Origin of the sequence: Streptomyces sp. NPDC006430, from assembly GCF_040612395.1 — a bacterium.
Lineage (GTDB): Bacteria > Actinomycetota > Actinomycetes > Streptomycetales > Streptomycetaceae > Streptomyces.
On sequence record NZ_JBEXQA010000034.1, the window covers coordinates 1 to 54,282 of the forward strand.

Here is a 54,282-nt window from a genome sequence, read left to right on the forward strand (position 1 = left end):
GGGCCCCCCCCCCCCGGGCCCCCCGCCCCGCCCCCACCTCATGTTATAACCGGTCTCCCCGCCCCGCCGGCGGCGCGGGGGCGCGCGCGCGCCCCCCCCCCCCCCCGCGCTCCCGCGCCTGGCCGGCACGATGGTGCCCCTGTCGCTGCTCCTGACGACGGTCCACGCGGGACACTCCCTCGCCGTCGCTGGCAGCGCCGGCGCCGGGTACGCGCTGGGCGGCGCCGTCGGCGGGCCCGTCGTCGGACGGCTCATGGACCGGGCCGGCCCGAGCCGGGTGCTGCGTGTGACCGCACCCCTCGCGGCGCTGCTGCTGATCGCGGTGGCGCTCGGGGCCGAGGCGGCGCCGGTGCCGGTGCTCCTCGGGGGTGCCTGCGCCGCAGGACTGACCACCGCACCGGTGGGCGCCTCGATGCGGGCCCTGTGGCCTCACCTCACCGAGGACCCGGCGCTACGGCGGCGCGCCTACTCCTTCGAAGCGACCCTGAGCGAGCTGCTGTTCGTTCTCGGGCCGACGGCGGTCACGCTCTTCGGCGCCCTCGTCGGCGCCGGCAGCGCCCTGCTGGTGACCGCGGTGCTGCTGGGCGCCGGGGGTCTGGGGTACGGGCAGGCGTCCGCCGTACGCCGCCGCGCCGGCGCGTGCCGCCGTAGCGGAGGCGACGACACCTCCGGCGGCACGGACGCCGAGTCCGCGGGAGCCCCCCGTCGGGGACCCGGACGGGTCGCGGCAACATCGGTGCTGGTCGCCATCGCGCTGACCGCCGCGCTGTCCACCGCGCTGGCCATCGCCGTCACCGCCGCCCTCCGGGACCAGGGCTCGGCCGCCGAGTTCGCGGGTACCCTCGTCGCCGTGCAGTCCGTGGGCAGCGTGCTGGGCGGCCTGGTGTACGGCGCCCGCGCGTGGGGCGGAACCACCTACCGGCGCTACATGAGGCTGCTGGTCGTTCTGACCCTCGCGCTGGCCCTACTACCCCTGGTCCGCCCCGCCCACGCGGCCGGGCTCGACGCCACCTGGACGGCCGTACTGCTGGGCGGTCTGCTGCTGGTGAGCGGACTGCCGATGGCACCTGCCGGCGCCGAGGAGTTCCAGCTCATCGGCGACATGACCGCTCAGGAGAAGGCGACACAGGCCTTCGCGGGCATCGGCAGTTTTATCGCGGTCGGTGGTGCGACCGGTTCCGCCGTGGCGGGCCTCGTGGCCGAACGGCTCGGGGCGACGGCCGCGTTGGCACTGCCAGCCGTCTTCACCCTGGCCGCCCTGATGGTGAGCCTGGCAGCCCGCGGACCTATCCTCGCGGCTGTGGCAGTACCCGAGCCGCCGGGGCCCGCCACCTCTCCTCCCGACCCCGAACACGGAGAACAGCTCGTATGACCACCTCCTCCCACCCCGCCGGGCCCGGCGTACTCGCCCTCGTCGAGAGCCAGTTGTCCAACTTCGGGCTGACCCCCCTGCGCGCCGCCAGCGAACTCGGCTTCCACACCGTGCTGGTGAGCAATGACCCCGACCGCTACCGCGTCGTGAGCCTCGCCGAGGAGGTCTTCGCCCAGCACATCGACGAGATCGTGCGTACGGACACCAACTCCGTCGACGCGGTCGTCGCCGCGCTGGAGCCGTTCCGCACGGACGGCAGGCTGCGCGGCGTGCTGACGGTCACCGACTACAACATCCCGATCGTTGCCGAGGCGGCCGCCCGCCTCGGCCTGCCCGGCCTCGACCCCAAGGCTGCTGCGACCTGCCGGGACAAGCTCCTGATGCGGCAGGCCTGCGCGGCGGCGGGCGTCGCCGTCCCCGGCTTCCACCAGGCGGTGGGCGAGGAGGACGCGCTGGCTGCCGCCGACCGCTTCGGGTACCCGTGCGTCGTCAAGCCGATGACGGAGTCCGCGAGCATCGGCGTGACCCTGTGCCGCACCCCCGACGAAGTCCTGGCCGCCTACCGTGAGATCAGCTCCAAGCCGACCGACTTCCGCGGTCAGCCCCGGCGTCCCGGAGCCCTGGTCGAGGAGTACCTGATCGGCTTCGAAGTGAGCGTCGAGTCCGTACTGGTGGAAGGCGAGCGCGTCTTCCTCGGCGTTACCGACAAGGCCCTCGGACCTCACCCCCACTTCGTGGAGATGGGCGACACCTTCCCCTCGATGCTCAGCGCTCCCGTGCGCGAGGAGTGCGTCGACCTCGCCCGCCGTGCGTTGGAGGCCGTGGGCCACGACTTCGGCGCCGCGCACGTCGAGGTGAAGATGACCGCGAACGGCCCGTTCGTCGTTGAGGTCAACGGTCGTATGCCCGGCGCCGAGATCACCCAGCTGATGCGCGAGGCGACCGGCATCTACCTCCAGCGCGAGGTGGTCCGGCTGCACGCGGCGCAGCCCGCCGACCTGACCGCCACCCGCAGCCGGGCGGCTGCGTCCCGCTACCTGGCCGCGCGAGAGAGCGGCATCCTCACCTCCATCGGCGGAGCGGACCTGGCCCGCCGCGTCCCCGGCGTCGTCGACGTCGACCTGGAGGCGCACCCCGGCGACACCGTACGGCCCGCCGAGAACAACCTCGATCTGCTGGGCTACGTCGTCGCGGTGGGCGATACCACTGGCGACGCGGTGCGCCGGGCGGAAGCGGCCCTCGGCCAGCTGACGCCCGTGATCGACGGCGCTGGCGCGCCGGCCGGCGGCCGGCGATGACCGCCCCGGCGGCCCGTTCCGCAGCGCCCGACGTGGTGGTGGGCCGAGCCCTGGACGAGGCGGGCACGGAGCGGTGGGACGCCCTCCTCGGGCCGCGGGGTTTCTACGCCGCGAGCCCCTGGCTCCGACACGCCCAGGCCACGGCCGACCCCGCGCCCTACTACTTCACCGCGTCCCGGGACGGCGGGGCCGTGGGCGTACTGCCCGGCTACCCGTTGCACCCCGGCACACCGTTCGTCTTCTGCAGCCCCGGCCGCGTCGTCGACACCATCCACCGCGAGGCCACCGGGGAGGGCGCGCCCTGGGCCGCCGAGTTGCTGCCCGCCCTGGCCTGCGGCGGCCGTAACCCCTCGCACACGAAGGTGGGCCTGGCCGGCGACCTCGGGTCGGACGGGCAGCAGGAGGTACTGGCCGCACTGGTGGAAGCCGCCGAAGACGAAGCCCGGCAGGCGGAGCTGGAAGCCGTATCGTTCCTGTACGTCGACGAGGACGACGCACCGCTGCGCGCCGTGCTCGACGGACGCGGTTATGCCGCGCTGCCCGGCCAGACCGCGTATTCCCTCGCCGTCCCGGAGCAAGGCGGCTTCGACGCGTACCTGGCCCGCTTCGACGCCCGCCGTCGGGGCAAACTGAACCGCGAGCTGCGCGCCTTGGACGCCGCCGGTGTGAGCTACCGTACGCAGCCGCTCACCGAGCAGCTGATCGAGGAACTCGCCCCGCTGGAACTCGCCCTGTACGCCAAGTACGGCACGCCGGCTGACGCCAACGCGTTCAAGGCCGTACTGCGCAGCGTCGCCGCCAACGCCGCCTCCGCGGCCCGGGTCACCACGGCCCACGTCGAAGGGCAGCTCGCGGGGTTCGCCCTCACTTTCACGCATCGCGGCGAGCTGTACGCGCGGCAGGCCGGGTTCGACTACGCCGTACAGGGCAGGATCCCGCTCTACTTCGGCCTCGTCTACTACGAGCTGCTGCGGCTCGCGCTGCGCGAGGGGATCTCACACATCCACTACTCCACTGGCTCGGACCGGGCGAAGCTCTCGCGCGGCTGCACCCCCCGCCGGCAGATCGCCTACGTCAAGGCCCGGCGTCCCGGGCTGCACGAGCGGCTGGCATGGCTCGCCGAGCGGTGCGCCGACTCAAGGCGCGACGCAGCGGGTGATTGTCGCTGAGAACTCGTGACACGATCTTGGCGCCGGCCTTGTGGGCGCTGATCGAGCCGCTACTGCGGCCCTGGCCAGAGAGGTCACCAGGGCCGCGGCCGGTAGCCGACAGCACCGGCCGAGGGAGCGTCCTCCAGGGCGCCAGGTGGAACCGTCCATCGGCGATCGCGTCGTCCTCAGGGCACAGCCGCCCCCTGTCCGAAGCGAAAGGAGCGTGTGTGCCGGTCTCCGCCGCTGTTCCCGTCGCACGCCGGAACGCCGTACCCCCAGATCGCCGGACCGCCGGACCGTAGCTCCGACGAATCGGTCTGCTCAAGGCCGCGACCGGTGATCCTCCGGGAAACACAGTGGATGCTGCTCGCCGCCTGGCGCGGGTTGATCGCACTGCCCGTCCTGACCCCTTTCTGGCCGTACTGGAGCAGCCTGCTGTGAAAGAAATGCGATCACGGACGACGTACTGAAGGAAGGGACGGCCGCCGGGCGGCCGAGCTGGGTGTCGACCTCGCGGTCGACCGGGCCCTGCTGCTCGCCCTCGCCGGGAATTCCGCGCACGGCTCGCCGGGCCGGGTGCCGGGGTCGCGTGACGAGGCCTCTGCGTGCGTCCTCCACACGCGCCGATCACAGCGGCTGCCCAGCGGCCGACGTGGCCGCCACCTCCCGGCAGGACGAATGAATCCGCCGCCTCACCAGACGAACGGATCCGCCGTGTCACCGGCCGAACGGATTCGCCGGTGGCACGGTGTTGTTGCGTACGTCCCGCACGCTGGGGTGGCGTCTCCGCAGCTCGCGCTCCAGGCGCTGGTGCAGCGTGAACCAGGAGGCGGGGCAGCCGTGGCAGGTGCCGCCGAGGCGGACGGTGACGATGCCGTCGTGCACGTCGACCAGGTCGATGCGGCCGCCGTGGGACCGGGCGAAGTCACCCACCTCCCCGGCGAGGACCTCCCGGGCCACGTCGGACAGCCGTGCATCGTCGTCGCTGGGGGACGTGCCGGTGACCGGGACCCATCCGGCGGGGTCGTCGAGGGAAGCGTGCAGCGCAGTACGCACACGGGCGCCCTCTTCGGCCCAGGTGCGGTCCGCGCCGAGACCGGTCACGACGGCCGCGCCCTCCAGGGTGATCCGGGCGAGTGTGCCGTCGGTCAGCAGAGCGGCCAGCGGTGCGGGTACCCGGCCGAGCGGGCCGGTGCCGGTAAGGACTCCAGCAGGGATGACCCAGCGCACCCGGTCGGGCCGGCCCGGCACCTGCTGCGGGTGTACGGGGATCACGGCCAGCTCACCCGCCCAACAGGACGGTGGCCGTGCGGGCCAAGTAAGCCATCAGCCAGGCCAGTACGGTCAGGTAGGTGAGGGCGGTCAGCGGCCATCTCCAGGTGCCGGTCTCCCGGCGCAGGACAGCCACGGTGGCCATGCACTGCAACGCATAGACGAAGTAGACGAGCAGAGCGGCGATGGTGGGCGCGGTGAACACCGGCTCCCCGGCCCGGGGCCCGTCCGGGTACGTCATGGCCCGCAGCGCCTGTTCGGGCTGCTCGGGGTTCTCGGCCGCGGCGACCTGTCCCAGGGTGGCAACGAAGGTCTCCCGGGCGGCTTGGGCCGACAGCACGCCGACGTTGATCCGCCAGTCGAAGCCCAGCGGATCGAAGACGGGGGCGACCAGACGGCCCAGGCCGGCGGCGTAGCTGTGGTCGATGCCGTAGGCGGACACGGCGACGCGGTCTGTGGTGTCGACACCGGCCCCGCGCAGCTGCGCATCCGAGTGCAGCGGCAGGTTCAGCAGCAGCCACAGAAGGACGCTGGTCGCGACGATGACCGTCGAGCACTTCTGCAGAAAGGCCCGCGCGGAGGACCACATCGCCACCAGCACCGCGCGCGGGGCGGGCAGCCGGTAGGGCGGCATCTCCATGAAAAATGGCACCGGCTGTGCATGGCGGTCGCCGATCTTCTTGAACGCCCAGGCAGCCAGCATCGCGGAGACGGCACCCAGCAGGTACAGGCCGAACATGACCATACCCTGCGCACCGAACGGGCCCAGCTTCGCCGACGGGTCGACGAGCAGGCCGATGAGCAGCACGTATACCGGCAGGCGGGCCGAGCAGGTCATCAAGGGTGCGGCCATCATCGTGGCCAGGCGGTCCCTGGCCGAGGGCAGCGTTCGGGTGGCCATGATGCCGGGGATCGCGCAGGCGAGCGACGACAGCAGCGCTACGAAGGCCCGGCCCTCCAGGCCGAAGCGGGCCATCACCCGGTCCATCAGGAACGCCGCCCGGGCCAGATACCCCACCCCCTCCAACAAGGCCAAGAGCAGGAACAGCAGCACGATCTGCGGGACGAACACCAGCACGCCGCCTACACCCGAGATGAGGGCGTCTCCGAGCAGCCCGGACAGCCACCGATTGCCCACATGCGCGTCCACCAGGCCGGAAAGCCACGCGAACAGCGCCTCCACCCAGCCCTGCAACGGTGCGGCCACCGTGAACACGGTCTGGAAGAACAAGGCCATGACCGCGAAGAACACGGCCGTCCCCCACACCGGGTGCAGCAGCACGGCATCGATGCGCTGGGTGACCCGGTGGCGCTCGGGGGGCCGGTAGCCGGCGAACATCAGGACCGATTCCGCCCAGGCCTCCCGCTCGCCCGGATCGGTGGGCGGCGGCACGGCCGGGGCCGGCCAGGTGCGCCAGGTGGTGAGCTGCTCGCGCAGTTGCGCGATGCCCAGTCCGCGGTGGGCGATCACAGGCAGCACCGGCACGCCGAGCGCCTGCGCACACGCTTCGACGTTCAGAAGGCCCTGTCGTCGGGCTAGTTCGTCGGTGAACGTCACCACCACACAGGCCGGCAGCCCGCGGGTCAGGACCTGCGCGACGAACCCCAGGGAGCGCCGCAGCGTGGTGGCGTCCACCACGACGAGCAGGGCGTCCGGGCGGTCCGCTCCTGACAGCCGGCCGTCCAGCACATCGACGGTGATCCGCTCGTCGGGGCTGACCGGCTCCAGGCTGTAGGTGCCGGGCAGGTCCTCGATCACATACCGGTGGGCACCCGTCCGTGCGGTCCCGACGAAGCGGGACACGGTCACCCCGGGGTAGTTGCCGGTCCTGGAGCGCAGGCCCGTGAGGCCGTTGAAGACGCTGGTCTTGCCGGAGTTGGGGGCGCCGACCAGGGCGATCCGCGGTGCCGCTACGAGGGTGGTGTCCGCGCCGCCGGTGTCGTGGCAGCCTGCCGTCACCGCTCCACCTCGACGATGTGTACATACGCCGCCTGCGCCCGTCGAAGACACACCTCGTAGTCCTTGACCCTGTACAGAACCGGGTCACGCAGCGGCGCCCGGCGTACGGCCTCCACCACCGCGCCGGGCGTGAAACCGAGATCATGCAGCCGGCGGACCACGGCGGGCGCCGTGTCCGCGACGACCCGCGCCACCGCGGCGCGGGCACCGGGGAGCAGATTCGCCAGAGTGCGCGGCACGGCGTCCATGACGGAGGCTCCCCGGTCGCCTGCTTCCTCGCACACCCCGCTAGGAACAGTCATCTGCGTCTTCCTCACAGTCAGAACGTCGAGTAAGGCGAGGCTAACCAAATCTGCGCGACAGAGGGGTGGGGCGGGCAGCCCTCCGACATGGGCCGTACGGCCCCATCGATCAGGACCACAAGACCCTCCGGCGAGCACACCGTCCGCGCCGCCGGGCATGCCAATCGGCTGGTCAGCCGCCCCCTTGGGGCCGGATCAGGCCGCGGTAGGCCTCGGCGTCCGCCGTACGGACTGGGACCAGGTCGTGCGCCTGAGGCGGGTGTTCCCGGTCGGCTCGGTGGAGGTGGACCAGAAGCGGAAGGGTGGGGACCACGGCCCCGCTGTACTCCGCCGAAGACATCGCACTACTACCGCTCGTCCGCCCCTTGGTGGATGGCGGGCGGTGCGCACCGTCACAGCGGGCCGGCGCTCACCGCTCGTCGGCCTCGACCCCGTGGTCCTGCGCCAGGACTGGGTGCTGCTGGCAGAGGTGGCGCGGATCGCCGGGACACGGGTCGGCCACCGCGCATGCAGTACGTCCGAGGCGCCTGTCGCGATTGCGGCACCGCGCAATGTCCGGCTCCGGAGGACGACCAGCGGCATGTCCCGCGGACATGGCCGTCAGCGTCTTCCACGTCAGCGCCGGGCGGGCGGGTGCTGGCACGGCCACGGTGGGCTGATCGGCATCGTCGCCGCTGGCGGGCCCTGCACCGTTCCTGGCAGCCTGGGGCCGTCGTAACCCTGTCGGTGGGGCTGATCGCCATGGCCCTCGGCGGGCTCGTCGCGGCCACGGCCTACGGCGGCCTCGGCACCGGTATCGGCCCGGGCGGGCATACGTCGGCCTGCTGGTGGGGCTGGTCGCGACGTTCCTCGGCGGACGGACCCTGAAACCGCGCACTGGCTTTGTTCTTCTGAGCTTGCGGCCGTTCTCCCGCACTTCGTTACTCGACATCTCGAAGCGTGAAGAACGGCCGCGTCACGTACACCCAGATCCCGAAGATCTCAGCAGGTCGAGTGACCGACGGCTCAGGCGACAGCGTCGCGGATCGGCGCCCAGGTGGCACCGGTGAGTGCGGCCACCGCCTGCTGCTCGGAGAGCGGGGGAGCAGCACGGGTCGGCTTCGGCGTGTCGGAGCCGCTGCCGCCGCCGGTGCTGTTCCACTGCACCAGCTGAAGCTGCGCGCCGGTCGACTTCAGCGTCACCGTCACCGTCCAGCGGCGGGCGGTGTCGGCGCGGGCCGGGTGTTCGGCCGCGTTCTGCTCCGACATCACCACGGCCCCGCCGGGAATCGCGGCGCTGCTCGGCAGCTCGCTCAGCGTGCAGGTGTCGCCTGCGGCACGGGCGGGCGTCCGCTCGCAGCTCAGCCCGTCGCCGTCCCTGAGTGGCAGCTTGAGCCGCACGGCCGAGACGCCGACGAAGGCGGCGCCGTGCCCGTCGTCGACGACCAGTCCACCGTTGGCAACGTACCCGCCGGACGGATCCGAGGGGTTGTTGCTCTGTCCGGTCACTTGGCTGAACCGGCCCCCGGGGAGCGTCTCCTCCAGGGCCTGGACCATCTGGGTGCCGGTGATCGCGGAACGGGGCATCGCCAGCGCCACCGTTTCGATGTCGGACCCGGCGGAGTGGGTCCCGGCGAGCGCGCCAGGGATCACCAGGCCGCCTGCCGCGATCACGGCGCAGGCACCGACCCCGGCCAGGACGCCGGCGCTGCGCCGGCGCCGGCGGCTCCGCCCGCGCTGGACGGCTCCGCTCAGGAGCGCGGTGAGGTCGGGTTCGAGGGAGTCCGTCGTGCGGTCCAGGGCATGTGCGAAGTCTGCTTCGAACGGCATGGTGGCATCACTTCTCTGTCGTTGACGGGGGCGTTGCGGCGGCATGACCTGCGGCACCGGTGCTCACTGCGGAATCAGATCGGACAGGCTGTCGCCGAGCAGCGCACGCAGCCTGCCGAGTGCCCGGGTGCCCTGCGAGCGGACCGCGCTGCTGCTGAGCCTGAGCATCTGGGCGGTCTCCTCGATGCTGTGGCCTTCCCAGTAGCGCAGCAGCAGCACCGCCCGGTCGCGGGGCGGCAGTTGGCCGAGCGCGTCCAGCAGGGTGATCCGCAGTGCGGCGTCGGGGCCGGACTCCGGGCTGTCGGGCAGGTTCCCGATCGGGCGCTCGCTGGTGCTGCGCCGACGCCGCAGGCTGAGGAAGGTGCGGACCAGAACCGTCTGGGCGTAGGCCGCCGGGTTGTCTGCACCGGCCACCCGCTTCCAGTGCACGTACACCCGGCTGAGGGTTTCCTGTACCAGGTCCTCGGCAAGATGCGTGTCGCCGGCCGCGAATGCGTACGCCGAACGGTAGAGCGTCTTTGTCCTCGCGGCCACGAACTCCAGATACTCATCCTCCTGTGCTGATTTCACTCGGTCCCCACCTGTTCGCATGCTTCGTGATCCCAGTGCATACCCCTCATGACTACGTGAGACGTCAGGATGTCGCGCGGGCGGGAGCTCCTTCTCCTCCATCACTGATGATCAGGATGTCCGGGTCACCTGTGTGCCAGTGCCCAGCGGTGACCAGGCGCGCGGTGAAGCCCCCGAGGTCACGTGGCAGTGCCACTATGGTGCGGCGACGGTCGTTGGTGCGTGCCTGGGCTGTGCGGTGCGACGCTGGGGCCTCTTGGAGCGTCCACGCTCAAAGTTCGCCGGCGCGCGGACACTGATACCGGCGGCTTGGGCCAGCCAAGGCAGCCACTCCGTGCTCTACTCGGGGTCGGCCGCCCGGCGCCACAGGCAGCAGGTGTCCGTAGGGACTCCTGTCCTCGTCGCAGAACGCCGACTCCATGACGTACGGGCGTGGGGCGCGGCCTGAACACGGGTACTCGAGGGCGGTTCACCGGCGACCAGTAGGATGACGATGTGTCAGAGCCGGGCCTGAGGGGCTGGCTCGAATGGATCACATCGAGAGAACAGGGTGCTCAGGTTGAAGAAATTAAAGGCTGCCGTTGTCGCCATCGCCACCATGGCAGGACTGGCCGTGGCCGTCACACCGGCTCAGGCAGCCGACACCTGCAGTGCGGGGGGCGGTGGCAAGTACATCTGTGATTACGGCGTAAAGAAACATGCACTTCCGAACGGCGAGAAGGAACAGTTCCTAGTCGGCCTCGACTATGCGGTGTGGACGCGCTGGACCGTCAACAAGCAGTGGACTGGATGGGTGTCCTTGGGCATGCCCGATCCATCCGGTTCTGCTCGCGCCGCGAGCGATATCAACGTGAGAGATGATCAGTCTCAGGGCAACTTCCGAACGGACATCTACCTCCGCAACAGCAACGGTGCCACCGTGAGCAGGACGCGCCTCGCCCTCGGGTCGGGCTGGCTGCCCTGGGACTTCCCCAACTGCTGCTGACCGGGGGTTCCTTCCTCTGGATCGTGGGTGATCCCATGGTCGGCTGCGGCGCCCGATCGGAGAGGTGAGCCTGAGGTCGCATGGGCTCCTTCCGTCGGCGTTCGTCGGGGCCCGCGCCCTCGGGGTGGCGCGGGCCCCGACGGCGCGGCAGCAGCCCGGATCCGTCCTGTCTGACTCGACCGGGGGCTGCCCTTCCTGTCTACGGGTCCCGTCGCGCCCACGCGACCGGCGGCGGGCAGCACGCCTACGGCGACAACTCGTTCCGAGGGCCACCCGGCTTGGCCGCCGTTCGCTACTCGACCGTGTGGTCCAGGCCGGGAAGCTCCGGCGGGAAGTACCGTGAGGTCTGGCACCCGCCTGACTGCCCGGTGGGCTCCGAATGGTCGCAGGTCTCCCCGACAGGCCGTCACTCGCCCGCACGACCGAGTGCTTGGGCCGACGGCATCGGACGGACACGGTGCGGGCTGGGGTGCTGAACGTTGCGGCAGTGTCGGCACATGCTCGGCCAGCCCGTTCGCCTCCAGGCCGGCGGCCACCGCCGCGGCCTCCTCGTAGCTGGCGGCCTGGTCCGCGCTCGCCAGCAGAGCGCATCTGGTGATCAGAGCAGCTGGAAACTGAGCTGGAAGCCGAGCTCGATGAACCCCAGCGCGATCGCCGCCTTCCTCGACGCAGGGACGCGGGCTCGCCATTGGGGCAGAAGGTCTTGCGCGAGCGCATGCCGAACCGCGGCGGACCCGGTCGCGCGGGCAAGGCCCTTCCGGCGCCAAGCAGGCGAAGTCAGCACGCTCACGTGAGCCGTCGAGCTCGGCCATTCGCGGTAACCAGCGGCCGCGACGACCTGACCGTCGGTCCGCAGGACGAACGCGGGTGAGGTGATCTCGGAGAGGCCCGCCTCGCCCGCGTCCTCCGCCCCCGCAGCCTGTTCGAGGCGGTCCAGGTCCGCATGACCGGCGGGCAGTTCCTCCACGCGTAGCTTTGCAGGCGGCGCCGGTTGGAAGTCATCGGCCACGACATAAGCGAGTGCGGCAGGCCCGAGAACCGCTCCGATCGGGACGACTCGCCCCACCGCCTCCGGGTCTGTCAGCTTGTCGGCAGGCAGTCCAGCCACGGCCTTGCGAATGCGGGCGCCGGCTTCCTCGCTCGGAGCCGTCACGATGGCCGCTCCACCCAGGAGCACGATGCCGGCCCATCCGGGCGGGCAGATCCTTGACTCGGGAGAGGCGACGACTCTGACCTCGCCTGCAGCACCGAATGAGACCGGCATCGACGCCAGCTCCCGCCACAAGCCTTGGGCCCTGACCAGCAAAGGAGCTGCAGACATGAACCGATCCTGCCAGATCTACGTCGCTGCGCGTGCCGCGTTCGGTGCAGGAGATCGCCGCCGGCCAGATGGAACGCAGAGGACCGGCTCACCCACGCGCACACCCCGCAAGGGGTAACCGCTGGCGGTATGGCCACGACGCGCTGGGGACGCCGAGTGGGACGATGACACAACGGCGACCGGGTGGGACCGCACCGGCCTCTCTCCCCCGGCCCCGCGAAAGGCGCGGCGCCGTTGCTCTGTTCGGCCCACATCCTGGCGCCTGAGATCGCGTCCACGACTAGCGTCTGTTCCATGAGCGGGCTGAGAGGGCCGGGCGATGGGCAGGAACACGCCCCGCTGCCCGACGAAATCCACGCCAAACGCGGGAAGCGCCTGGACGATGTCGCCAAGATCCTCGCCGGGGCCCTGGTCACCGTAGCGGGCGTCATGACCGCTCTCGGGCTCACCAGCGACGTCGTCTTCGTCGCGCTCAACAACGAATCGTGGCCCATCTACGTGGCGTCGCTCTGCGCCATTCTGGCGATCGTCTGCAGCATCGTGGCCTTGCTGATTCGTCCCACGCGGCGGGGCAACATGTGGGAGACCGCCGTGCTCATCCTCGGAGTGATCTTCTACATGGTCGCGCTGAGCGTGGCGGTGGTCGGTGCCGCGAAGGCGGCGGGCGGGAACGGGCGGCCGTCCATCATCGACGTCAGCCTCACGGGGCCCCGGTCCGATCCGAGGCTGAGGTTCGGCGTGCACGCCGACGGCGTCGACACATGGGCCACCATCGAGGTGTACGCGTACGCCGTGGATGCGGACGGGGAAGCTCTGAAGCCGCCGGTGGACTTCTTCCGCAGCAATCTCCGGCCCGATGACCGGGGCGTGATCGAGCACCAGGTCGACACACCGGTCACCATTCCGGCCGGGGCGTGGGGCATCGCCATCAACGCCGTGGCCGCCAACGGGTCGGACGTTTGCGAGACGCGCGCGGAACGCGGGCCCACATGTGTGGTGATCCAGCTGCCCTGACGGGCCTCAGGCCGGCGGGCCCAGGCCCGGGCACCCCGCCGATAGCGGCTCGCGACGTGTACGCGGTCCTCATCGACGTACTCGGACTGTGGGGGTTGCTCCGGTAGGACGGGAGTCGCGGGCTGGCTCCCGCTAACTCCGTGCCATGGACGAACCTTCTGGCCGCTGCCACCGGACGAGTGCCTGTCCACCCTCCTCAAGGGGTCCGACCAGGATTGGCCACGCCCCGCCCACGCCCTCGACTGGACCTGCCGCCAGACCCTCGACCACCTCGTCCTCGGCCGCCTGACCGACTCGCCGGCCTGCTCATCGCCGCCCCCACAACCGCTACATCACCCTCTTCGTCTCACTCGACCCCCAGGCCCCCGTCCCCGCCTGCCTGGACGGCCTCCGGATCGCCGCGTCCCTCCTCACCTCCACCGTCCGCAACACGGCTGCCGAAGCACGCGCCTGGCAGCCCTGGGGGCACTGCGACACCACCGGTTTCGCCGCCATGAGGATCATCGAACTGGCCGTCCGCACCTACGGCATCACCCGCGCCCTCGGCCTGTCCTGGGCCCCACCGGACGGCCTCAGCGCCGCCAACCTCGCCCGCCTCTTCCCCGACGTGCCGTCCAGGCACCGCCCGTCCGACGCTCTGCTGTGGTGTACGGGGCGCATCCCGCTTCCTGGCGTGCCCCGGCGCGCGGAACGGCAGCGGGACGGAACCGTGCGCTAACCCGCCCGCGCCATCAGGACCAGTGCCACCCCTACCCCTCCGGCGGCCACCGCCCGCTTCCTCGCGAGACCCACAGCAGCGCGGCCCGGTAGCTGCCTGTACCGGGAATGTGGCGGGACACGCCTCGTCGGGGAGACGCTCTTTGAGGTGGGGAGATTCAGGGTCCCGGCCGTAGCGGACGGTGGTGAGTCCGCCGACGCGTGTCCCTCGATTCGGGCACCCGTCGGGATTGACCGAAAATCGCCCACTCGAAGGAAACTGACTCCGCAGCAAATACGTTCGACGGTCTGTCAGAGGAATCAAGGAGCTCCACCCAAGGAGTAACACCGTGCGCATCCTGTTCACCGGCCCCGCTGCAGCGGGCCATCTGTTTCCGATGGTGCCGACCGCCCAGGCACTCCAGGCCGCCGGGCACCAGGTGTTGTTCGCCGGTTCGGCTCCGCTCGACCAGATGCGGCAGACCGGGCTGCCCACCGTCGAGATCGGCGACGGCTCGACGCTGATGGAGGCCTTCCGGCACGCATCGGACGGCACCGATCCGCAGTTCGTCACGAACGGCAACAGCCCGGAGGACATCCAGCGGGTGGCCGCAGCCGGTTTCGCCGCACACAGCCGGGTAACCATCGACGACTTGCTCGCGGTCGCCACCGCCTGGCGGCCGGACCTCATCGTGCACGCCGCCTTCCAGGCCGCCGCCCCACTTGTCTCAGCGTCACTCGGCATACCCGCCGTCGTACACAACTTCGGTGTGATGTCCGGCTTCGGCATGGTCGGCAGGCTCGCTGAACTCCTGGCGGACGAATACCAGGCCCGCGAGGTCGAAGGCCCGGCCACCCGCACCGTCCTCGACGTCGTGCCCGCCTCCCTTGGCGGGGACGGCACCGGCTGGCGGGTCCGCTACGTGCCGTACAACGGCGGCGGCACGGTGCCCGGCGACCTCATAGCCCGCGGCTCCCGGCCCCGGATCGCCGTCACCCTCGGGACGGTGGTGACTAGGTACGCGGGCGTCGACCCGGTCACCCGAGTGATCACCGAGGCCGCCTCCGTCGACGCCGAGTTCCTGCTCGCCGTCGGCGACACCGACCTGAGCCCGCTCGGCACGCTTCCCGCCAATGTCCGCCCGCTGCCCTGGGTACCACTGGCCCAGCTACTGGACACCGCCGACGCGATCGTGCACCACGGCGGTTCCGGCACCATGCTCACCGCCGCCGCCCGGGGCGTCCCCCAGCTGATACTCCCGCAGGGCGCCGACCACTTCATCAACGTCGATGCCGCGACGGGCCTGGGCTTCGCCCTCCGCGCAAGTGGCGACAGCGTGGACGCAGCCCTGCTCAGCAGCCTCCTCACCGACGAAGACCTCCGCAAGGCTGCCGCCGCCACCCAGGCCGACATCAACGCACTCCCCTCCCCCACCGACCTCGTCTCTTCCTTCGAGGCCCTCAGGTAACGCCGGCCACACGGGCGCGGGAAACTACGCGACTAACCACTCACGCGGCGGTGCGTGGTTGGCAGCGCAGTTCTCCGCGCCCGGACCGTCACCGCCCACGGGCAGTTGTTCCCACGCCTCTCTGCAGGTCCTCGGTCACCAACCGTACGAGCCGCTGCGCGTTGGCCTGCAGATCACGCGCAAGCACAGGGTCCAGGCGCGTCCATCAGCGCATCGTCCGTTTGTCCGGGAAGGGCAAGAGCCCGACAGCCCCCAACTGCAGTTCAGACCCGTGGCACAGGATCAGTAGCGCACCAGGGGCTCGGCGAGCGTGCGGTGGCAGACCTCGCGGACCGGCCTCCTCTCGACAGCCGGGGCACCGGCCGAGCGAGCTCGTTCCAGTCGCGCCCGACGAGCGTCAGGCTCGGCTCGGGTGCTGTTGGAAGAGGGCGACGATCAACCGCCGATCGGCCGCCCCGACCGGAGACGGACCCGGATGATCAGGCGATTGCGCAGCGGGCAGGCCAGGCCGGCCTACGACGCGCCCCACCCCAATCCGTAACTTCACGACCTTGGGCTAACGGACGGCCGCCGGGCGAGTTAACCGGCCGTGCCTGGCACGAGGACCGGCGCCGCCTGTGCCCATGCTGGCCCGGGGGAACGCCCCGGACTCCGTGCAGAAAGCGCAACCCATGCAGCCCTTCCGCCATGTGCCGTTCCGCAGACCCTTCGCCGTGCCCGCACTCGTCCCGGCGCTGCTGCTCGCCCTGCTGTTCGTGCTGTGCGCTCCGCCCGCCCGAGCGGAGGGGCCCTCCGGCGACCCGGTCGTCGCGACGCTGGCCCAGGCCGCGGACCCGTTGTCCACCACCGATCCGGTCGGCGGGTCGGCCGACCTCACGCCGCTGGGCCGCGCGGTCGGCGACTCCGTGATCGTGGGCGTGGGCGAGGCCACACACGGTACCCACCAGTTCTTCACCCTCCAGCACCGCATCTTCCGCCACTTGGTGAAGGAGAAGCACTTCACGTCCTTCGCCCGGGAGGCGGGCTGGAACGCCGGGCTGCGCATCAACGCGTGGGTGCTCACCGGACGGGGTGACATCCAGCAGATCATGCGGGAGGTCTTCCAGAGCTCGGACCGCCTCTGGAACAACCAGGAGTACCTGGACCTGTTTCGGTGGATGCGGGCCCACAACACCCGGCACACCCAGAAGGTGCAGTTCACCGGCAACGACATCGCGCCCGTCGAGCCTCAGCTCTACGACCGGGTGATCGCCTACGTGGCCCGCCACTACCCGGGGCTGTACCCGACGATCACCGAGCTGTACCGCGGGCACCCGACCGGGAGCGTGCTGGCCGCCACCCGGGAGTTTTCAGCCCGTCCCCAGGACCAGCGCCTGGACCTGGCCCAGCGCGCCCAGCAGGCGTACGAACTACTGAAGGCCCAACGGCCCGGAGACGACCGCAAGGCGTTCGAATGGACCGTGCAGGACGCCCGAGTCATCGCCCAGGACACCCGCTTCTACTCGTTCGACTCTCTCGACGAGGACCAGCTCATCCAGCAGGACCTCTACCGCGACACCCAGATGGCCGCCAACCTCACCTGGTGGTACGAGCAGACGGGCAGCAAGACGCTGCTGGCCGCCCACGACGGCCATATCGCCTACGTCAGCAACAGTCCGTACTACCCGCGGCCGGAAGGCGCCTTCCTGCGCGACCGGTTCGGCAGTGGCTACACCAGCATCCGAACGAGCTTCGGCGGCGGTTCCTTCGTCGCCTACGACGCCAACAGCACCCAGGACCCGGTGCCACTGGGCGTCTTCGCCGTGGGACCCCCCGAGCCGGGCTCCAACGAGTACACGCTGGACAAGGTGCCGTACCGCAACTACCTCCTGGACCTGCAGACCGTCCGCCCACCGGCCCGACAGTGGCTGACCGTGGCCCGGCCCACGTTCGAGATCGGCGTGCTGTGGCCGTTCCCGCTGCCCGACACCGCACTGCGCCCGAGCTCCGACCTGCTGATCCACCTGCACCACGCCGACGCGGCACACCTCCTGCCGGAGTAGCGGCCGCCGCGGCACCAGCACCTGCGACCGAGCGACGGCCCGGTCCACTACGACCAGGCCGCCGCCACCTACCGAAGCCCGCCGGCGCCCGCCCGACGACCACTTCCGAATCACCTCAGCTTCTGCCACCAGCCGACGACCCCGACCGGACGGTGACCGTCACCGTTCCTCACCGGCCGTGATGGAGGGATTTGCGTGCACCGCCCACCGCTGCGTTCCGTCATCCTCCGAGGGCTCGTACTCGTCCTCCTGCTCGGCCCCGGGCTGCTCGTCACCCCTGCCTCGGCCGCCGCCCACCACACCCCGGCGCCCTGGCCCGACCACGGCAGCACCCTCTTCAACGTTCTTGACCAGGCGGTTCAGCAGGGCTCGCCCGGCGCCCTCGCCCAGTCGCGAACGGGCCACGACGTCCGCAACACGGTGGCCGGAGTCGCCGACTTCCGGACCGGTGAACGACCCAGGGCGCAGATGCGGTTCCGCATCGGCAGCGTCACCAAGACGTTCGTGGCGACCGCGGTCCTCCAGCTCGTCGCCGACCGCCGCCTCCGCCTCCGCCTCCGCCTCGACGACACCGTGGCGGACGTCGTTCCCGGCGTCGTCGACCGCAACGGCAACGACGGCTCGGCCATCACGATCCGCATGCTGCTCAACGACACCAGCGGCCTGTACGAGTACACGCAAGACCCCCGGATCGAGCAGATCGTGGTGCAGGACCCGGCGCACTGCTTCACCCTGCGGGAACTGGTCGACGCCGCGATCGACCACCGACCGGATTTCGCCCCCGGCACCTCCTGGGCATACTCCAACACCAACTACTCGCTGCTTGCCATGGTCATTGAGAAGGTCACCGGCCAGTCCTACGGCGACCGGATCACCCGCCGGATCCTCCGCCCCCTCGGCCTGGCCGCCACGTCCTTCCCCGGGTGTTCGCCCCTCCTCCCCGGCCCCCGCCTGCACGGCTACACCAAGCCGGACCCAGCCAGCCAGAAGGTCCAGGAGGTCACGGACGTCACGGAGTACAACCCCTCCTTCGCCGCGGGCAACGGCGACATGATCTCCACGGTCGGCGACCTCAACCGCTTCGACTCCGCCCTGCTCCGCGGGCGACTACTGCCAGCCCAGCTGCTGCGCACGATGCTGACTCCGACCCCAGGCTCCTTCCCCCAAACCGACACGTTCCGATACGGCCTCGGGGTGGTGATCGCGCGGACGCCCTGTGGCGTCACCGTCTACGGCAACGCAGGCTCGATCCAGGGCTACGCGACGTGGATGAGCGGCACCCGCGACGGCCGGCACACCATGTCCTTCGTCCTCAACAACGACTGGCTCGACCCGACCAACAGCATCATCCAGGCGATCACTGCGGAGTTCTGCACCGGCTGAGCCCGACGGGTGACCAGTCGCCCCCCAGCTACAGTGCGCGGACGCAGCCGGTCGCGAGCGAGTGCCGTCTGCCGGATCTCGATGTCCTCGGCGATCGACGTCGCCGGAGTAGCCCTCGTTGAAGACGAAGGAGAGGCCGCGCAGCACGGTGGCGACGTCGCCAGCCTGGTCGACCCGCACGCCGGGGACGGTGCGCTTGGCCCGGCTGGTGCGTTGCGCCATGGTCGCCTCGGGCGTCAGGTGGGCCTGGGTGGTCTGGCGGTGGTCAGTCCGCCGGCGGAGCGCAGCGGCAGGGTGACGGCGGACGATGGCGGACGACGGTGGGCGCACAGGAAGGAGAGCTGGAGGGCGTAGTCCAAGCGTGGGCGCGGGCCCGGGCGCCGGGCTCCTCGTGACGAGGCCCTCACGTCGGCGGCGGGCGGCGTCGCACAGGATCCTCGTCCGCCGCGACGTCGGCTCCGCAGCGGACGAGGATTGCGAGCACGCTCGGTGCCAGGCTTCGGGGCAGGACCTCGTTCACCTGACAGAAGCTAGAGTTCGATCGAGCGGTACTCGTCCAGCACGGCGAAGCCGGTGCTGTCGTACAGGCCCATCGCGACCTCGTTGCCGCCGAAGACGTTGAGCATCAGAGCCTCGTCCCCACCCTGCCGGGTGGCCCACTCGCCGACCGTCATCGCGGCCCGGCCGTAGCCCTTGCCGCGGTGCTCCTCGTACACCTCCAGCGAGAAGCCGAAGGTCACGCCCGGCAGGAAACCGTGGCTCACCCAGCCGGTGCCGATCACCTGGCCGTCGGCCTCCATCGCGTAGAAGGCGTGCCCCGGGGTCAGGTATCCCTGCGGGAGGTGCCGGGCGAAGTCCTGGTCGGACTTCTCCTTGGCCTGCTCCGGGGTCAGAGCCCCTGCCCGGACGATGTCCGCGATGTACGCGGCCTCCTCACCGGCGTACCAGCCGGGGTACTCCTCCTCGGTAAGCCGTCGGACCGTCAGGCCTGCTGGCAGCTCGGGCTGTTCGGCCGCAGCGCGCATCCGGTTCTGTCCCCGCACGGGGTAGTCGGCGAACGCTCCCGCTCCGCCCGTGAGCCGCACCTCCACCCGCTGGGCGCCGTGCTGAACGCACCACCGCTCGGCCCACTCACGCCCCTGTGGCAGCGTCAGGTCGTGGATCCGGCCCACGGTCGCCCCGTTGTCCTCCGTCACCCCGACCGCGATCCACCCGGTGCCGTCCGTGGCCACCGTCCAGGCATCGATCCCCTTCACCGCCCGTTCCAGGAGCGCCTGCGCCAGAGGCTCCGAGCACCCCGCAGCCCGGTACCCGGCCAGCACCCGCTCCTCGAACCCGCCCCGCCACTCGCCCTGGTCAGCCACGATCTCTATCTCGTTCATCCTCCCACCCTAGACAGGGGCACCGACAGAACGCGCCGTGCGTCTCTCAACGCAACGGGCTCTCCACGGTCTCTGCCGTCAGACGGGGTTTGCAGGCTGCCATGGGTTGGCGATCGTGCTGGCCCGGCATCGGTAGCGGCTGACCGTGACCGATGCGATCCGGAACAGCTCGATCCCGTCCGCTGCGATGGGTCTCCACCGCCCGGTGGAGGTGGTGAACCGGCGGCGGACGTCGCCCCAGCTCCATCGGTGACGTTCCCGCGGCGTGCGGATGTGTGCCGGAACCGGAGGAACGCAACTGGGGGGCGTTCCTCCGTGTCGGCGGTCCGTCACGCGCATCGGCGGCTCAGGAGCGGCACCGTTCCACGGCCTCGTTCGGCTGGAGCACTGCTCCTGCCGGTCATGGATGTATGCGGAGAACCAGGGGCAGCCCGCGGCTTCGGCAACGCAGGCCCCGGAGCCACGTACGCGACCTCCGTGGAAGGAAGCCAGGCGTATGGCATCAACGGCCAGCCTCGATGCAGGTAGTGACGGGTCCGCGGGAGCTGAGGCCGGCATGCGCCGATGTGCACAGGGGCTGGCCCTGGCACCGGGGGTGTTGTCCTCGGTGCCAGGGCTTCTTGATGCGCTGATTTTGGATCTTGCTGGTTGTTCCGTGCTGAAGCGGTCCGGCGGTGCGTCTACCGAGCTGAGTTCCTGTTCACGCGAAGGGGATGGTCAGAACTGAGCCGGATCCGACCTGGATCGTCGACGGCCCGTTGCCCAGTGCGCTCCAGACCTCGACACGGATGGTGCCGCCGTTGAGGTCGCCCAGAGTTCCAGTGGTTGAGAGCAGTCCCTGCCTGGCCGAAGAGTAGTCCTCCCACCCTGCGATGGGGTCGGTCGCGAAGTAGCGGAACGTTTCGACACGGTCGAACGTGCCGTCACCCGTCAGGTCGTAGGACACGCGAACCTGCTGTGCGTAACCGACGGAAGTGCCGGCGTCCACCTTGAAGTTGAAAGCAGTCGCGGATCCCGACTTCCAGGTGCCCTTGACGTTCTTCACCTCGTAGACCAACGGGTTCTTCGGGGTTCCGTCGTTGTTCGCGCCACCGGCCGACGGGATGATGTCGGAGGAGGCCACCGAGCCCGCCGAGGTGACGAGTCGACCGCCCGTCTGTAGGTAGAAGGTGTCCCCCGTGACGTACGGCGGGGGAGCGTCTCCCGTGGTGGCGACGGTCAGACTGCCGCTGGCGGGTCCGACCTGATTGGCGGTGTCGCGGGCCTTGACGCTGTAGGTGTAGGGGGTGCCGGGGGTCAGTCCGGAGTCGACACAAGTGGTGCCGGTGACAGTGGCGACCTTGATGCCGCCGCGGAAGACGTCGTAGTTCTTGACGCCCTTGTCGTCGGTCGCGGCGAGCCAGCTCAGCGTGACGGAGGTGTCGGTGACGGCGCTGGCGGAGGGGGTACCGGGCGCGGTGGGCTTCTCGTCGGACGGCGGTTCCTCACCGCCGCCACCGCCACTGGCGCCGCAGAGCGTACCGAGCTCAGTGTCGTCGCCCGCACCGGAGGCGGTGGACTTCGCAGGGACGTTCAGCACGCTGCCGTCGGAGAAGCGCACCGAGCACTCCTCAGTGCCGTAGTTGTGTGCGACGTACGTCTTGGTGCCGCTCTTGTCGAAGACCACGGCCGAAGGCATGTTGGCCGTGACCGTCATGTCCGGTGCGCCGATGGAGTTCATCGTGGCGACCCAGTGATAGGTGTGGGCCTTGGTCTCGCCAGCCTCGGGAACGTAGCCACCGTTCCACTGGTTCCAGTAGTCCATGGCCTTCACCGGGTCGTACAGCGCCTGGACCTGCCAGAAGACGTCCTTCCATTCGACGGCGGGACCACCGTTCTCCCTCTCCATCTCGGCAACGCTGCGGCGGAGCATGCCCTTCTCCCGCGCCAGGTGAAGCGAGCCACCAGTCACCGGCAGGAAGTTGATCCCGTGGATCTCCTCAGGGTTGGCGGTCCACCAGGTGGCGTAGGCGCCGCCGCTGCTCCAGACCATGCCGACGACGTCGTGTGTGAAGTCCTGCGGGTAGACCTGCTGGTCGGCGTCGAACCAGTACTGCGCGATGGACTCCGACTCCGTCATCATCATGTAGACGCCCTGGTCACGCAGCGCCTTGTCACCCGAAGCCGAGCCCCACATGATCAGGCCGGCGCTGAGGTTGATGGACTCAGAAGAGGACTCCTGGTTGTTTCCGGCGGCGAAGGCCTCGTGGCCGGCGGCCCAGCTGTGGCCGGCGTAGACGTCGAATCCGCGGAGGAAGGGGTACTTGGTGCCGTCCCGGGCGGGGTTGGCGGCGTCCTTGATGAGTTCCTTGACCATGCCGCCCCACTCCGAGTCCGCCGCCCAGGCGGGGTCGTACTGCGCCACTACGGCTGCGGCCATCACGTAGTACGAGTAGTGGAAGTGGTGGTCGTTCAGCTCCTGGTCGCTGCCGTACGAGGCCGGGTAGCCGATGAGAGTGCGCCAGTCCCTGTCGTAGGAGAACTCGGAGGGCCCGCCGACGGTGAACCACTCCTCCATGCGTCCCTTGATCAAAGCGAGCAGCTTGTCGCGGTCGGCCCCGTCACCGATCTGGTCCGCGATCGGGACGAGTTGGGCGAGCTTGCCCAGGGCCTTTCCGGTCCAGTAGGTGTCGATGGCGCCGCTGAGGGGGTCGCCCTGGGTCAGGACCTCGTTGATGTAGTTCTTGAGCTTGGCCTCGTCAACACCCGCGGCGCTGGGAAGCCCCGGGAGTACACCGTTCACGCTCTGGACCGTGGTGAAGGAGGTGCCTTCGCGGACCTTCATCTCACCGCGCGAGGAGACGTAGCTGTAGTCGGTCAGGGGGTCCGTTGTGTGCAACCACTGATGGCGGTAGAGCGCCTGAAGCGTGCCGGTCTCGGCGCCCTCCTTGGCCTGGGTGGTCAGCGAGTAGGTGGCCTTCACCTTGCCGTCGCCCTCGACGTACTCCCAGTCGACCTTGGAGCCGGTCACGAAACTGAAGGCGTACTTCTTGTAGTCGGCGAGGGCATCCGTACTGGGCAGGACTGCCAAGGAGAAGTAGTCCTTGGTGCCGAGGTCGGCTCGGATCTCGGCACCCGTGACGGTCCAGTCGCTGCCGCTCGGGGCGAACAGGGCATAGTGGTGACCGGCGATGGTGACGCCCAGAACGTTCCCCTGATCCGCGAAGACAGTCGGAGGGGCTGCTGCGCTGATCTGCGCCGCGCCGCCGGTTCCCTCCGCGTACACATAGGGCATTCCGTGCCCGATGGTCGCCCTGAGAGTGCGTGCGCCGTCACTCCAGTAGGGGGTGACCGTCCAGTCGCTCCACCCGTCGGCCTTGGTGTCCGGCGAGTTGAGGCCCGTCAGGCCGAGGGTCAGATCAGCCTTGTGGGGGAACTCGTACTGGCGTCCCCCTCCGACGATCTGATGCGCGGTGGGGTAGCCGACCTCCAATCCTCCGGAAACCGCCTTGTAGGTGAGCGGATGACCGTACATGTTCTCGGACCACGGGTTGCTGGAGAACCTCTGGAAGATGAGGGAAGACCACCAGTCGTTGGTCGGCACCGGCATTTCGGCCATGGCGGGCGTGACCTTGGGCTTGACCGCCTGACCCCCGTTGTTCGACGGACCCTGGCGGCCCGCGGGGCGGACATCGCTGTAACTCCCCTTGCCCACCTCGATGGTGGCGGCGGAGGCAACACCGGTGCTGACACTGGCGGCAAGAGCTGTCGCAGCCAAAGCGGCCGTGGAGAGTAACGCCAGACTTCTTCGGGGTTTCATACGGAACCTCTCTGAGAGCGCTCTCAGGACGCCGACAACGTAGGGTCGCAGCGACAGATGGTCAATACTTCACGCCGGTGCCCGTCCCCGAAGCAGGCTGGCTCCAGTCCCGGATACGCGAAGACGCCCGGTCGGGAAATCCCGGCCGAGCGTTCTCGTGCGTGTACTACGTGCCCGCTGGTGGCTTAGTACCAGTGGTGGGACTGCCAGAAGTTCCAGGCGCCGACGGGGCTGCCGTAGCGGGAGTTCATGTAGTCCAGACCCCACTTGATCTGGGTGGCCGGGTTGGTCTTCCAGTCGGAACCGGCGGAGGCCATCTTCGAGGCCGGCAGGGCCTGGACCAGGCCGTAAGCACCCGAGGAGGAGTTGGTGGCGGTGTAGTCCCAGCCGCTCTCGCGGGAAACGATGTTGTTGAACGCCGCGAACTGCGCCGGGTCCTTGATCATCTGCTGGGCGATCGCCTTGGCGCTCATCGGGGCCGCCTGGGCGGGAACCGTGGCGAGCATGGAACCGGCGACACCGAGGGCGACGACGGTACCCGCGAGGGTCTTCTTCGAAGCGGCGATGCGGCGGATGACGGAGTTGGACACGGACTACCTTCCGAAGGGAACAAGGACGGTCGCGGCATGCCGAAGACATGCGTGAGCCACTCACGCGATGGAGAGGGGTTCGTCGGCGGCGGGTGAGGACCCGTGCCGCCCGGCGACTCATCCAGTTCTACAGACGCCCCGACCCCCTGGCAACGACTCCTCTTACTAGGGGCCCTCGCAGCCGGCGACCAACACCCCTCCCCCACCTCCGGGCGGATACGTGCAGGTGGAAGCCGGTATCAGATAACAGAAATCGAGCCTTCGGAGACTACTAGCCCGGTTCGTATGTGACGTGGGCCCTATGGGGCGAGTCACCTCCTGGGCACCCGAATCTCACCGAGTGTCATCGGTCGTACCCCTTTGCGTGGCGCGGCTGCAGAGCTGATCCCGGAAGGGACCACCCGGCCCCGGACCACGGTCTGGCACCGGTGGCGAGGCCCTGCACACCTGGGCGTTCTCCTACTCCCGACGACCGCCGGGTCCAGCGTGAGGCAACCGCCCGCTCGGGCGCCGTCGTCCTCGGCCGCCGGCTCTTCGACCTGGTCGACGGGCCGAGCGGCTGGGAAGACACATCCGGCTACGGCGCCGGCAAGGTCGGAAAACCCGCGTTCATCGTCGTGAAGAGCTCGCCGCCGAATTCGGTGCGGCTCACCGACCTCGACCGGACGTTCGTCACCTTCGGGCTGCCCGACGCCATTACCGCCGCACGCGAGCGCGCCGAAGCGGCGTCATCGGAATGCGGCAAGGACCTCGACGGCGTCCTCAAGGTCGGCGGCGCCACGATCAGCTCGCCGCTCGATGCCGGGCTGGTCGTAGCGCAGACCCGTTACAGAGCGCACCCCACCCGCTACCCTGCGGGCCGTCAAGGCTCTCACTCCGCTGTCCCGGAAGGTGATGCGACGGTGCAGGCTGCCGTCGTCGAGCGGGACGCCACCGGACCTGAGGTGCAGCGACCGTAAAGCAGCTGTGCCGGGCCTGCCCCGACGTTGCCCCTCGGGCATCACGGCCCTGTGCCAGTGCCCTACCTGTTCCGTACGCTGGCGGCATGCGCATGCGCCCCACTCTGAGCTGGACGCCCACCGCGGACCTGAGGCCTGGCACCACGGATCCGGAGCCCGTCGCCGATGCGCTGAGGACCGGCGGTGTGCTGGTGCTCAGCGGGGCGGGCATCTCCACGGAGTCGGGCATCCCCGACTACCGGGGTGCGGGCGGGAGCCTGAGTCGCCATACCCCGATGACCTACCAGGAATTCACCGCCAGCAGCCAGGCCCGACGCCGGTACTGGGCGCGCAGTCACCTCGGCTGGCGCACGTTCGGTCGTGCCCGGCCCAACGCCGGACACCGGGCTGTGGCGGCGTTCGGGCGGCACGGCTTGCTCTCGGGCGTGATCACCCAGAACGTTGACGGCCTGCATCAGGCCGCCGGCAGCGAGGGCGTGGTGGAACTCCATGGAAGCCTGGACCGGGTCGTCTGCCTTTCCTGCGGCGTCTTCAGCTCGCGCCGCGAACTCGCCAGGCGCCTCGAGGAGGCCAATGTGGGCTTCGAACCGGTAGCCGCCGGGCTCAACCCGGACGGCGACGCCGACCTCACGGACGAACAGGTCGGGGACTTCCGGGTGGTCCCCTGTTCGGGCTGCGGCGGCATCCTCAAACCGGATGTGGTGTTCTTCGGCGAGGCCGTTCCGCCACGACGGGTCGAGCACTCCCGCGAACTGGTTGGCGAGGCAACCTCGCTGTTGGTCCTCGGTTCCTCGCTGACAGTGATGTCCGGGCTCCGGTTCGTCCGCCTGGCAGCCCAGGCCGGGAAGCCGGTGTTGATCGTCAACCACGACCCGACCCGCGGCGACCAGCACGCCGTCACCCGGGTCGCGCTCCCCCTGGGGGCGACCCTCCTCACCCTGGCCGACCGACTGGACATCTCCGTCGACGGCCCGGCGGCGGCCTGAACCGGGCAGGGACTGAGCATCCGTGGGAACGGGAGCAGGAACGGGCTGAGCCCGGGGCCCCGGAGCGGGGCCGACTGCTGGTACCCGTTCCGCGGCGGGCGTCGCCCACGGGTCGGGTACCGGCTCCCCGTGCAACGCCGACCGCGGGCGCGGTGCGGGTGCTCCGTCGGCAGGAGCTCGGCCACGGACCTCGCGCCAGTCGGTGACGGGTCAGCTGCTGAGGGCGAAGAGGTCCGCGAGGATGCGCCTGCGCCCGTGATGGGGGCGGGCAAGGAGTTTGCCGCCGTCGGCCTGGAGCGCAGGCGATGAAGAAGAGGGTCAGGGGGCGGGTGATGGCGGTCGTTCGTGGGTGGCAGTCTGGGGCGATGAGACCCGGAAACACCACCGCCGTGGACAACCTGCGGGATCTGCTCAATGAGTGGGATCCGATCGGCGTCGCCGACGATGTGCAGGACGAGTACGACTGCATGGTCGCTCCTCTGCTCCAGCAGCTCCGTTCCGGCGCCGACCGGACCGCGATCGGTGAGTTCCTGCGGCACGAGCTGGAAGATCATTTTGGTCTCGACCCCATGGGCCTGCGGCCAGACGTAATGGCCGTCCGAGTGATCGACTGGTGGACGTCGACCGGCCAGGCTGGTGACGTGGCTGGGGCATAGCCGCTCCCTTCCGATCGTCTGATCGCTGGTCTGGGTGTGCCGTTGACTGACGCGCAGTGAGCGCGAATCGATCCGTTGCTGCCGGATCGGACACCGAAGCGGGGCGGCCGGTGGCGCGATCACCGCGAAGTGATCGGTTCCAGACCGGGTCGCAGTGGGTGCAGCTGCCCGAGAAGTGCGGCAACCGGGCCTGCTCGGCCGCCGCAGCAGCGGGTGTGCTTGTCGCGCCGGCTGCGACGGACTCCACATTGGGGGTGGCTCCAGCGGCGCGGTGCAGCGTCGCGCCTCCCCCGATGCCGACGGCGCCGAATTCCCTCTGCTGACCCGGCCGTCGCGGCGAAGCTGGAGTGGACCAGCCGGCGCAGCCGGGGCTACGGGAGGGTAGTCGAACATCCCGAGGAACGATCGGCTCGCCCGCCGGGCGCCCACTCCCCCGGCGGGTTCGCGGACTTCTGGTCCCCGAACGCCCGGAACCCGTACGCCCAACCCCTTTGGTGAGGGCGGGTGTACGGGTTCCGGGCCTGCCCGGGCGGCTTCGGAGCCGCCTGCTTCAGGTTCGGTTTCCGGGCCGGAGCCTCAGCTGGTGGCCAGGGTGAACGAGGCCGGCGATCTGAAGTGCGTATGCATGACCACCGTGTCCTCGGAAATGCAGAGGTCCAGCCGGAGCATTAAGGGAGGATCAACTGAACCCTAAAGGTACCTGTGGTGTCCGCGCCTCAGCCCCAGATGAGTCGGTCGGTACGAAGGCCACACGCACATCAATCATCATGGGCGGCGGGGCTCCCACCTGCTGATTTGAACGTGCCTAACGAACCTTCAGCCACCGTGGCGTACCACGCAACACCCAAGGAGACTTCCGCCCAGCTGGATTTGTCGGGCGGTGACAGAACTGAACTCGCATTGTGATGTCAGCCGTATAAACGACGGAGGGAATCGTCCATCGGATCGAGGAGTATCAATGTCCCGGAAACGGACTATGAGTCTCAAGAAGAAGCTGGCGCTCTCTGTCGTCGCGGGAACACTGGCGACCGGAGGGGCCGTCGTCACAATGGCGACCAGCAATGCCGCCGTCCCCGACATCGTGTGTCCGGGGTCGACGGTGACGTTGTCGGGTGAGGCGGGTGCGCCGGCGGCGACCAGCGGGACGTTCCCGGTCGGAACGAAGCTGAAGGTGACCAACCTCGACAACGGCCACTCGACGACCGTGACGGTGAACGGACCCTCGGGCAGTTGCGCCCTGCTGAACAACGCAGCCTTCGAAAAGGTGCGGGAACCGGGCAAGAACCTCATCCGGCGCGCACGCATCGAGCGCGTGGGGGGTGGCGGTGCCGCACCCACTGGTGCGACGGGTGCGTCCGGTGCCGCGGGTACGACGGGTGCAGCGGGTGCGCAGGTGCCTCCGGCTACTGGGGAGGTGGTGTGTCCGGGGTCGACGGTGACGTTGTCGGGTGAGGCGGGTGCCCCGGCGGCGACCAGCGGGACGTTCCCGGTCGGAACGAAGCTGAAGGTGACCAACCTCGACAACGGCCACTCGACGACCGTGACGGTGAACGGACCCTCGGGCAGTTGCGCCCTGCTGAACAACGCAGCCTTCGAAAAGGTGCGGGAACCGGGCAAGAACCTCATCCGGCGCGCACGCATCGAGCGCGTGGGCTGAGAGACCGGACCCGATTCGGGGTAACCGAGGCTATGGCGGGGACACAGGGCACCTCGTCCCCGCCATAGCATCGGCAGACGTCATCGCCCGTCCACTCACCGACGTTGCCGGCACGCTCAAGGTCCGGCGGCTGGTACACCGGCGAGGTGGCCCCGACGAAGAACGTGGCGATCACCGTGACCGCGATGGGCCCCAGCGCCCTCCGCCGCACCTTGGTCCTCGACGCCTGCCGCATCCGCGCGAGTACCGCCCCTCCGACGGGCAGCACCCCGGCGGCCGTAATCCAGGCGGGCGAGCGTGGCCCCCTATATCCGGGTGCGCACGCCCACGACGTTCGAGGCCACCATCACCGGCGTGGTGAAGAACAGGCTGTGCACACAGCCCAGCGAGACCGCGATGAGCGGACCGGGCACGCACATGACGACCAGCCAGAAGAGCAGGGCGATGCCACCGCCGTAGCCCCGGCCGTAGGACTCTCCCGCGAGCCCTACACCCCCTCCCTGACGCACCGTTGGCCAGGACCATGGGGGTCCGCTAAAGCCGTGTTGATCTTTGGCCGGATACGCCCGGCATTCCCGGCCGAGCGATCGCGCGGGAAGGCAGACACCGCGCCGACCTCACGGCCCTCCCCTCGTACGACGAACCGTACGACGCTACGGCCCTGCTCGCACAGGATGACGTACTCGTGACGGCCCATCACCCCGGGGCCGAGCCAGCGCCGTGCGTCAGCAGCGACGCGGCGGGGTCGCCGATCGTTGGGGCAGGGCCAGGGCCAGAGGCAGGGGCAGGGGCAGGGGCAGGGGCAGGGGCAGGGATCAGTAGTAGGCCAGCGGGACCTTCCTCGGCAGAGGCATCAGCCGGATGGCGTCGCCTTGGTGGCGGGCGAGGCTGCCGCGTGGCGCGTCTGCTGGATCAGGACGGCGGTGGCGCGTTCCAGAAGTCCGCAGAGTGCTGCGTATTCGGAGGGCGTGAAAGCGTCGGTGAGCGCCCGCTCAAGGACGGCCACCTCCTCGTAGGCGCGGTCCAGCAGCGTCTGGCCCGCATCGGTGAGGGTGGCGATCTGCACCTTGGCGTGCACCGGGGACGTTTCGCGGCGGATGAGTTCCTTGTTCTCCATGTTGGTCAGCACGCTGCTCATGCTCTGCTGCGTCACCCCACAGGAGCGGGCCAGCTGGGCGCCGGACATGCCGCCTTCGCGCGAGAGTGTCAGCAGCACGGTGTACTGCGTCATGGTCAGCCCGTAGGTACGCAGCACCGCCTCGTGGTGCGCCATCAGCGCCTGCTCCGAGCGCCTGATCCGGGGGCAGAGGTCGTTCTCGATCGCGGCTTCCACCACACACTCCCATCCATTGACAGGTTCATGGGTTGACTCAGGAACCTTACACATCTACCTTCTCGACTGTAAGGATACTGAGTCAACACAGGGGGTTGTAACCATGAAGGCTGTCGTTCTCGACACCGAAGACCACTACCGAGTCGCCGAACTCGATGAGCCCGCCCCCGGTCCCGGCCAGGTGGCGATCCGTGTGGCCTACGCCGGGATTCAGTGGGGGGACACCATGGTCCGGGACGGCCACTTCGCCGTACCCCGTCCCTTCGTTCCGGGATTCGAGGCGTCCGGGCACATCGTCGCGGTCGGCCCGGATGTCGACGCACGCCGTATCGGCGAGGCTGTCACCGCGCTGACCACCTCAGGCGCCTACGCCGAAGTGGTCCTGGCACCCGCCGCGCTCGCGATCGACATCGGCATCGTGTCGCTCAGGACGGCTGCAGGTCTCGGGTGGGGCGCACCGACCGCCTACGACCTGATCAACACCACCGCACGCGTGCAGCCCGGAGAAAGCGTGCTGATTCACGCCGCCGCCGGTTCGGTCGGCACGCTCGCGGCCCAGTTCGCCCGGCTGGCCGGGGCAGGTCGGGTCGTCGGCGTGGTCGGCAATGGCCTCAGGGCCGACTACGCCGCCCAGTTCGGGTACGACCAGCTCCTGCTCCGCGAAGAGTTCCCGGCCAAGCTCGGCGACGAGAACCCTGACGTCATCCTCGACCCGGTCGGCGGCTCGACCCGCACCGCCGCCATCGAGCAGCTCGCGGCGCACGGCCGACTGGTGGCGTACGGCAACCTCGCCACGTACGAGCCCGTGCTCGCCAACACCAATGACCTCCTCATACACGGCAAGTCACTCCTGACCTACAACAGCAACCTGCTCAGCCAGACCCACCCCGAGCGGCTCGCCGACAGTGCCCGCCACGCGCTCCGCCTCGTCGCCGACGGCAAGGTCCGCATGGACATCACCACCGAGTACGCCCTTGAGGACCTGGCCATGGCCGTGCAGCGCCTCGCCGAGGGCACGACCCTTGGCAAGAGCATCGTCCGCGTCGCCTGACACACCGGGCGCAGCATCGGCCCGTGGGCGTACGCCCACGGGCCGACCCGGCTTACCCGATCGCCGCCCACGGCCCCTTGTCCGGATGGGCGTCCCGTCGGCTGGGTGGGCGCCGTGATCGAAGTCAGCGAACCCACCACGTGCTACGGCGGCAAGACGGCCGTCGACCACCTGTCCTCTGTCCTTCACCCTGCGGCCGGGCCAGGTCACCGGATTCCTCGGCCCCAACAAAGCCGGCAAGTCCACCACTCTGCGGATGATCCTCGGCCTGGGTGCGCCCACCACCGGCGCCGCCACCGTCAGCGGCGCGCCCCTCCACCGCCACCCGCGCGCGGGCTACGGCACGTCGGCGCCCCCTCGACGCCGGACAGGTCCACGGGCGGGCGCAGCGCCGCGGCCCACCTGGCCGCACTGGCCCGGAGCAACGGCATCACCCGGATGCACAACCTCGCCCTCGACCGTACGGGACGACCCTCATGTGGACGACTCCGGCCGGGCGGCCGGCTTGCCCCGCCGCGGTGCGGTGTTATGCCGGATCTCTTCGGTCGCGGCCCGGCACGCGGGCGCCGCACGGGCGAAGTAGTCGCCTCTGGCACGAGCAACCCCCGTGAGGTGTACACGTCATGGGCCTCAGCCCCGGCATGACCGCTACGGGCATCCCGCCCCTGAACCATGCAGGCGCCCCGTCAGCTCTGATCCAGACACCAAAGACGCTGGTGGCAGCCGCGCTTCGGCCCTCGACCGGCGCGCCGGCCCCACCGTGGTCTCCGACGCGGCACATTCCCTCTTCGTTCTCGCAGCTTGCCTGCTGCCACGCAGGACCACCCTCGCGCTGCTGGGCCGCGGCACGTCCTGATGCCGGCCCGGTGGCTTCCTCGGCAGGGTGCCATCCCTTCCGGTCGCAGGGACCGGCGACCTCGTGGTGGCCGCGCGTCTGTCCGTCGAGGTGTTGCTCGTCCCGGCATTTCCATGCACGCACCGCAGTGGGAAGCATCCGGAGTCCCTGCCGGCGAGGAGCGCGGCAGGAGCGCCGAGCGAAGGAGCCATCGGGGCACTCGCCTGTCGGACCGCTCGACTGCACGGCCTGCTGATCAGACCTCAGGGCGGCGTCGCGCGGCTGCGGCCCGGGCAGCCAGTTGTTCCAGCTGGTGCGGGCTCATGGTGATGCCGAACGCCCCCAACTGTTCGGCACGCCTCTGGCGCGCAGGGGTGACCCGGCCCGTGTAGAAGACCACGGGCCCCGCGTAGGGGGCGGCACCGCGAAGGCGCTCGACCTCGTTGAAGCCGGCGTCCGGGTCCGTACCACGCGTGATGTCTGAGATCAGCAGGTCCCAGCCTCCAGGGGCAAGCTGTCGTTCCGCCTCCGTGCCGTCCTTGACGACCGTCATCTCCGCCCCTGCGAGGCGCATCGACTGAGCGATGAACTCGACGCTTCCGGGATTGTCGTCGATCCACAGGATGCGCATGCCCTCAAGCGTTTGCTCGGTGGGCGCTCCACGACCGTTGCCGGAGAAGTGCTCGATCCCGTGCGCCACGGGCTCCCTGACTGCGGAAGGCTCGGCCATGCTGAAACGCGGCTGCAGCCGCAGCCGCTGGATGAGTTCTGTGAAATGCGACAGCTCCATCAGGTCCTCGATCAGCGTGGTGAAGGCCCGATCAGTGACCAGGGCGGGGAAACCGCTGGGTAACTGCGCCTCCAGTGCTTCCAATGCCCCGTCCCAAGTGTCCGGATTCTCTTGGGACGGTGGCCGCACCTCGTGCTCCGTGAAGAAGCGGGAGAGGTCCACGTCGCTGAAGCCGTCTACCTCGACGCGACGTAGAGCACGCCTGACCTGGCGGTAGGTCAGGAACTCCGAGAGCACGTCGCCGTGCAGTGAGCCGCCGCCGATCAGCATCTGGTAGAAGTCCGGGTACAGGTGTTGGAGCAGCAAGGTCCTGATCACGGTGTCGAGGGCTTCGGTGCCGAGGTCCCGCCACAGCGGGTTGAGGCCGACTTCCAGCACGAACCCGTTGATCAGCTTCTTGATGCGCCTGGGGTTTCGGGAAGCACGGGCCGCGATGAGGGAGATCAGATCGGCGTTGAGCAGCGCGTGTATGCCGGAGTCGCGCGCGCAGCGGCGGACGAAGTCCTCGATCCCCGTTTCGTCCGGCAGAGGGATCCGGTAGGTGGTCTGAAAGATCTTCTCCATGAACGCCGATCCGGCCGGCGACAGATCGCGCAGCAGGCCGTTGGGGCCGAGGACCGACCGGTCGCATCCGATGACGAAGGCGAGTCCGGGCACGTCCAGGTAGACCTTCACCGCCTCACACACCGCCAGCACCGTCTCTTCCGAGCAACGGTCCAGATCGTCGATGAAGACGACCAACAGCTTCCGCGGTGAGACCGCGCTCGGTGCCGCCCACTCCTCCGCCAAGCCCCTGATCGCGTCCCGCATCTCGTTGCGCGCCTGCGGGCTCACGGACAGGCTGTTCCAGAGCTCGTCCACCAGGGCGCCAGCCCCGAGCGGCCCCGCCACCAGCGTGGACAGGACACGGGCGGCCCTGACCAGGGTTCGGCGCTCAGAGACACGCTGCACGGCCCGGCGTAACAGGCGGCGCTCGAAACGCATCAGGACGGATTTGATGAGTCCTTCCAACGCGTCCGCGCCGGTCGAGGTCCATGCGTTGTACCAGACCGTGTGCACGTCGGTGGCCCGGGCGAGTTCCGCGTCGACCAGGTGCATCAGGCTGCTCTTGCCCGTCCCCCAGCCGGCGTCGATGGCCAGGGTGAACGGCGTCGCTTGACGGGAGGCCACCAGCAAGCCGGCGAGCTGTTCCGCCGCCCGACCTACACCGAGCAGGTCAGCTGCGGCTTCGGCGACCGGCTCGTCGTTGAGGAGCGACAGCTGCTGTCGCGCAGTGGGCTCGGTCACCTCCCGCCCCTGTCCCGCACACCGGCGTCTCCCTCGCGCGGGCTGCCCTGCCGTAGCTCTGCCAGCGGGTCGATCAACTCGCCCTCCTCCGTAGCCGGTGCACTGGAACGGGAGGGTAGATCCCGTTGCACGTGCTGGAGACCGGATCAGGAGAAACGGACTCGATCCAGACCGGGGAAGACGGCGGGCCCGGGCACCTCTGAACCCCCCTGTCGACACCGATGGAGCTCAGGCCTCCTTCCTGCCGTTGCCCGGCCGGGACGACGTGCGAGACGTCCGGGAGGCCCGGGAGGCCCGGGAGGCCCGGGAGGCGCGCTGTGCGAGGAGGAGCAGTGTGACCGGGACCAAGCCCAGTGGGAAGCCGGACGGTTCGAGGATCCAGCCGCAGACGAGGACCCACGCGCCCAGGGCCCAACCCAAGTGACGCGGAACCTCCTGGCCGGTCTGCGCCATCCGCGCGATGAGCAGGCCGAGCAAGATCAGCGGCACCGCGAAGCTCCCGAGCAGGGCCCAGAACTCGCCCCGTGAGACCGCGTTGGCCGGGTTCTGGATGGCGTCCGTGCCGTGCAGTGCGCCCCCGATCCAGTCGCCCCATCTCGGCCAGGTCCTGACGGTGAAGAAGGCGATGTGCACAACCCCGATGGCAGCGGTGGTGCGGCCCGCCCAGAGGTTCAGGGTGCGCGTGCGGGCGCGGCCGGACGCATCGGCGGACAGCTTTACGGTACTGCTAGTTCCGATACTCATAGTTCCGTATAATGGTCCTGTGCAGCCTTCTAAGCAACCCCCCGGCCGGCCGCGGGACAGCCGCGTGGACGACGCGATCCGCGAAGCGGTACGGGAGTTGGTACGGGACGTGGGGTACGCCGCGCTGACCATGGACGCCGTGGCCGCCAAGGCGCGCGTGGGCAAGGCGGCCATCTACCGCCGCCACGCCTCCCGCGGCGAACTGGTCTTCTCGGCGCTCGTGCACGGCCGGGAGACACAGCCGCTGCCGGACACGGGATCGCTGCAGGGGGACCTCACCGCACTCGCGCAGCTCACCCTCGGGATCTTCTCCGATCCCGTCGTCGCCGCGGCGACTCCGGGTCTGCTCGCGGACCTCAAGCAGCGCCCCGACATCGCGCAGCGCTTCCAGAACACCTTCATCGCCGGAGAGCGCGCCGAAGTGGCCAACCTGCTGGAACGGGCCTTCGCACGCGGTGAACTGGCCTCACGGGCCGACCCCGCACTCGTCCATGCCACGGTCCTCGGCACCACCTTCGCGTGGGTGTTCCTGCTCGGCCTGCCCCCCGGCCCGGCCCTCGCACCGCGCATCGCCGCCCTGGGCGTGACGGCCGCGACCGAGGCCGTAACGGGGGACTAGTTGTGCAGCCCGTCGAGTCGCCGACCAGCATCTGGTAGCCGGCGCGGCGGAGTGAGAGAGCGGGCTTCCGGCGGTGGGCTTTCGGCTTGCGGAGGCATCGGAGCGTGTCGTGACCGATGAGCCGGACTGACGGCCGAGGAGGATGGCGGCCGCTTCCGCGACCTCGTCGGGCGCGCCGAACCGTCCGGCCCCCGGGGCTGACCGTGTTGAGGTGGGTGCCCCGTTTGCCCCATGCGATGGCGAAGGTCTGCCACCCGCAGCGAGTTGGCCCGCTTGGACAGCGCGTAGGCGCGAACGGTGGAACCTTGCTCGGTCCGCTCGGGCGGAATCTGGTAGACACCGAAGCCGAGGATGGGCATCTCGACGCGGGTGTTCAGGGTGACGGTATGCCTGGGGAGCCTGCTCGTCCGCAGGTACACGATTACCCGAACACGCGGGGAAGACCGGTTGCACAGGAAGGGCACATGTGCACGTGATCGCCGTCGAGGACCTCCGCGACGACCCGCCGCTGGGACGTCATGCGCCAACCGCGCCCTCGCAGCCGCTCCAACAGGTCACTCATTGCGGCTCACCTGTTCAGGCTCGGCGGGATAGCGGCAGTTTACCGGCACATGTCTGGTCTATGACGAGAAGCGCACGGGTGACCTTCTGCCCCAGGCAGCGGAACGACGTCTGGTCCGCGGCAAGGGCCGGTACCGCACACATCGGATCGCGCTCCACGGCACGTGGAGCAGAAGACGTGGGCCGAGGCCCCACGACAACGAACGTGTCAGGTCGATGGCTCCCGTCACATGCCGGGACGGCGGACGATTGTGCTTCCGAAACTCAGATCAGCGGAGTGATCCTGATGATCGGAAGGTTTCACGTTTCTCGTATCTCTCCGAGGCCGGGCAGATACGTCAATCATCGAGCCGGGGACCCGAACGACTTTTGAATTCGGCTACCCGTTGTGCGGGGGTGCTCTGCGTGTTCTCTCATCGGTGCGGTCTGAGGTGCGCGACCATACGGACGCCGATACACGCTCGATCATCGGCGTCGTCCGTAAGTCAGGTTCTCGCCGGCCGCCAGCCCCGCGTTGACAGCCACAGGGCTGATCAGGTGATTCCAGCCGGCGGGCGCCATGGCGTACTACGGGCGCGGGTCGCATTGCTCGACTCGGTAAGCAGCCAGCAGAGGGAAACACCGAGACAGGAAGAAGGACGACGTGTCCGGCAGCGAAAGCGAGAACCCAGTAATCCCCTCCCCGGCCCCCACCCAGACTCGCCCCAGGTCGAACCGAGACTGGTGGCCAAGTCAGATCGACCTCCAGGTCCTACATCAGCATTCGCCTCAGTCCAATCCGATGGATGAGGACTTCAACTACGCAGAAGAGTTCGCGACCCTAGACCTGGACGCGTTGAAGCAAGACGTCTTCGAGGTGATGACGGCGTCGCAGGACTGGTGGCCCGCCGATTACGGCCACTACGGGCCGCTCTTCATCCGGATGAGTTGGCACTCTGCCGGAACGTACCGCATCGCCGACGGCCGGGGCGGCGGTGGCGCCGGCGCTCAGCGCTTCGCCCCCCTCAACAGCTGGCCAGACAACGTGAGCCTCGACAAGGCGCGCCGTTTGCTCTGGCCGGTCAAGCAGAAGTACGGCAGGAAAATCTCGTGGGCCGACCTTCTGGTCTTCGCTGGCAACTGTGCCATGGAATCGATGGGGTTCAAGACGTTCGGATTCGGTTTCGGACGAGAGGACATCTGGGAACCCGAGGAGATCTTCTGGGGGCCCGAGGACACGTGGCTCGGAGATGAGCGCTACAGCGGCGACAGAGAACTCAGTGGTCCCCTCGGCGCCGTGCAGATGGGCCTGATCTACGTCAACCCGGAAGGGCCCAACGGTAACCCTGATCCGATGGCTGCCGCCAGGGACGTTCGAGAGACGTTCAGGCGTATGGCGATGAACGACGAGGAGACGGTCGCGCTCATCATCGGCGGCCACACATTCGGCAAGTGCCACGGTGCAGTGGATGCCGAGTACATCGGTCCGGAACCCGAGGCGTGCCCCATCGAGCAGCAAGGCCTCGGCTGGAGGAACACCTACGGCACGGGCAAGGGCGCCGACGCACTCACCAGTGGGCTCGAAGGCGCATGGACCTCCGAGCCGACGAAGTGGGACAACGGGTACCTGGACAACCTGCTCAAGTACGAGTGGGAGCTGACGACGAGCCCGGCCGGTGCGAAGCAGTGGACTCCCACAGACCCGTCGGCCCAGGGCACCGTGCCCGATGCTCATGATCCGTCGAAAAGGCACGCTCCCATGATGCTCACGACGGACCTCGCGCTGAAGCTGGATCCGATCTATGCGCCGATCACGAAAAGCTTCCACGAGAACCCGGACAAGCTCGCAGAAACGTTCGCCAAGGCCTGGTACAAGCTGTTGCACCGCGACATGGGACCCCTCTCTCGCTACCTCGGCCCGTGGGTTCCCGAGCCGCAGCTGTGGCAGGACCCCGTCCCCGAGGTCGATCACGAGCTGGTCGCGGAACAGGACATCGCAGACCTCAAGGGCAGGATCCTGGCCTCGGGGCTGTCCATCTCCCAGCTCGTCACCACCGCTTGGGCGTCGGCCGCAACCTTCCGCGGCACCGACAAGCGTGGCGGGGCCAACGGGGCACGGATCCGCCTCGCGCCGCAAAGGGACTGGGAGGTCAATGACTTGCCCGAGGTCTCCGAGGTGGTGCAGACCCTCGATCAGATCCGGCAGGACTTCAACCTCTCACAGGCCGGCGGTACGAAGGTCTCTCTCGCTGACCTGATCGTCCTGGGCGGGTGCGCGGCCGTCGAGCAGGCCGCGAAGAACGCCGGGCACGACATCACGGTCCCGTTCGCACCGGGGCGCACGGACGCCTCGCAGGAACAGACCGACGTGGAGTCGTTCGCCGTACTCGAACCCAGGGCAGACGGCTTCCGCAACTACCTCCGGGCGGGTGAGAAGTTGTCGCCGGAGACGCTCCTACTCGACCGTGCCAACCTGTTGACCCTCACCGCACCGGAGATGACGGTTCTGACCGGCGGCATGCGGGCCCTGAACACCGGCTTCTCCCGGTCCCTGCACGGCGTCTTCACCCACCGGCCGGAGACGTTGACCAACGACTTCTTCGTCAACCTGCTTGACATGGGTACGGAGTGGAAGGCGTCGACATCGGCTGAGAACGTCTTCGAAGGTCGGGACCGCGCCACGGGCGAGGTCAAGTGGACCGCTACTGCCGTCGACCTCGTCTTCGGTTCGCACTCCCAGCTCCGAGCCATCTCGGAGGTGTACGCGTCCGAGGACGCGGGAGAGAAGTTCGTGCGTGATTTCGTGGCAGCGTGGGACAAGGTGATGAACCTCGACAGGTTCGACCTCGCCTGAACCCGAACCCGGTGTCCCGGTCCGGTCGGCCGCTCGTCGGCCGACCGGAACACCGTCAGGATCGGCGGCCCAGGAGGCGGCGACCTCGGGTCCAGCCGCCGTGTCCCCCTACGGTGGTGGGCGTGGCGTCTCAGGCGGCGTCGCCGGAGTGCTCGCGCGCCGGGCCCCTGTCCACCGCCGGCTGAATGCGGTGGGACCGCTGTCGAAATAGGTGGTTCATTTGACCGCGTACGGATTCGAAGTCGTCCCAGCAGCTCCGCGCCGTCTCCTCGGAGCGGATCGTTTTGCTCTGCGTCTGTTGCGTCTGCTTCACCGTTCACTCCCTTCGGCCGCCTCGGCGCGGCCCGATGCCTCTGCCCATGCGCGGACGGCCCGTCCCCGATGCTGGCGTAGGCGTCTACCCGCTCTCGTGCGCGGTAAGCGCAGCTCCAGCACCTGGTGGTGCCGGGTGCCGGGTGCCGGGTGCTGGGCCCGGGGCACGCAGGGTACGCGCTTCGCAGACGGCCCTTTGGCGGGGGCCTCGCCGATCCCGGGGCAGGTGCGAACGGCTCGCGCGCGACTCCGACGGTTCGCTTCTCGTCGCGTTCCTCTGGCACCCCGCCCCGTTCCCGGCTCCTCTGCCTCGCGTGCTCATGGGGGCAGAGGTGTGTGGGGGGGGGCGGCACCGCCTCCCCAGGAGCCACCGGTCCGGGCGGGGTTCCGTCACCGAAGGGCCGGCCGCCGAGCGCCGCCCGATCGTGCGGTTCCAGCCAGCCCGACAGGTCCGGGCCGAGCGGCACGATCCCGGAGTAGACGGTGTCCCCGAAGCCGGGCGTCTGGAACAGGTCCCGGGCGTAGGACCACAGCACGGGCGTCTCGCTGAGTTTCCGGCGGTTGCACTTGAAGTGGCCGTGGTACACGACGTCGAAGCGCACGAGCGTGGTGAACAGCCGTACGTCGGCTTCGGTGATCGTCGCACCTACGAGGTAGCGGGTCCGTGCGAGCTGCTGCGATGGCTGGTCGAATCGAGCGAAGAGCCGTCCACGATCGCCGGAACCGTGATGCCCCGGTCGTATCCGGGCTCACGCGCCAGGTACGCCTCTTGCATGCGCCGGATCCCGAGCACCGGGTCCCGGCCGCCCGGGTCGAGGTCGAAGGACCAGCTGCGCTCATCGTGCACGGGCCCCGCGACGGCCATGCTGAGGGCGTCCTCCAGCCCCAGGAGCCTGCGTACGATCACTGCCCTGCCCGCCCACGGGCAGGCGCGGCTGACCACCAGTCGGTAACGGCCCGCCTCCACGGGAAGGCCGTCCCGTGCGTCCATCGTGATCCGGTCGGTGAGGTACCGGCCGTCGCGCGAATAGCCCTTGCCCGGCGTCACGTAATTCACACGACGCGCCTACCCGGCACGAACGAGAACAAAAGCGCCGCGACGTCGCATCCTCGACGCGCCGATTTCGGCACCGGCCCTGCCGTGGATTGCAGAGCGGCACGCGCTCGACGCCCATCGGCTGACGTGCCCGTCCTGACACCCGGACCGTGCGCTCGGCGTGCCGGACCAGACGGACACCCGCAGGCTGGATGCATGGCGGATCAGACGGAAATCGTCATTCATCCCGTGTCGTCGAAGGGCGGGCGGAAAGTGACCGTTCACGCTCTGGGAGTGGACGCCGACCTCGGGCGTGCCCACTCCCCGGCGGATGTGTCGGAGTTCCTGCGGCGGGCCGGCCTGGACGACGTGGACCTGTCCGAGGAGGGCCCGATCAGATGGGAAGGTGGCGGCCCCGAGGTGTGGACCGCCGATATATGACGCCGGGCACGCGGTGCCGTGTGAGGAGGCCGGGAGGGTCTCCGCCCGGAAGGCCTGGGACGACGCCCACGCCGGAAAGCGGAGGCGGAGGATCGCCGACTGCCTGATCGACGAGCGCACGACGCGGGACGGACGGCCACGCCCGCAGAGGCTCCTGCACACCTGACCCGCCGTACCACGCAGACCCACCCCCGCCCCGGAGAAGTGGAGACACCCAGTGACCGCTGACATGTGGAACTACAACCCCGAGTCGCACGACAAGCCCGGCACCCGGCTGATCGGCTTCAAGGTCGAAGCCAGCGACGGACACATCGGCAAGGTCGACAAGGCCACCGAAGAGGTCGACGCTTCCTACCTGGTCGTAGATACCGGCCCCTGGGTCCTCGGGAAGCACGTCCTGATCCCCGCCGGCGCCATCGTCCGCATCGACGTCAAAGAAGAAAAGGTCCACGTCAACCTCACCAAGGACCAGATCAAGGACTCCGCCGAGTACGACAAGGACGACACCGCGACGAATCCCGGGGCCGCGGTGTGATCGTGGGCTGGATGCCTGCGGGCTACGGGTCGCGATGTCGCTGTCGCTGCTCACCCTCTCCTCTTCGCGCGTGTCCCCAACCTGCCAGACAAGAATCCATGGATCCGAAATCGTTTGAAAGCCGGCTGTGGGGGCAGGCGCGGGGGCGGTTGGAGTACGAGCGGACTCCGACGGGCCGTGCGCCACCTCCCCCCGGGGCGCACGGCCCGCTCAGCCCTCTCCTCCGACGGCTTTCTTGCTTCGGTCTCTCGGTGCAGCCACCGCAGCCGTTGTCGGCGCGCCGGCAGCCACCTCTTCTACCGGACCACGGCACATCGGAGACCAGGGGCGCTACGAAGGGACCGCCATGAGTGCCAGCGAGAAGACGAAGGCCCAGATCGAACAAATTGCCGGGAAGGCCGTGAGGAAAGCAGGGCACGCGATGGGAAAGAAGACCATGACGGCCAAGGGTGCCGCTCTGGAAGCCCGGGGCAAGGCCCGGCAGATCAAGGAGAAGGGCAAGGACGGTTTCCGCTGACCTGGCAGCGTGTCTTGCTACGGCCTTGGCGTGCAGCCCCACTTTGAGGCTCTCGCACGGACGTACGACCGCGGTTGATCTATCGGCTGCGAGAGCGCCGCGCCGTGCCCCAGCGTCGGCTCCCTCATCCTCCTCGCCGTCTACCGCCTCCTCACCCGCAACAAGCACCGCCACGCCTGACCCAGTGCGGCGGTGAACCCGACCCGAAAACGGCTCCCCCTCCGGACTGGAGGGGGAGCCGTTTCATTCCGAGCCTCCGCGGCCCTGAAGGACCACTCCACGGTCCTTACGCCGCCGCTTCCTTCAGCAGTTCCGCCGCCTGCGCCGCATCAGGACGACGACGAGGAAGGCGACCCCCACGACAAACAGCGGGGTCCACTTGGAGCCTGCCGCGTGCGCCGCCCGCTCAGCCTTTTCACGGACGGCTTCGGGCGTCTTGTCGGCCGCGAGGTGTCCGGCTCGGGATGCCGTGTCCCGGACGTGTGCAGCAGTCTGGGTAGCGGTATGCAGGAGTGGCTCGGGTGTCTTGCTCTTCGCCAGCTCGGTCGCCTGGCCGGCCTTCGCGCGAACCTGAGCGGTGGCTTCTTTGGCTTTGGCGATGGTGTGTTCCTTGGCCGCGGCGGTCTTCTCCTTGGCCGTGGCCTTGCTGTCGGTCCCGGCCCGTGGCTCGTCGGCCTGACCTCGTTCGCCCTGGGTGGGCGCGTCCTCTCGTGGCTCCTCTCCAGAGGAAGCGGAGGACTCGTTACCGTCGTGCTGGCTGGTCATCGGTGTGCTTCTCCGTCCCGGCCGTACCGGCCGCGGCTTCGTTGCTGGTGCGCCCAGGCACGCCAGCTGGCTGGCTTCGATGGCTTCGAACCTCGCAGTGGGCCTGAGGTTGCCCGGCCCCTACTGTGATGATCGCGCAGCGAGCGGCCGGATTCCCGGCGCCGAGCTGGTGCTCTACGCCAGTCGGGCGCAGCAAGGACACGGTGAGCCGTACCGGCCTACCGACCAGGTTCTGGTCCGTCAGTTCGCCAAGTCGGTTCGCCAGTCGCACGATCGCTGCTACGTCCGCGAGTGAAACGCCTTCGGGCCTAGGGGCTCCCAGGGGGTGGCGGGCCACCGGCTACATCCCTCCCAAGGCTGCGACAAGGGGCGCCCCCGTACGGGTGGCGTCACCCGTACGCCCGTCGAGAAGGCACGGGGGCGGCATGACGACATGTTGTGCTGCGTGAACGGCCCGACAGCCGTAGGCGGGACCGGCCGGACCGTGGGGCTGGCCTGCCGGCTAGCGGAGGAGGACTGATGTCGCGCTTCCAGAACGGCCAGCGAGCCGGATGCACCGTCCGGACAATGCTGTGCGTAGTGCTCATGTGTCAGGCAATACTCACCGTTTCCAGTGCCGAGGCGGTGGCCCACGCTTCGAAACCTCGCGTCGACTGGGATGCGATCGCCCAGTGCGAGTCTGGTGGTAACTGGCGTGCCAACACGGGCAATGGGCACTACGGCGGTCTGCAGTTCACCCGTTCGAGCTGGAAGGCTGCGGGTGGCCGTAGGTACGCCGCCCGAGCCGACCTGGCCACCAAGTCGGAGCAGATCGCAACTGCCAAGAGACTGGCCGCGATGCAGGGTATGGGTGCTTGGACGTGCGCCCGCCGGTAAGAGCCCAGCTCGCGAAGGGGAGGGCTTTCAGCTTCGGGGCGGAAGGAGAGGCCCTAGTGGACCGAGGTCGAGATTGAGGTCCTCCAGCGCGTAGCCGTGCTGGGCGCACAGGTCGGCCAGCCGGTCGTGGAGGGCCAGGAGCGTGGCTCCCAGCTCCTCCTCCTGCTCGTCCGTGAGGTCTCCTGCGTCCACGCGGCGCAATGCCTGGCGCTCGATGAGCTGACGCAGGAGTTCGACCAGGGTGAGAACGAGTTTGAGGAGGTCCTCTTCCACCGTGTCGCGGTCGGTGTACATACGGTGTGCTGCGCGAGGAGGTGCGTCCTGCGGCGTGGGAGGTGCCTGGAGGAGCCGGAACGCTTGCGACATCGAGTCACCGACGTCCTTGAGGTCGGGCCCGAGGGGCGCGGGCGGGTTCTGGTGGTGCCGCTCGGAGCCTTCTTCACCCATGTCGGCCGCCCTCCCGCGCCGCCGTGGCTGAGTGCGGCTCGGAACTCACCGACACGATGAGAGCGCGCAGTGATATGCGGACGAGATCGATGTCGGCGATGGAGAGAACGATGTCGCCAGTGATGACCACGCCGCCGCTGAGCAGCCGGTCGAGGAGGTCCACCAGTGCCACCTGCCGTCCGGGAAGCGGTTCTCCGTGCTCAGCGAGGGTCATGAGTCGCGCTCCTCGCCCGTGGCCGAGTGCTCGAGCGCGGCCACCGGCATGACGAAGGAGTAGGGCGCCCAGGGCCCGGTCACTTCGACACGGACGCCGTCGAAGGCGCCGGTGGCCTCTTCGACGGCGGCTCGGAACTGCTCCGCGTTCGCGTCGGGGACGAGGTACGCGTCATTGAGCACGTTCTCAGCGGGCCCGGTCAGAGCACCCCGCTGCGCGGGGTGACGCACGCGCTGCGAGGCGTATCGGGAGGCGATGGCCTCGACCGTTTCGGCGGCCCGCTGCGCCTGGGCGTAGACGGCCTCCTGGGCATTGTGCTGGGCCCTGCGGCGCTGGAGATAGGCCTTGCCGGGAGTCGTGGCGGCACCGGCATCGGTTGCTGGTCCGGCATCGGGCGGGGTTGGTGTGGGGGCGAGGTAGATTTTCACGCCGAATTCGGTGTGGGCCGTGAGCTGGGCGAGTCTTTCGACGAACGCGTCGTACTGCTCCGCGAGAGCCCGGCCGGCGCGGTCGTCGTCCTGGTAGACGGTGGCCATGCGCAGGGGAAGGACCGTGGCGTGGGCGGAGAGTCCCTCTACGACGGCATGGTGGGCGCGGGCAACGTTCTCGAGCCACTCAAGGTCCTCGAAGTGGTTCTTCAGTGCGCTTTCGTTGAAGTCGTGCCGTGGTACGTGGCTGGTGGCGAAGGCCAGGAGTGGCGGTGGGCCGGCAGGGCCGCCGGCGGGTGGTGCGGTGACCAACAGGACGGGGGCCCCGTAGATCCCGCGGAGGGCCGCACAGGCGTCGCGGAGGCGGGCCGTGAGCGGGGCCGCGGCGTACACGTAGGTGAGGGTGTCCTCGGACGTACTCATCGGCGGCGCCCCCGTGCGGTTGCGCTGCCCGCATCGTTCTCGGGTTCCTCATCGGCGGCGCGTGACGGGATCTCCTCACCGTCGAGGCGCTCGCGGCGCAAGGCCTCCAGCTCGGCGCGCAGTCTGCGGTTCTCCTGCTCCAGCGGGCTGCCGGTGTGCCGTGAGGAGAGCGATGGATCGTGCTCCCACCAGTCGATGCCCATCTCCTTGGCTTTGTCCACGGAGGCGACCAGGATCCGTAGTTTGATCGTCAACAGTTCGATGTCGAGGAGGTTGATGCGGATGTCGCCGGCGATGACGATGCCCTTGTCCAGGACGCGCTCCAGGATGTCGGCGAGGCTGGAGGTGCTCTGTCCGTACGGCGTCGGGGCAGCGCGGGACGGGAAGGATCCGAGTCGGCCGGGTAGTGGCTCAGACACGATGAAAGCCTCGCTCCCCATCAGGAGAATTGCTGGCGGAACTCTGCGATCTCTGTCAGCCGGTCGATCAGCTCGTCCTCCTGCCTGTCGAACGTGTCCTGATCGATCTCGCCACTCAGCAGGCGCCGCTCCAGGTCGGCGAGCTCGCGCCACACCGGTGTCGGGTCGTAGTACTCGTCTTCGGCCTTCTCCGCGACCCGTTGGGCGGCCCATACGACAGCCCGCATCGGGGCTACGGGAAGGGTGAGCAGGCGTGTCAGCAGTCCCATGGTTCTTGCCTCCTTTCGACTGGTTCCGAGGCCGGTCGTCACCCGTCGTCACTGAACGAAGCTGTACGGTGGCAACGGGCCGGTGAACCGGAAGTCGACGCCTTCCTCGATCTGCGCAGCGAGGCTGGCCTGCGCCGCCAGGAAGTCGCCTTTTCGGTCATCGGGCACCAGCAGCGACAGATTGAGGAAGTCCGGGCTCGACGGCGGACGGGTGACGTGCTCGCGGGCGTAGGGAATCAGCGCTTGGAGCAGTCCCGCAGCCAGCGAATGCTGGCGTTCCTGCACTTCGCGGGCGACCATTTCCCCCAGCGCGAGGGGCAGCTGAGGGTCCTGCTCGCCGGCGCGGATCCGCTCGTTGAGCTCCCTGGCCTCGGGGGAATCCTGCAGGACCTGGCGCAGCAGCTCGTCCTCGTCCGCCTGGGATGCCCTCACGTGGTATTCCGCGCAGCCGTCGAGCCGGTCCAGAGTGGCGAGGTAGCCGTCGGTGTTGTCTTCCAGGGCCTGCTGAACGGCCTGGTCGTCAGGGGCGATGTAGCCGAACTGCAACGGCAGGACCACTGCGTCGGCCATGAGGCGCTCCAGCACTTCCTGGTGCACTTGGAGGTCCCTGCGCTTGGGTCGGATCTCCTCGGAGATGTCGCTGACGACTGCACACAGCGGTCCGCCCGTGACCGCGCGCACGGCTGAGGGGTGGGAACCCACCCCGTTCAAGCCGTCGAGGTGGAGGGGATGGCCCTTGCCGGTGATCGCGTAGACGTAGAGCGCCATCGGTTACTCCCTTTCCCGCCGTACCGGGCGACGGGCGGGGCGCCGCTTCCTCGGTGCAGGTTCTTCTTCGAGCCCTTCCTCTTCCGGTTCCTCCTGCTTGGATGCGCGGCCGGACAGGGATTCGGTCACGGCGTCGACTGCGCCACTGAGCGCGCCCTTGGTCTTGCCGCGAGCACCGCCTTCCATCATGGTTCCCACGACCTCGGCGAGCTGAGCGGGTGCCTTGCGTCCTGCTTCGAGATCGAGCCGGTTGCACGCTTCGGCGAAACGCAGGTAGGTGTCGACGCTGGCCACCACGATGCGGGCATCGATCTTGATGAGTTCGATGCCCACCAGCGAGACGCGGACGAAAACGTCGATGACCAGACCGCGGTCGAGAATGAGCTCCAGGACGTCGTAGAGGCTGCTCGTACTCTTCGTGCTGGTCGTGCCCCTGCTTACGCTGCTACCGCTCTGCGGCACCATGGTCATGGCGCCTCCTTTCCCGGGCGGCCTGCTTCAGGTCGGCCGGTCGATCGTGCCTCGGGTGTACCGGCGGGTCCGTTCGTAGGAGACCAACTGCCCGTCCGGATCCAGGGCGACTTTGTAGCTGGCCATCACGCTGGTCGTGTCGGGGATGCGTTCCAGTTCCATCACTTCTACCTGCGCCTCCCAACCATCTTCGGTCGGCTTGAGCGACGACACGGAGTCCGGGGTCCGGCCGAGCAGTTGAGCAAGTTGGCCGGCCGCGGAGCGGATCGCCGAAGCCGCGTCCGGCACCCCTGCCCGCCGCTTGGGGGGGAGCGCGGCGTGCAGGCGGCCTGTCGTGTTCCGCTGCCTCCTCCGCCTGGCGGGGGCGGACTCTACGAGGACGTGCTGGGTCTGCTGCGGCCATGTGTCACTCCGCTGGGGGGACATCGCTCACCGGTGTACAGGCCGCCTGAGCGGGGCGGTTTCCACGGCTGACAGCGCAGAGCACAGCCGACACGGTCCGCAGACCCGAACGGTCTTCTGGGCGGCGACGAACAGCCCGCAAGCGCTCTGGCGAAGGGATGCAACTCATGCAGGACACGACCAAAATCGCGCTCGCGGCCGCCGTGGCCGGGGGCTACGTACTGGGGCGCACCAAGAAGGGGCGCCTGGCATTCACGGTGGCCACCTACCTCGCCGGTCGCCGTTTCGGTCTTGAACCGGGTCAGCTCATGACCCAGGGCCTCACCAAGCTCAAGGAGATGCCACAGTTCGCCGAAATCACCGACCAGCTACGGGGCGAGGCCCTGGATGCAGGCAAGAAGGCACTGGGAGCCGCAGCGAACCGCAAGCTCGCCGACCTCGCCGACTCGCTCCACCACCGCACCCTCGAACTCAGCAACGCGGACGAGAGGGAAGACGAAGAGGAGCCGTACGAGGACGAGTACGAGGACGAAACGGAGGGTGAGGACGAGGAGGGCTACGCAGAGCCGGAGGCCGAGGAGGTAGAGGAGGAGGAACCTGAGGAGGAAGAGGAAGAGGAAGAAGCGGAGGAAGCGTACGAGCCGGAGGAAGAGGAGGAAGAACAAGAGCCGGAGGAAGAACCCCCGCCCCGCAGGCGCGGCCGACCCCCGACCCGTTCCCGCACCGGTGCTGAAGCTCCTGCCCGAAGGGCCGCGCGCCAACCGAGCACCTCCAGGCCGGCATCCGCCAAGAAGACGGCGGCGAAGAAGACGCCGGGCCGCAAGCCGTCCACGCGGAGGTAGGTCGTCATGGCACAGTCAGACCGCGTCAGCGCGCAAGAACCCAAGTCCGGGTTGGACCAACTGCTCGAAGAGCTGGGCTCGTTCCTGGGTGCCCAGGCCGGGCAGCTGGCAGACAAGGCGTCGGACAAGCTGGGAGAAGTGACCGATCAGCTCCAGGACGTGGCACAGGGCAACGGGAAGCTGTCCGACGTCGCCGGCATCGGGGGGCGAATGTTGCAGGGTGACTCGCCCCTGAAGGCGATGGTCGGCCAGGGCCTCGGCGGCCTCAAGGACAAGGTGACCGATGCCGCCTCCCAAATGTTCGGCAAGGGCAAGAAGGGCCGCAAGAGCGGCGGCAAGGTCGTCAACATCGTCGAGTTCATCGACGTGGGCCTGCCGCTTCGCACCGTGTACGACCACTGGTCGCAGTACGAGGACTTCAGCGGCTTCGCCAAAGGCGTACGCGATGTCTCCCGCAACGATGACACCACCAGCGACTGGAAGGTCAAAGTGGGGCCTTCGACCCGCGGTTGGAAGGCCACCGTGCAGGAGCAGGTACCCGACGACCGGATCGTATGGACGTCCGAAGGCGCGAAGGGAACCACCCGCGGTTGCGTCAGCTTCCACGAACTCGCTCCGTCACTGACTCGGATCGTCGTGGTGGTCGAGTACTACCCTTCCGGATTCTTCGAGAAGACCGGCAACCTGTGGCGCGCTCAAGGCCGCCGCCTGCGCCTGGACCTCAAGCATTTCCTGCGGCACGTCTCCCTCACGACCGACGAGCCGGAAGGCTGGCGCGGCGAGATCCGGGACGGCGAGGTGGTCCGCACCCACGAAGAGGCACTGGAAGAAGAGGGTGCGGAGGAAGAGGCGGGCGAAGAGGACGAATACGAAGGCGAATACGAAGAAGGCGAGGAAGGGGACGAGGCGGAAGAAGACGAACAGCCCGCGGAGTACGAAGAGGCTGAGGAGGACGAAGAGGAACCGGTCGGGGAGTACGGCGACGAGGAGGAGGAATACGCGGACGAGGACGAGGTCCCGGATGAGGAGCAGGATGAGGAGGAGGATGAGGAGGAGGAACCAAGCCCTCCGCCTCGGCGGCGCCGACGGTAGACACCAGCATGCGAGAAGGGCCGGCGTAGACGTCGGCCCTTCTCGATGGATTCTCTTGAAGACCCCGTGGCTGTGCTGCTGGGGAGGAGGTCAGTGCTTCAGCGTGTCCTTGGCCTTCTGAGCGGTCTGCTTCGCATCGCCCGCCATCTGGTCGCGCGCCCCCTTCGCCTCCAGGTTCGCGTTACCGACAGCACGGCCGGTGGTTTCCTCCACTTTGCCCTTGGTCTTCTTGGCTACGTTCTTGGCCTTCTTGCCTGCCGCCATCTCTCTCACCTCCCACGCCGCTTGTGGTGCGGTCAACACGCTTTCCTGCCCCTAACCCCGGGCGAACGACGTAAGCGACCATCTACCCCAAAAAGAATTACCCTCCGGTATCTGCGCCGGCCACGCCTCAGCGTCGTGGCGGGAGCGGACTTCACGTACGCCCGGGACCCGCAGGATTGCGCAGGCAACCGAACGCGGAAGACGTCGCCGACCCCGGAGGCGGCGGCGACGTCTTCCCTGTATCTGCCGGACGGGGCGGGAAAAGGGGCTATTCGGCGCGGTGGGCTTTGTGTCGGGATACACCCAACTGCGCATTCGCGGGGAGTCGGGTCCAGCCGGTGGACCGGCGGGCGCGTTCCAGCGGGCCGTCGTGCAGCGCCTGAAGGACGGTGCTCGGCGCACTGTCGGGGGTGAGCGTGAGGTCCAGGTCGGCTTCCGGACGGCTGGTCGGGCCGACCATCCGCGCCCGCGCTTGGTGGACGCCGGCCTGCTGTCGGGCGTCAGCGGCCAGAGCGTCGCTGAGGGCTCGCTCCCGCAGTTCCACCCCGTCCACGGCGGGTGGTCCCGCGATGGGGATGTGGCCGGGGTGAGTGCGGCGCAGTTGTGCCAACAGCCACCACAGGGCGAGCAGGACGACGATGGCCAGGGCGGCGATGACCGCGGGCCACCACCATCCTTCGTCCGTCCACCCATTGTGGTCGGCGGCGTCGAACACGATGTCGTCGGGTGTGTTCAGCGGCCAGCCGTCGGGTGGTGTCACGTGCCAGCGCCGGTACAGGTCGAGGCCGCCCGCCAGTACCAGGATGCCTGTACCGAGCAGGACGATGCCCATCAGCGCCAGCAGGACTCGGTTGATGGCCGATTTCCTCTTCATGGGATCCGTTTCCTGTCACTTGCTCGTGCTCGCCAGCGCACGTCAACAGACGAGTCACTTTCGGTGCGGTCGTACCCGAACGGCGAGCCGAGGCGGGTACGCGAGGGCAAGCCGGTCGAGTTCTTCCAGCAGAGCGGCCAAGAGATCGGCCTTGACGTCGGCCGGCGCGCGGAAACGCACGTCCGCGCGCGCGGCGATGCGTTTGCGGAAGACCCGGATCCTGGCGCTGCTGACGCCGGGGACGCGCATGGCGGCATCTCGCAGAAGCAGTGCCGCGGCGTCGCGGTCCAGCACGGCGCGCATCTGCGCATCGGGGGTCTTCAGTGGCAGCTGCTGACGCAGGCCGGGTGTGAGTGCCAGGACGACCAGCCACAGGCCGAGGAGGGCGATGACGGCGCCGCCGATCTGTATCCAGAGGTCATCCAGAGGGCGGGTGGCCAGTTCGTCGGCGAGGCGCGTGCGCCAGGCGGCGGGCTTGCCGGCGCGGACCCTGGCGACGTCGAACAGGAAGCTCCCGGCCGCAGCCGCGATGAGCAGGGCTGTGATCGCGGCGGGTATCCGGCGTGCAGACCAGGGGCGCGTGACACGGGGCTGCGGGCCGGCCGGAGGCTGCTTGGCCGGTTGCCCCGCAGCGGGGGCGACCCCATCGGTCACAGTGGGCCGCTCCGTCTCGGCCGGAGGGTCTTGGTCCCGTTTCATGACGGCTCTCCTTCCCGGTGGGACTGCCGTCCGGTTCACTGCACACGTCGGTGTTCCAGCCCGCCGGAGGGAACCAGGTGCTCGATGTCGACGGTGACCTCCGTGACGCGCATCCCGGTCAATTGGCCCACCCGCTCGCTGACGTAGTGCTGCACCTGTTGGGCGGTGCTGGCGAGATCGATCGGGTAGGGCAGGTCCAGAGTCAGTCCCAGCCGCGCTGTGCCGCCGCCCACTGTGACCGAGGCGTGCGGAGCGGCCAGTTTCATCGAGCCGGGTGAGGGGACCGCGTGCTTGGCCAGGGCCTCCTGTGCGGCGCGAACCACGATACGGGCCACCACCTTCTCCGGGATCACCGTGGCGCCGCGTTCGGCCGCGGGTATGACGGGCCGGGTCGATGGGGTCGCTGCTCCCCCGGCCGGAGCAGCGGCAGGTTGCGAGGTCACCGCCGGTCCCGGGGACGCCTGAAGTCGGACATCTCTAGGTCACCCTGCACCATGCGGCCGATCACCAGACCGACCAGGCCCAGGACCGCCACGAGCAGGAACGCCCAGAAACCTCCGAAGAATGCGGCGAAGCCCAGGGCCATGCCGGCCAGCAGGCCCACGGTTGCTGCGCTCATCTCACTCACCTGAATCTCACGTCGATCGTTTCTCCTGCCCGGCGGCGGAATGCCGGGGCAGGTTGCGGCGGTCACTGCACGCGGCCCTCGCCTTCCTCTTCGTCCTCCTCGTCGGGCAGGTGGACGTCGTCGACGGTGATGTTCACTTCGACGACGTCAAGGCCGGTCATCCGTTCCACAGCCGTGATGACGCTGATACGGACTTCGCCGGCGACGTCCACGATCGCAACGCCGTACTCCACGACCACGTCGAGGTCGACGGCAGCCTCCCGCTCGCCCACCTCGACCTTCACGCCGCGCGTCACGCTGGGACGGCCGCCAGGGACCTTGTCCGTTACCGCCCCGAACGTGCGGGCCATGCCGGAGCCGAGGCTGTGAATGCCCGGCACCTCGCGGGTGGCCATTCCTGCGATCTTCTCGACGACGCTGTCGGCGATGACCGTCCGGCCCCGCGTTTCGGGGGCCGTGCCGGCGCCTGTGTGGCCCGTGAGGGCCCTGCCGGCAGGGCTCGACTCACTCCCACCCGAGGTGGGGTTGATGGTGTCCGACATGAGGACCTCCCAAGGGTGTCCGTCCGGGCGCCGATGCGGTGCCCTCTTGGGTTGGACACACCGCGGGAGCATTCCTCATGCGACTTACGTGACGCACAGCACATACCATCGAGGAGTGCGTACGCAGGCCGCGGCGACCGTCTACGGCAGAGAGCGAGCGGCGGATGCGCAACCCGACCAGACCCCCGCCCCCGCACGGCGCGGACCTCCCACTCCGGCCGGCGCCTCGGCTGTTCGTCGGCATGGCCACGGACCCGGACGGCCCCGGCGACCTGGCCGACAGCATTCTGGCCGTACGGGCTTCCGAGGGGGATGAAGAAGCCTTCGCCATCCTGGTCCGCAGGCACAGCAGCCGTCTGCTCGCCCTCGCCCGACATCTGCTCGGCAACCGGGCGGATGCCGAGGACGCCGTTCAGGACGCTTTCCTCAGTGCCTGGAGGCAGCTGCCGGAATTCCGCCACGGCGCCTCGTTCGGCACCTGGATGTACCGCATCGTTACGAACCGTTGCCTCAACACTCTGCGCCACCGGCCGCACCCGCTGCCCCTCGACGCCGTCCCCGAACCTGCTGCCGCGGATGCGGACAGCTCACCGCCCCGAATGGCTGAGACGGACGCGGCGACAGCCGCCCTGGCGCGAGCGCTGTTGGAACTGCGCCCCGAGCTGCGCGTGTGCTGGGTCCTGCGGGAGCTGCACGGTCTGCGCTACGAAGAGATCGCCCACGTGGTGGGCAGCAGCGATGACACAGTGCGTGGCAGGCTCTTTCGCGCACGACGCGCTTTGATGGAGGCGATGCGCCCATGGCGCTAGACGACCCGCACCACACCTCCAGCGCCGAGCCCGAGACCGTAGGCGCCACGAGGGCCGGAGCACCCGTGACCCCGGGCGCCGAGCTCATTACCGGCGCGGAGCTGCTGCCCTGCGGACGCCCTCTCAGCCGCGCCTGGGAACAGGCCCGCGACCCGGCCGGAGCGGCGGACGCCCACACCGTCCGCTGCCCCTACTGCCGGGAGGCTGTCGAGGGGCTGACCGCTCTGGACCGGGCCACCCGTGAGCTGCGCGCCGAGGAACAGCCCGACAGCCACAGCCTCGCCAACCGGGTCATCGACGCGGTCCGGGCCGAGGTACGACTGGGCACCATGCTGCTGCTGGACGACCCCGATCACGACCTGCGCATCTCCGAGAGCGCTGCCGCGAAAGTGCTGCGGCGGGCAGCTGATGGTGTCCCCGGCGCCCGCGCTGCCAGCTGCCGCCTGACCCCCGCCCCGGGCGAGCACGCCCTCCACGTCATCGCCATCACGGTCGCCACCGCGCTCGACCGACCGTTGCAGGAGCAGGCCGAAGAAGTACGCCGAGCCGTCCTCGACGCAGCTCACCACGTCCTCGGTCTCGCCGTCGTGGCCGTCGACCTGGAATTCAACTCCGTGCTGGAACTCCCCCACCCCCACGTACCCCGCGGTGAGCGGTCCGAGCTGAGCGAACGATGACAGCCGCCCACCGCAAGGACGTCCATCGGGCCGCAGCCCGGGCAGCCTTCGACGTTCCCGGTGTGGCCGAGCTCCAGCCCGCCCTCGCCGACCGTCTGGCCCTCGCGGCCTCCCGCGCGAAGGAAGCCGTGACGGCCGCACCCACCACCTCGCACCCCGAGGGAACCGGCATCCGCTCCGACCACACGCCGGAAGGCGGTTGGCACGTGGAAGTGCGCTGCATCCTGCACGCCGACCGCCGCGTCGTCGACGTCGCCCGACAGGTACGCGAACACGTGCGGAGCGCCATCACCGCCTGCCTCGCCCAACTCGGCGCCACCGATCGCGTCACCGTGCTGGTCACCGTCACCCGCATCGCAGGGCGTCCCCCTGGCGCACGCCCTGCGATGGCCTCCACGTCGTCCTCCAGAGGGCCGGGGCAGATGCGTTGGGCCCGGTGAAGGAGGCTGGGCAGCCCGTGCGAGCGCAGGGCCGCTCGGGCGGCGTTCGCGCCCGGTGCACCGTGGACGCCGCCGCCGGGGTGGGCGGCTGCCGAGGCGAGGTAGAGGCCCTTGACGGGGGTCTCGGGCCTCCCGGTTCCGGGGGTGGGCCGGAAGATCGCCTGCTGGTGGAGGGCGGCGGTGCCGTTGTTGATGGCGCCGCCGCGGAGGTTCTCGTTCATGACCTGGAGGGTGGTGGGGGCCAGGATGCGGCGGGCGCGGACCAGCGTACGGAAGCCGGGTGCGAACCGCTCCACCTGGGCTTCGATGCGGTCGGCCATGGCTTCTTGTTCGCGGGCGTCCCACCGGCCGGTGATGCCGTCAGGG

The 54,282-nt window shown here is 69.2% G+C and carries 53 protein-coding genes and 6 pseudogenes (1 of these 59 only partly in view); 26 read left to right on the top strand and 33 right to left on the bottom strand.

All coding sequences use genetic code 11. From position 1 onward, the window contains the following. Positions 1-130: 130 nt before the first annotated feature. From ABZZ20_RS31095 to ABZZ20_RS31105, 3 genes are read left to right on the top strand one after another with little or no spacing between them, the layout of a single operon-like run. On the top strand, positions 131-1,372 hold the full coding sequence (locus tag ABZZ20_RS31095) for an MFS transporter (protein WP_356875357.1): 1,242 nt from the start codon (positions 131-133) through the stop codon (positions 1,370-1,372). Then, complete coding sequence (locus ABZZ20_RS31100) at positions 1,369-2,670, top strand: ATP-grasp domain-containing protein (RefSeq protein ID WP_356875359.1); 1,302 nt, start codon at positions 1,369-1,371, stop codon at positions 2,668-2,670. Before ABZZ20_RS31095 ends, ABZZ20_RS31100 begins: the two co-directional genes overlap by 4 nt. Continuing rightward, positions 2,667-3,839 carry a GNAT family N-acetyltransferase gene (locus tag ABZZ20_RS31105; RefSeq protein WP_356875361.1) on the top strand — a complete coding sequence of 391 codons (1,173 nt, stop codon included), beginning with the start codon at positions 2,667-2,669 and terminating at the stop codon, positions 3,837-3,839. Before ABZZ20_RS31100 ends, ABZZ20_RS31105 begins: the two co-directional genes overlap by 4 nt. A 699-nt stretch (positions 3,840-4,538) precedes the next feature. On the opposite strand, the gene ABZZ20_RS31110 is transcribed toward ABZZ20_RS31105, so the two are convergent. The 3 genes from ABZZ20_RS31110 to ABZZ20_RS31120 are packed head-to-tail and all read right to left on the bottom strand — an operon-like array spanning position 4,539 to position 7,355. Next, entirely contained in the window at positions 4,539-5,096 is a 558-nt protein-coding gene (locus ABZZ20_RS31110) for a NifU family protein (RefSeq protein WP_356875363.1), read from the bottom strand. 7 nt (positions 5,097-5,103) lie between these two features. Next, on the bottom strand, positions 5,104-7,053 hold the full coding sequence (locus ABZZ20_RS31115) for a ferrous iron transporter B (RefSeq protein WP_356875365.1): 1,950 nt from the start codon (positions 7,051-7,053) through the stop codon (positions 5,104-5,106). Continuing rightward, positions 7,050-7,355 (bottom strand): FeoA family protein, encoded by a 306-nt coding sequence (locus tag ABZZ20_RS31120; protein WP_356875367.1) that lies wholly within the window; start codon positions 7,353-7,355, stop codon positions 7,050-7,052. The genes ABZZ20_RS31115 and ABZZ20_RS31120 overlap by 4 nt, the downstream gene beginning before the upstream one ends. A 507-nt stretch (positions 7,356-7,862) precedes the next feature. Here ABZZ20_RS31120 and ABZZ20_RS31125 point away from each other — a divergent pair. Further along, a complete protein-coding gene (locus ABZZ20_RS31125; protein WP_356875369.1) occupies positions 7,863-8,222 on the top strand; it encodes a DUF6223 family protein in 360 nt (119 codons plus the stop codon). Between the two features lie 138 nt (positions 8,223-8,360). On the opposite strand, the gene ABZZ20_RS31130 is transcribed toward ABZZ20_RS31125, so the two are convergent. Beyond that, positions 8,361-9,164 carry a hypothetical protein gene (locus tag ABZZ20_RS31130; protein WP_356875371.1) on the bottom strand — a complete coding sequence of 268 codons (804 nt, stop codon included), beginning with the start codon at positions 9,162-9,164 and terminating at the stop codon, positions 8,361-8,363. Positions 9,165-9,227: 63 nt separating this feature from the next. Continuing rightward, entirely contained in the window at positions 9,228-9,734 is a 507-nt protein-coding gene (locus tag ABZZ20_RS31135; RefSeq protein WP_356875373.1) for a SigE family RNA polymerase sigma factor, read from the bottom strand. 559 nt (positions 9,735-10,293) lie between these two features. Between ABZZ20_RS31135 and ABZZ20_RS31140 the strand changes: the two genes are divergently transcribed. Then, complete coding sequence (locus tag ABZZ20_RS31140) at positions 10,294-10,719, top strand: hypothetical protein (RefSeq protein ID WP_356875375.1); 426 nt, start codon at positions 10,294-10,296, stop codon at positions 10,717-10,719. A 598-nt stretch (positions 10,720-11,317) separates the two neighbouring features. Here the strand turns inward: ABZZ20_RS31140 and ABZZ20_RS31145 are convergent. Then, a complete protein-coding gene (locus tag ABZZ20_RS31145) occupies positions 11,318-11,872 on the bottom strand; it encodes a GNAT family N-acetyltransferase (protein ID WP_356875377.1) in 555 nt (184 codons plus the stop codon). Positions 11,873-12,334: 462 nt separating this feature from the next. On the opposite strand from ABZZ20_RS31145, the gene ABZZ20_RS31150 reads away from it, so the two are divergent. The 5 genes from ABZZ20_RS31150 to ABZZ20_RS31170 all read left to right on the top strand — a co-directional run bounded on the left by ABZZ20_RS31150 (position 12,335) and on the right by ABZZ20_RS31170 (position 18,644). Further along, positions 12,335-13,054: a hypothetical protein gene (locus ABZZ20_RS31150; protein WP_356875379.1), complete on the top strand. Its 720-nt coding sequence runs from the start codon at positions 12,335-12,337 to the stop codon at positions 13,052-13,054. A 493-nt stretch (positions 13,055-13,547) separates the two neighbouring features. Then, positions 13,548-13,772, top strand: coding sequence for a hypothetical protein (locus ABZZ20_RS31155; protein WP_356875381.1), 225 nt, complete (start codon positions 13,548-13,550; stop codon positions 13,770-13,772). A 328-nt stretch (positions 13,773-14,100) separates the two neighbouring features. Then, positions 14,101-15,219, top strand: coding sequence for a glycosyltransferase (locus tag ABZZ20_RS31160; RefSeq protein ID WP_356875383.1), 1,119 nt, complete (start codon positions 14,101-14,103; stop codon positions 15,217-15,219). Positions 15,220-15,890: 671 nt separating this feature from the next. After that, positions 15,891-17,261 (top strand): erythromycin esterase family protein, encoded by a 1,371-nt coding sequence (locus tag ABZZ20_RS31165; RefSeq protein WP_356875385.1) that lies wholly within the window; start codon positions 15,891-15,893, stop codon positions 17,259-17,261. Between the two features lie 195 nt (positions 17,262-17,456). Continuing rightward, on the top strand, positions 17,457-18,644 hold the full coding sequence (locus ABZZ20_RS31170; RefSeq protein ID WP_356875387.1) for a serine hydrolase domain-containing protein: 1,188 nt from the start codon (positions 17,457-17,459) through the stop codon (positions 18,642-18,644). A 93-nt stretch (positions 18,645-18,737) separates the two neighbouring features. On the opposite strand, the pseudogene ABZZ20_RS31175 reads toward ABZZ20_RS31170, so the two are convergent. The 4 genes and pseudogenes from ABZZ20_RS31175 to ABZZ20_RS31190 form a co-directional block, all read right to left on the bottom strand. Further along, positions 18,738-19,164: pseudogene (locus tag ABZZ20_RS31175) on the bottom strand (RNA polymerase subunit sigma-24); the annotation flags it as partial. 10 nt (positions 19,165-19,174) lie between these two features. Beyond that, entirely contained in the window at positions 19,175-20,026 is an 852-nt protein-coding gene (locus tag ABZZ20_RS31180; RefSeq protein ID WP_356875389.1) for a GNAT family N-acetyltransferase, read from the bottom strand. 700 nt (positions 20,027-20,726) lie between these two features. Beyond that, a complete protein-coding gene (locus ABZZ20_RS31185; RefSeq protein WP_356875391.1) occupies positions 20,727-23,825 on the bottom strand; it encodes a glycosyl hydrolase in 3,099 nt (1,032 codons plus the stop codon). A gap of 185 nt (positions 23,826-24,010) precedes the next feature. After that, entirely contained in the window at positions 24,011-24,415 is a 405-nt protein-coding gene (locus tag ABZZ20_RS31190) for a transglycosylase SLT domain-containing protein (RefSeq protein ID WP_356875393.1), read from the bottom strand. 421 nt (positions 24,416-24,836) lie between these two features. Between ABZZ20_RS31190 and ABZZ20_RS31195 the strand changes: the two are divergent. From ABZZ20_RS31195 to ABZZ20_RS31210, 4 genes and pseudogenes are all read left to right on the top strand, one after another. Continuing rightward, a pseudogene (locus ABZZ20_RS31195) lies at positions 24,837-25,227 on the top strand (dihydrofolate reductase); the annotation flags it as partial. A gap of 233 nt (positions 25,228-25,460) precedes the next feature. Beyond that, a complete protein-coding gene (locus ABZZ20_RS31200; protein WP_356875395.1) occupies positions 25,461-26,360 on the top strand; it encodes an NAD-dependent protein deacetylase in 900 nt (299 codons plus the stop codon). 365 nt (positions 26,361-26,725) lie between these two features. Then, positions 26,726-27,016: a hypothetical protein gene (locus ABZZ20_RS31205; protein WP_356875397.1), complete on the top strand. Its 291-nt coding sequence runs from the start codon at positions 26,726-26,728 to the stop codon at positions 27,014-27,016. A gap of 880 nt (positions 27,017-27,896) precedes the next feature. Beyond that, on the top strand, positions 27,897-28,673 hold the full coding sequence (locus tag ABZZ20_RS31210; protein WP_356875399.1) for a hypothetical protein: 777 nt from the start codon (positions 27,897-27,899) through the stop codon (positions 28,671-28,673). A gap of 305 nt (positions 28,674-28,978) precedes the next feature. Here ABZZ20_RS31210 and ABZZ20_RS31215 read toward each other — a convergent pair whose 3' ends face one another. Beyond that, the gene (locus tag ABZZ20_RS31215; protein ID WP_356875401.1) at positions 28,979-29,182 is read right to left on the bottom strand and encodes a hypothetical protein; all 204 of its coding nucleotides are present in this window, start codon (positions 29,180-29,182) and stop codon (positions 28,979-28,981) included. Between the two features lie 344 nt (positions 29,183-29,526). Continuing rightward, on the bottom strand, positions 29,527-30,009 hold the full coding sequence (locus ABZZ20_RS31220) for a MarR family transcriptional regulator (RefSeq protein ID WP_356875403.1): 483 nt from the start codon (positions 30,007-30,009) through the stop codon (positions 29,527-29,529). A gap of 100 nt (positions 30,010-30,109) precedes the next feature. Here ABZZ20_RS31220 and ABZZ20_RS31225 point away from each other — a divergent pair, with 100 nt between their 5' ends. Continuing rightward, entirely contained in the window at positions 30,110-31,057 is a 948-nt protein-coding gene (locus ABZZ20_RS31225; protein WP_356875405.1) for a zinc-binding alcohol dehydrogenase family protein, read from the top strand. A 114-nt stretch (positions 31,058-31,171) separates the two neighbouring features. Then, a pseudogene (locus ABZZ20_RS31230) lies at positions 31,172-31,495 on the top strand (ATP-binding cassette domain-containing protein); the annotation flags it as partial. 653 nt (positions 31,496-32,148) lie between these two features. Here the strand turns inward: ABZZ20_RS31230 and ABZZ20_RS31235 are convergent. Together ABZZ20_RS31235 and ABZZ20_RS31240 are read right to left on the bottom strand one after the other, a co-directional pair. After that, complete coding sequence (locus ABZZ20_RS31235; RefSeq protein WP_356875407.1) at positions 32,149-33,969, bottom strand: P-loop NTPase fold protein; 1,821 nt, start codon at positions 33,967-33,969, stop codon at positions 32,149-32,151. Positions 33,970-34,197: 228 nt separating this feature from the next. Continuing rightward, a complete protein-coding gene (locus ABZZ20_RS31240; RefSeq protein ID WP_356875409.1) occupies positions 34,198-34,713 on the bottom strand; it encodes a DUF6463 family protein in 516 nt (171 codons plus the stop codon). 64 nt (positions 34,714-34,777) lie between these two features. On the opposite strand from ABZZ20_RS31240, the gene ABZZ20_RS31245 reads away from it, so the two are divergent. Then, complete coding sequence (locus ABZZ20_RS31245; protein ID WP_356875411.1) at positions 34,778-35,332, top strand: TetR/AcrR family transcriptional regulator; 555 nt, start codon at positions 34,778-34,780, stop codon at positions 35,330-35,332. 463 nt (positions 35,333-35,795) lie between these two features. On the opposite strand, the pseudogene ABZZ20_RS31250 reads toward ABZZ20_RS31245, so the two are convergent. Further along, positions 35,796-35,894: pseudogene (locus tag ABZZ20_RS31250) on the bottom strand (transcriptional repressor); the annotation flags it as partial. Positions 35,895-36,536: 642 nt separating this feature from the next. Between ABZZ20_RS31250 and katG the strand changes: the two are divergent. Then, entirely contained in the window at positions 36,537-38,726 is a 2,190-nt protein-coding gene (gene katG, locus ABZZ20_RS31255; RefSeq protein WP_356875413.1) for a catalase/peroxidase HPI, read from the top strand. A gap of 130 nt (positions 38,727-38,856) precedes the next feature. On the opposite strand, the gene ABZZ20_RS31260 is transcribed toward katG, so the two are convergent. Further along, on the bottom strand, positions 38,857-39,039 hold the full coding sequence (locus ABZZ20_RS31260; RefSeq protein WP_356875485.1) for a hypothetical protein: 183 nt from the start codon (positions 39,037-39,039) through the stop codon (positions 38,857-38,859). Positions 39,040-39,382: 343 nt separating this feature from the next. Beyond that, positions 39,383-40,029 (bottom strand): annotated as a pseudogene (locus tag ABZZ20_RS31265) (glutathione S-transferase C-terminal domain-containing protein); the annotation flags it as partial. A gap of 318 nt (positions 40,030-40,347) precedes the next feature. Here ABZZ20_RS31265 and ABZZ20_RS31270 point away from each other — a divergent pair. The 3 genes from ABZZ20_RS31270 (at position 40,348) to ABZZ20_RS31280 (ending at position 41,567) form a co-directional block, all read left to right on the top strand. Continuing rightward, complete coding sequence (locus tag ABZZ20_RS31270; RefSeq protein ID WP_356875415.1) at positions 40,348-40,515, top strand: hypothetical protein; 168 nt, start codon at positions 40,348-40,350, stop codon at positions 40,513-40,515. A gap of 229 nt (positions 40,516-40,744) precedes the next feature. Further along, positions 40,745-41,050 (top strand): PRC-barrel domain-containing protein, encoded by a 306-nt coding sequence (locus tag ABZZ20_RS31275; RefSeq protein WP_356875479.1) that lies wholly within the window; start codon positions 40,745-40,747, stop codon positions 41,048-41,050. Positions 41,051-41,396: 346 nt separating this feature from the next. Further along, complete coding sequence (locus ABZZ20_RS31280) at positions 41,397-41,567, top strand: hypothetical protein (RefSeq protein ID WP_356875417.1); 171 nt, start codon at positions 41,397-41,399, stop codon at positions 41,565-41,567. A 303-nt stretch (positions 41,568-41,870) separates the two neighbouring features. On the opposite strand, the gene ABZZ20_RS31285 is transcribed toward ABZZ20_RS31280, so the two are convergent. Continuing rightward, complete coding sequence (locus ABZZ20_RS31285; protein ID WP_356875419.1) at positions 41,871-42,332, bottom strand: hypothetical protein; 462 nt, start codon at positions 42,330-42,332, stop codon at positions 41,871-41,873. A gap of 585 nt (positions 42,333-42,917) precedes the next feature. On the opposite strand from ABZZ20_RS31285, the gene ABZZ20_RS31290 reads away from it, so the two are divergent. Further along, complete coding sequence (locus tag ABZZ20_RS31290; RefSeq protein WP_356875481.1) at positions 42,918-43,208, top strand: transglycosylase family protein; 291 nt, start codon at positions 42,918-42,920, stop codon at positions 43,206-43,208. Between the two features lie 27 nt (positions 43,209-43,235). On the opposite strand, the gene ABZZ20_RS31295 is transcribed toward ABZZ20_RS31290, so the two are convergent. The 8 genes from ABZZ20_RS31295 to ABZZ20_RS31330 are packed head-to-tail and all read right to left on the bottom strand — an operon-like array spanning position 43,236 to position 47,073. Then, on the bottom strand, positions 43,236-43,655 hold the full coding sequence (locus tag ABZZ20_RS31295; protein WP_356875421.1) for a gas vesicle protein K: 420 nt from the start codon (positions 43,653-43,655) through the stop codon (positions 43,236-43,238). Beyond that, on the bottom strand, positions 43,648-43,869 hold the full coding sequence (locus ABZZ20_RS31300; RefSeq protein WP_356875423.1) for a gas vesicle protein: 222 nt from the start codon (positions 43,867-43,869) through the stop codon (positions 43,648-43,650). The genes ABZZ20_RS31295 and ABZZ20_RS31300 overlap by 8 nt, the downstream gene beginning before the upstream one ends. After that, positions 43,866-44,720, bottom strand: a complete 855-nt coding sequence (locus ABZZ20_RS31305; protein WP_356875425.1) for a GvpL/GvpF family gas vesicle protein — start codon at positions 44,718-44,720, stop codon at positions 43,866-43,868. The genes ABZZ20_RS31300 and ABZZ20_RS31305 overlap by 4 nt, the downstream gene beginning before the upstream one ends. Beyond that, entirely contained in the window at positions 44,717-45,139 is a 423-nt protein-coding gene (locus tag ABZZ20_RS31310; protein ID WP_356875427.1) for a gas vesicle protein, read from the bottom strand. The genes ABZZ20_RS31305 and ABZZ20_RS31310 overlap by 4 nt, the downstream gene beginning before the upstream one ends. A gap of 20 nt (positions 45,140-45,159) precedes the next feature. Then, positions 45,160-45,408 (bottom strand): gas vesicle protein GvpG, encoded by a 249-nt coding sequence (locus ABZZ20_RS31315; RefSeq protein WP_356875429.1) that lies wholly within the window; start codon positions 45,406-45,408, stop codon positions 45,160-45,162. A gap of 48 nt (positions 45,409-45,456) precedes the next feature. After that, positions 45,457-46,176, bottom strand: a complete 720-nt coding sequence (locus ABZZ20_RS31320) for a GvpL/GvpF family gas vesicle protein (protein WP_356875431.1) — start codon at positions 46,174-46,176, stop codon at positions 45,457-45,459. A 3-nt stretch (positions 46,177-46,179) separates the two neighbouring features. Beyond that, positions 46,180-46,647: a gas vesicle protein GvpJ gene (gvpJ, locus tag ABZZ20_RS31325; protein ID WP_356875433.1), complete on the bottom strand. Its 468-nt coding sequence runs from the start codon at positions 46,645-46,647 to the stop codon at positions 46,180-46,182. A gap of 27 nt (positions 46,648-46,674) precedes the next feature. Continuing rightward, positions 46,675-47,073, bottom strand: coding sequence for a gas vesicle protein (locus ABZZ20_RS31330; RefSeq protein WP_356875435.1), 399 nt, complete (start codon positions 47,071-47,073; stop codon positions 46,675-46,677). Positions 47,074-47,216: 143 nt separating this feature from the next. Between ABZZ20_RS31330 and ABZZ20_RS31335 the strand changes: the two genes are divergently transcribed. Both ABZZ20_RS31335 and ABZZ20_RS31340 read left to right on the top strand, forming a co-directional pair. Continuing rightward, positions 47,217-47,891: a histone protein gene (locus tag ABZZ20_RS31335; RefSeq protein WP_356875437.1), complete on the top strand. Its 675-nt coding sequence runs from the start codon at positions 47,217-47,219 to the stop codon at positions 47,889-47,891. Between the two features lie 6 nt (positions 47,892-47,897). Next, the gene (locus ABZZ20_RS31340) at positions 47,898-48,983 is read left to right on the top strand and encodes an SRPBCC family protein (protein WP_356875438.1); all 1,086 of its coding nucleotides are present in this window, start codon (positions 47,898-47,900) and stop codon (positions 48,981-48,983) included. 90 nt (positions 48,984-49,073) lie between these two features. On the opposite strand, the gene ABZZ20_RS31345 is transcribed toward ABZZ20_RS31340, so the two are convergent. The 6 genes from ABZZ20_RS31345 to ABZZ20_RS31370 form a co-directional block, all read right to left on the bottom strand. After that, on the bottom strand, positions 49,074-49,247 hold the full coding sequence (locus ABZZ20_RS31345; protein ID WP_356875440.1) for a CsbD family protein: 174 nt from the start codon (positions 49,245-49,247) through the stop codon (positions 49,074-49,076). Positions 49,248-49,515: 268 nt separating this feature from the next. Continuing rightward, positions 49,516-50,121 carry an alkaline shock response membrane anchor protein AmaP gene (gene amaP, locus ABZZ20_RS31350; RefSeq protein WP_356875442.1) on the bottom strand — a complete coding sequence of 202 codons (606 nt, stop codon included), beginning with the start codon at positions 50,119-50,121 and terminating at the stop codon, positions 49,516-49,518. Between the two features lie 54 nt (positions 50,122-50,175). Beyond that, entirely contained in the window at positions 50,176-50,820 is a 645-nt protein-coding gene (locus ABZZ20_RS31355) for a DUF6286 domain-containing protein (protein WP_356875444.1), read from the bottom strand. Positions 50,821-50,855: 35 nt separating this feature from the next. After that, positions 50,856-51,263, bottom strand: coding sequence for an Asp23/Gls24 family envelope stress response protein (locus ABZZ20_RS31360; protein ID WP_356875446.1), 408 nt, complete (start codon positions 51,261-51,263; stop codon positions 50,856-50,858). Then, positions 51,260-51,439, bottom strand: coding sequence for a DUF2273 domain-containing protein (locus ABZZ20_RS31365; RefSeq protein ID WP_356875448.1), 180 nt, complete (start codon positions 51,437-51,439; stop codon positions 51,260-51,262). Before ABZZ20_RS31365 ends, ABZZ20_RS31360 begins: the two co-directional genes overlap by 4 nt. A 71-nt stretch (positions 51,440-51,510) precedes the next feature. Continuing rightward, entirely contained in the window at positions 51,511-51,990 is a 480-nt protein-coding gene (locus ABZZ20_RS31370; RefSeq protein WP_356875450.1) for an Asp23/Gls24 family envelope stress response protein, read from the bottom strand. Positions 51,991-52,232: 242 nt separating this feature from the next. On the opposite strand from ABZZ20_RS31370, the gene ABZZ20_RS31375 reads away from it, so the two are divergent. Beyond that, positions 52,233-52,799 carry a sigma-70 family RNA polymerase sigma factor gene (locus ABZZ20_RS31375; RefSeq protein ID WP_356875452.1) on the top strand — a complete coding sequence of 189 codons (567 nt, stop codon included), beginning with the start codon at positions 52,233-52,235 and terminating at the stop codon, positions 52,797-52,799. Beyond that, positions 52,790-53,476, top strand: coding sequence for a hypothetical protein (locus ABZZ20_RS31380; protein ID WP_356875453.1), 687 nt, complete (start codon positions 52,790-52,792; stop codon positions 53,474-53,476). Before ABZZ20_RS31375 ends, ABZZ20_RS31380 begins: the two co-directional genes overlap by 10 nt. A 463-nt stretch (positions 53,477-53,939) precedes the next feature. Here ABZZ20_RS31380 and ABZZ20_RS31385 read toward each other — a convergent pair. Then, positions 53,940-54,282, bottom strand: a pseudogene (locus ABZZ20_RS31385) (NAD(P)/FAD-dependent oxidoreductase) (its annotated part continues 1,202 nt past the right edge of the window); the annotation flags it as partial.

What these genes read in the sequence shown, in the direction of transcription:
- ABZZ20_RS31300 (WP_356875423.1), bottom strand. Translation starts at nt 43,869, where the DNA reads ATGACCCTCGCTGAGCACGGAGAACCGCTTCCCGGACGGCAGGTGGCA.
- ABZZ20_RS31180 (WP_356875389.1), bottom strand. Translation starts at nt 20,026, where the DNA reads ATGAACGAGATAGAGATCGTGGCTGACCAGGGCGAGTGGCGGGGCGGG.
- ABZZ20_RS31150 (WP_356875379.1), top strand. Translation starts at nt 12,335, where the DNA reads ATGAGCGGGCTGAGAGGGCCGGGCGATGGGCAGGAACACGCCCCGCTG.
- amaP (WP_356875442.1), bottom strand. Translation starts at nt 50,121, where the DNA reads ATGAAGAGGAAATCGGCCATCAACCGAGTCCTGCTGGCGCTGATGGGC.
- ABZZ20_RS31345 (WP_356875440.1), bottom strand. Translation starts at nt 49,247, where the DNA reads ATGGCGGCAGGCAAGAAGGCCAAGAACGTAGCCAAGAAGACCAAGGGC.
- ABZZ20_RS31240 (WP_356875409.1), bottom strand. Translation starts at nt 34,713, where the DNA reads ATGAGTATCGGAACTAGCAGTACCGTAAAGCTGTCCGCCGATGCGTCC.
- ABZZ20_RS31120 (WP_356875367.1), bottom strand. Translation starts at nt 7,355, where the DNA reads ATGACTGTTCCTAGCGGGGTGTGCGAGGAAGCAGGCGACCGGGGAGCC.
- ABZZ20_RS31335 (WP_356875437.1), top strand. Translation starts at nt 47,217, where the DNA reads ATGCAGGACACGACCAAAATCGCGCTCGCGGCCGCCGTGGCCGGGGGC.
- ABZZ20_RS31100 (WP_356875359.1), top strand. Translation starts at nt 1,369, where the DNA reads ATGACCACCTCCTCCCACCCCGCCGGGCCCGGCGTACTCGCCCTCGTC.
- ABZZ20_RS31285 (WP_356875419.1), bottom strand. Translation starts at nt 42,332, where the DNA reads ATGACCAGCCAGCACGACGGTAACGAGTCCTCCGCTTCCTCTGGAGAG.
- ABZZ20_RS31095 (WP_356875357.1), top strand. Translation starts at nt 131, where the DNA reads ATGGTGCCCCTGTCGCTGCTCCTGACGACGGTCCACGCGGGACACTCC.
- ABZZ20_RS31290 (WP_356875481.1), top strand. Translation starts at nt 42,918, where the DNA reads ATGTGTCAGGCAATACTCACCGTTTCCAGTGCCGAGGCGGTGGCCCAC.
- gvpJ (WP_356875433.1), bottom strand. Translation starts at nt 46,647, where the DNA reads ATGACCATGGTGCCGCAGAGCGGTAGCAGCGTAAGCAGGGGCACGACC.
- ABZZ20_RS31130 (WP_356875371.1), bottom strand. Translation starts at nt 9,164, where the DNA reads ATGCCGTTCGAAGCAGACTTCGCACATGCCCTGGACCGCACGACGGAC.
- ABZZ20_RS31280 (WP_356875417.1), top strand. Translation starts at nt 41,397, where the DNA reads ATGAGTGCCAGCGAGAAGACGAAGGCCCAGATCGAACAAATTGCCGGG.
- ABZZ20_RS31320 (WP_356875431.1), bottom strand. Translation starts at nt 46,176, where the DNA reads ATGGCGCTCTACGTCTACGCGATCACCGGCAAGGGCCATCCCCTCCAC.
- ABZZ20_RS31355 (WP_356875444.1), bottom strand. Translation starts at nt 50,820, where the DNA reads ATGAAACGGGACCAAGACCCTCCGGCCGAGACGGAGCGGCCCACTGTG.
- ABZZ20_RS31185 (WP_356875391.1), bottom strand. Translation starts at nt 23,825, where the DNA reads ATGAAACCCCGAAGAAGTCTGGCGTTACTCTCCACGGCCGCTTTGGCT.
- ABZZ20_RS31225 (WP_356875405.1), top strand. Translation starts at nt 30,110, where the DNA reads ATGAAGGCTGTCGTTCTCGACACCGAAGACCACTACCGAGTCGCCGAA.
- ABZZ20_RS31340 (WP_356875438.1), top strand. Translation starts at nt 47,898, where the DNA reads ATGGCACAGTCAGACCGCGTCAGCGCGCAAGAACCCAAGTCCGGGTTG.
- ABZZ20_RS31365 (WP_356875448.1), bottom strand. Translation starts at nt 51,439, where the DNA reads ATGAGCGCAGCAACCGTGGGCCTGCTGGCCGGCATGGCCCTGGGCTTC.
- ABZZ20_RS31315 (WP_356875429.1), bottom strand. Translation starts at nt 45,408, where the DNA reads ATGGGACTGCTGACACGCCTGCTCACCCTTCCCGTAGCCCCGATGCGG.
- ABZZ20_RS31125 (WP_356875369.1), top strand. Translation starts at nt 7,863, where the DNA reads ATGCAGTACGTCCGAGGCGCCTGTCGCGATTGCGGCACCGCGCAATGT.
- ABZZ20_RS31105 (WP_356875361.1), top strand. Translation starts at nt 2,667, where the DNA reads ATGACCGCCCCGGCGGCCCGTTCCGCAGCGCCCGACGTGGTGGTGGGC.
- ABZZ20_RS31380 (WP_356875453.1), top strand. Translation starts at nt 52,790, where the DNA reads ATGGCGCTAGACGACCCGCACCACACCTCCAGCGCCGAGCCCGAGACC.
- ABZZ20_RS31295 (WP_356875421.1), bottom strand. Translation starts at nt 43,655, where the DNA reads ATGGGTGAAGAAGGCTCCGAGCGGCACCACCAGAACCCGCCCGCGCCC.
- ABZZ20_RS31200 (WP_356875395.1), top strand. Translation starts at nt 25,461, where the DNA reads ATGCGCATGCGCCCCACTCTGAGCTGGACGCCCACCGCGGACCTGAGG.
- ABZZ20_RS31165 (WP_356875385.1), top strand. Translation starts at nt 15,891, where the DNA reads ATGCAGCCCTTCCGCCATGTGCCGTTCCGCAGACCCTTCGCCGTGCCC.
- ABZZ20_RS31205 (WP_356875397.1), top strand. Translation starts at nt 26,726, where the DNA reads ATGAGACCCGGAAACACCACCGCCGTGGACAACCTGCGGGATCTGCTC.
- ABZZ20_RS31305 (WP_356875425.1), bottom strand. Translation starts at nt 44,720, where the DNA reads ATGAGTACGTCCGAGGACACCCTCACCTACGTGTACGCCGCGGCCCCG.
- ABZZ20_RS31275 (WP_356875479.1), top strand. Translation starts at nt 40,745, where the DNA reads ATGTGGAACTACAACCCCGAGTCGCACGACAAGCCCGGCACCCGGCTG.
- ABZZ20_RS31370 (WP_356875450.1), bottom strand. Translation starts at nt 51,990, where the DNA reads ATGTCGGACACCATCAACCCCACCTCGGGTGGGAGTGAGTCGAGCCCT.
- ABZZ20_RS31155 (WP_356875381.1), top strand. Translation starts at nt 13,548, where the DNA reads ATGAGGATCATCGAACTGGCCGTCCGCACCTACGGCATCACCCGCGCC.
- ABZZ20_RS31375 (WP_356875452.1), top strand. Translation starts at nt 52,233, where the DNA reads ATGGCCACGGACCCGGACGGCCCCGGCGACCTGGCCGACAGCATTCTG.
- ABZZ20_RS31330 (WP_356875435.1), bottom strand. Translation starts at nt 47,073, where the DNA reads ATGTCCCCCCAGCGGAGTGACACATGGCCGCAGCAGACCCAGCACGTC.